The sequence below is a fragment of the Campylobacter sp. CFSAN093224 genome, from assembly GCF_012897395.1.
Lineage (GTDB): Bacteria > Campylobacterota > Campylobacteria > Campylobacterales > Campylobacteraceae > Campylobacter_D > Campylobacter_D jejuni.
In genome coordinates this window covers 517598-575268 of sequence record NZ_CP040607.1, presented here as the reverse complement: position 1 = coordinate 575268, position 57671 = coordinate 517598, and the positions used below count along the sequence as shown (strand labels likewise).

General features: G+C 30.1%; 61 protein-coding genes and 2 tRNA genes (2 of these 63 running past the window's edge). 21 read left to right on the top strand and 42 right to left on the bottom strand.

Annotated features, from left to right (window positions below; all coding sequences use genetic code 11):
- Together pstC and FBF11_RS03035 are read right to left on the bottom strand one after the other, a co-directional pair.
- A protein-coding gene (gene pstC / locus FBF11_RS03040; protein WP_002776292.1) for a phosphate ABC transporter permease subunit PstC crosses the window boundary here: on the bottom strand, positions 1-132 show its 5' end (the start). The gene continues 783 nt to the left of window position 1, outside the view; 132 of the gene's 915 nt are visible here — the first part of the coding sequence; the start codon lies at positions 130-132; its stop codon lies beyond the left edge, outside the window.
- Between the two features lie 9 nt (positions 133-141).
- Entirely contained in the window at positions 142-1137 is a 996-nt protein-coding gene (locus tag FBF11_RS03035; RefSeq protein WP_002892318.1) for a substrate-binding domain-containing protein, read from the bottom strand.
- Between the two features lie 179 nt (positions 1138-1316).
- Between FBF11_RS03035 and ctf the strand changes: the two genes are divergently transcribed.
- The 4 genes from ctf to FBF11_RS03015 are packed head-to-tail and all read left to right on the top strand — an operon-like array spanning position 1317 to position 5415.
- The gene (ctf, locus tag FBF11_RS03030) at positions 1317-1820 is read left to right on the top strand and encodes a non-heme ferritin (protein WP_002852256.1); all 504 of its coding nucleotides are present in this window, start codon (positions 1317-1319) and stop codon (positions 1818-1820) included.
- Between the two features lie 42 nt (positions 1821-1862).
- Positions 1863-3239 carry an MBOAT family protein gene (locus FBF11_RS03025; protein ID WP_002874225.1) on the top strand — a complete coding sequence of 459 codons (1377 nt, stop codon included), beginning with the start codon at positions 1863-1865 and terminating at the stop codon, positions 3237-3239.
- Positions 3240-4250 carry a GDSL-type esterase/lipase family protein gene (locus tag FBF11_RS03020; protein ID WP_057096855.1) on the top strand — a complete coding sequence of 337 codons (1011 nt, stop codon included), beginning with the start codon at positions 3240-3242 and terminating at the stop codon, positions 4248-4250.
- Positions 4237-5415, top strand: a complete 1179-nt coding sequence (locus FBF11_RS03015; protein WP_002858547.1) for an SGNH/GDSL hydrolase family protein — start codon at positions 4237-4239, stop codon at positions 5413-5415. Before FBF11_RS03020 ends, FBF11_RS03015 begins: the two co-directional genes overlap by 14 nt.
- 2 nt (positions 5416-5417) lie before the next feature.
- Here the strand turns inward: FBF11_RS03015 and FBF11_RS03010 are convergent, their stop codons facing one another.
- The 5 genes from FBF11_RS03010 to ppk2 form a co-directional block, all read right to left on the bottom strand.
- Positions 5418-6788, bottom strand: coding sequence for a TolC family protein (locus FBF11_RS03010; RefSeq protein WP_052799945.1), 1371 nt, complete (start codon positions 6786-6788; stop codon positions 5418-5420).
- A 1-nt stretch (position 6789) separates the two neighbouring features.
- Positions 6790-8715, bottom strand: coding sequence for an ABC transporter permease (locus FBF11_RS03005; RefSeq protein ID WP_057096856.1), 1926 nt, complete (start codon positions 8713-8715; stop codon positions 6790-6792).
- Positions 8715-9887: an efflux RND transporter periplasmic adaptor subunit gene (locus FBF11_RS03000; RefSeq protein WP_002874220.1), complete on the bottom strand. Its 1173-nt coding sequence runs from the start codon at positions 9885-9887 to the stop codon at positions 8715-8717. The genes FBF11_RS03005 and FBF11_RS03000 overlap by 1 nt, the downstream gene beginning before the upstream one ends.
- Positions 9888-9965: 78 nt before the next feature.
- Entirely contained in the window at positions 9966-11156 is a 1191-nt protein-coding gene (locus FBF11_RS02995; protein WP_002873786.1) for a M20 family metallopeptidase, read from the bottom strand.
- A gap of 8 nt (positions 11157-11164) precedes the next feature.
- Entirely contained in the window at positions 11165-12046 is an 882-nt protein-coding gene (ppk2, locus tag FBF11_RS02990; protein WP_002852184.1) for a polyphosphate kinase 2, read from the bottom strand.
- 94 nt (positions 12047-12140) lie between these two features.
- Between ppk2 and FBF11_RS02985 the strand changes: the two genes are divergently transcribed.
- Genes FBF11_RS02985 through FBF11_RS02975 form a run of 3 tightly spaced genes read left to right on the top strand, consistent with a single transcriptional unit; the run spans position 12141 to position 15903 of the window.
- The gene (locus FBF11_RS02985) at positions 12141-13844 is read left to right on the top strand and encodes a protein-disulfide reductase DsbD (protein WP_002852245.1); all 1704 of its coding nucleotides are present in this window, start codon (positions 12141-12143) and stop codon (positions 13842-13844) included.
- Positions 13841-14509, top strand: coding sequence for an MOSC domain-containing protein (locus FBF11_RS02980; protein WP_002874219.1), 669 nt, complete (start codon positions 13841-13843; stop codon positions 14507-14509). Before FBF11_RS02985 ends, FBF11_RS02980 begins: the two co-directional genes overlap by 4 nt.
- Positions 14510-14559: 50 nt before the next feature.
- Positions 14560-15903: a sodium-dependent transporter gene (locus FBF11_RS02975; protein WP_057096857.1), complete on the top strand. Its 1344-nt coding sequence runs from the start codon at positions 14560-14562 to the stop codon at positions 15901-15903.
- On the opposite strand, the gene FBF11_RS02970 is transcribed toward FBF11_RS02975, so the two are convergent.
- From FBF11_RS02970 to peb4, 5 genes are all read right to left on the bottom strand, one after another.
- The gene (locus FBF11_RS02970; protein WP_002852217.1) at positions 15895-16770 is read right to left on the bottom strand and encodes a 1-aminocyclopropane-1-carboxylate deaminase/D-cysteine desulfhydrase; all 876 of its coding nucleotides are present in this window, start codon (positions 16768-16770) and stop codon (positions 15895-15897) included. The two genes, FBF11_RS02975 and FBF11_RS02970, sit on opposite strands and share 9 nt — an antisense overlap.
- Positions 16757-17710 carry an OmpA family protein gene (locus FBF11_RS02965; RefSeq protein WP_002852313.1) on the bottom strand — a complete coding sequence of 318 codons (954 nt, stop codon included), beginning with the start codon at positions 17708-17710 and terminating at the stop codon, positions 16757-16759. The genes FBF11_RS02970 and FBF11_RS02965 overlap by 14 nt, the downstream gene beginning before the upstream one ends.
- Positions 17707-19149, bottom strand: coding sequence for a MotA/TolQ/ExbB proton channel family protein (locus tag FBF11_RS02960; RefSeq protein ID WP_002894406.1), 1443 nt, complete (start codon positions 19147-19149; stop codon positions 17707-17709). The genes FBF11_RS02965 and FBF11_RS02960 overlap by 4 nt, the downstream gene beginning before the upstream one ends.
- Before the next feature lie 94 nt (positions 19150-19243).
- Positions 19244-20308, bottom strand: coding sequence for a class II fructose-bisphosphate aldolase (gene fbaA / locus FBF11_RS02955; protein ID WP_002852272.1), 1065 nt, complete (start codon positions 20306-20308; stop codon positions 19244-19246).
- Positions 20308-21129, bottom strand: coding sequence for a peptidylprolyl isomerase PEB4 (gene peb4 / locus FBF11_RS02950; RefSeq protein WP_002852119.1), 822 nt, complete (start codon positions 21127-21129; stop codon positions 20308-20310). The genes fbaA and peb4 overlap by 1 nt, the downstream gene beginning before the upstream one ends.
- 80 nt (positions 21130-21209) lie before the next feature.
- Here peb4 and nth point away from each other — a divergent pair, with 80 nt between their 5' ends.
- From nth to FBF11_RS02925, 5 genes are read left to right on the top strand one after another with little or no spacing between them, the layout of a single operon-like run.
- On the top strand, positions 21210-21836 hold the full coding sequence (nth, locus tag FBF11_RS02945; protein WP_002852225.1) for an endonuclease III: 627 nt from the start codon (positions 21210-21212) through the stop codon (positions 21834-21836).
- Entirely contained in the window at positions 21833-22483 is a 651-nt protein-coding gene (locus FBF11_RS02940) for a DNA/RNA non-specific endonuclease (RefSeq protein ID WP_002874218.1), read from the top strand. The genes nth and FBF11_RS02940 overlap by 4 nt, the downstream gene beginning before the upstream one ends.
- Before the next feature lie 10 nt (positions 22484-22493).
- The gene (locus FBF11_RS02935; RefSeq protein WP_002874216.1) at positions 22494-23126 is read left to right on the top strand and encodes a trimeric intracellular cation channel family protein; all 633 of its coding nucleotides are present in this window, start codon (positions 22494-22496) and stop codon (positions 23124-23126) included.
- Between the two features lie 57 nt (positions 23127-23183).
- Positions 23184-23618, top strand: coding sequence for an EexN family lipoprotein (locus FBF11_RS02930; RefSeq protein ID WP_002868091.1), 435 nt, complete (start codon positions 23184-23186; stop codon positions 23616-23618).
- Positions 23615-23836 carry an EexN family lipoprotein gene (locus FBF11_RS02925; protein WP_002859102.1) on the top strand — a complete coding sequence of 74 codons (222 nt, stop codon included), beginning with the start codon at positions 23615-23617 and terminating at the stop codon, positions 23834-23836. Before FBF11_RS02930 ends, FBF11_RS02925 begins: the two co-directional genes overlap by 4 nt.
- On the opposite strand, the gene cmoA is transcribed toward FBF11_RS02925, so the two are convergent.
- From cmoA to FBF11_RS02875, 10 genes are read right to left on the bottom strand one after another with little or no spacing between them, the layout of a single operon-like run.
- Positions 23826-24536: a carboxy-S-adenosyl-L-methionine synthase CmoA gene (gene cmoA, locus FBF11_RS02920; protein WP_079744469.1), complete on the bottom strand. Its 711-nt coding sequence runs from the start codon at positions 24534-24536 to the stop codon at positions 23826-23828. The genes FBF11_RS02925 and cmoA overlap by 11 nt on opposite strands.
- A complete protein-coding gene (locus tag FBF11_RS02915; RefSeq protein ID WP_002854793.1) occupies positions 24523-25377 on the bottom strand; it encodes a bifunctional riboflavin kinase/FAD synthetase in 855 nt (284 codons plus the stop codon). Before FBF11_RS02915 ends, cmoA begins: the two co-directional genes overlap by 14 nt.
- Positions 25343-26104, bottom strand: a complete 762-nt coding sequence (locus FBF11_RS02910) for a TlyA family RNA methyltransferase (protein ID WP_002854799.1) — start codon at positions 26102-26104, stop codon at positions 25343-25345. Before FBF11_RS02910 ends, FBF11_RS02915 begins: the two co-directional genes overlap by 35 nt.
- On the bottom strand, positions 26101-27105 hold the full coding sequence (locus tag FBF11_RS02905; protein ID WP_079254730.1) for a hypothetical protein: 1005 nt from the start codon (positions 27103-27105) through the stop codon (positions 26101-26103). Before FBF11_RS02905 ends, FBF11_RS02910 begins: the two co-directional genes overlap by 4 nt.
- Positions 27086-29029 carry an NAD-dependent DNA ligase LigA gene (gene ligA, locus FBF11_RS02900; protein WP_002879838.1) on the bottom strand — a complete coding sequence of 648 codons (1944 nt, stop codon included), beginning with the start codon at positions 29027-29029 and terminating at the stop codon, positions 27086-27088. The genes FBF11_RS02905 and ligA overlap by 20 nt, the downstream gene beginning before the upstream one ends.
- Positions 29030-30172: a dihydropteroate synthase gene (folP, locus tag FBF11_RS02895; RefSeq protein ID WP_168977451.1), complete on the bottom strand. Its 1143-nt coding sequence runs from the start codon at positions 30170-30172 to the stop codon at positions 29030-29032. It lies immediately after the preceding gene.
- Position 30173: 1 nt separating this feature from the next.
- Positions 30174-30773, bottom strand: a complete 600-nt coding sequence (locus FBF11_RS02890) for a DNA polymerase III subunit delta' (protein ID WP_002852167.1) — start codon at positions 30771-30773, stop codon at positions 30174-30176.
- Positions 30774-30778: 5 nt separating this feature from the next.
- Positions 30779-31315 (bottom strand): HobA family DNA replication regulator, encoded by a 537-nt coding sequence (locus FBF11_RS02885; protein WP_002852154.1) that lies wholly within the window; start codon positions 31313-31315, stop codon positions 30779-30781.
- Complete coding sequence (locus tag FBF11_RS02880) at positions 31316-32518, bottom strand: aspartate kinase (protein WP_052799281.1); 1203 nt, start codon at positions 32516-32518, stop codon at positions 31316-31318.
- Between the two features lies 1 nt (position 32519).
- Positions 32520-32990 carry an RNA pyrophosphohydrolase gene (locus FBF11_RS02875; RefSeq protein ID WP_032581179.1) on the bottom strand — a complete coding sequence of 157 codons (471 nt, stop codon included), beginning with the start codon at positions 32988-32990 and terminating at the stop codon, positions 32520-32522.
- A gap of 100 nt (positions 32991-33090) precedes the next feature.
- On the opposite strand from FBF11_RS02875, the gene hemW reads away from it, so the two are divergent.
- The 4 genes from hemW to queA are packed head-to-tail and all read left to right on the top strand — an operon-like array spanning position 33091 to position 36383.
- Positions 33091-34158, top strand: a complete 1068-nt coding sequence (gene hemW, locus FBF11_RS02870; protein ID WP_002873383.1) for a radical SAM family heme chaperone HemW — start codon at positions 33091-33093, stop codon at positions 34156-34158.
- Positions 34159-34215: 57 nt separating this feature from the next.
- Positions 34216-34632 (top strand): Sec-independent protein translocase protein TatB, encoded by a 417-nt coding sequence (tatB, locus tag FBF11_RS02865; protein ID WP_002852097.1) that lies wholly within the window; start codon positions 34216-34218, stop codon positions 34630-34632.
- The gene (gene tatC, locus FBF11_RS02860; protein ID WP_002859093.1) at positions 34625-35362 is read left to right on the top strand and encodes a twin-arginine translocase subunit TatC; all 738 of its coding nucleotides are present in this window, start codon (positions 34625-34627) and stop codon (positions 35360-35362) included. Before tatB ends, tatC begins: the two co-directional genes overlap by 8 nt.
- Entirely contained in the window at positions 35355-36383 is a 1029-nt protein-coding gene (queA, locus tag FBF11_RS02855; RefSeq protein WP_002867696.1) for a tRNA preQ1(34) S-adenosylmethionine ribosyltransferase-isomerase QueA, read from the top strand. The genes tatC and queA overlap by 8 nt, the downstream gene beginning before the upstream one ends.
- On the opposite strand, the gene lpxD is transcribed toward queA, so the two are convergent.
- Genes lpxD through FBF11_RS02830 form a run of 5 tightly spaced genes read right to left on the bottom strand, consistent with a single transcriptional unit; the run spans position 36372 to position 40987 of the window.
- Positions 36372-37337 carry a UDP-3-O-(3-hydroxymyristoyl)glucosamine N-acyltransferase gene (lpxD, locus tag FBF11_RS02850; RefSeq protein WP_052799939.1) on the bottom strand — a complete coding sequence of 322 codons (966 nt, stop codon included), beginning with the start codon at positions 37335-37337 and terminating at the stop codon, positions 36372-36374. The two genes, queA and lpxD, sit on opposite strands and share 12 nt — an antisense overlap.
- Positions 37334-37798 (bottom strand): acetolactate synthase small subunit, encoded by a 465-nt coding sequence (gene ilvN / locus FBF11_RS02845; RefSeq protein ID WP_002852211.1) that lies wholly within the window; start codon positions 37796-37798, stop codon positions 37334-37336. Before ilvN ends, lpxD begins: the two co-directional genes overlap by 4 nt.
- The gene (locus tag FBF11_RS02840; protein ID WP_002867695.1) at positions 37795-39495 is read right to left on the bottom strand and encodes an acetolactate synthase large subunit; all 1701 of its coding nucleotides are present in this window, start codon (positions 39493-39495) and stop codon (positions 37795-37797) included. The genes ilvN and FBF11_RS02840 overlap by 4 nt, the downstream gene beginning before the upstream one ends.
- Positions 39496-39512: 17 nt before the next feature.
- Positions 39513-39956, bottom strand: a complete 444-nt coding sequence (locus FBF11_RS02835; protein ID WP_002852081.1) for a GatB/YqeY domain-containing protein — start codon at positions 39954-39956, stop codon at positions 39513-39515.
- Between the two features lie 11 nt (positions 39957-39967).
- Complete coding sequence (locus FBF11_RS02830) at positions 39968-40987, bottom strand: bifunctional 3,4-dihydroxy-2-butanone 4-phosphate synthase/GTP cyclohydrolase II (protein WP_002852104.1); 1020 nt, start codon at positions 40985-40987, stop codon at positions 39968-39970.
- 92 nt (positions 40988-41079) lie between these two features.
- Between FBF11_RS02830 and FBF11_RS02825 the strand changes: the two genes are divergently transcribed.
- Positions 41080-41154 (top strand) — tRNA-Gln (locus FBF11_RS02825).
- 33 nt (positions 41155-41187) lie between these two features.
- Positions 41188-41263: transfer RNA gene (locus FBF11_RS02820), tRNA-Met, on the top strand.
- A gap of 21 nt (positions 41264-41284) precedes the next feature.
- On the opposite strand, the gene FBF11_RS02815 is transcribed toward FBF11_RS02820, so the two are convergent.
- From FBF11_RS02815 to FBF11_RS02780, 8 genes are all read right to left on the bottom strand, one after another.
- Positions 41285-42157, bottom strand: coding sequence for a YafY family protein (locus FBF11_RS02815; RefSeq protein WP_002901349.1), 873 nt, complete (start codon positions 42155-42157; stop codon positions 41285-41287).
- Positions 42154-43221, bottom strand: a complete 1068-nt coding sequence (locus tag FBF11_RS02810; protein WP_057096859.1) for an HP0729 family protein — start codon at positions 43219-43221, stop codon at positions 42154-42156. Before FBF11_RS02810 ends, FBF11_RS02815 begins: the two co-directional genes overlap by 4 nt.
- Before the next feature lie 8 nt (positions 43222-43229).
- Positions 43230-43535 (bottom strand): hypothetical protein, encoded by a 306-nt coding sequence (locus FBF11_RS02805; protein WP_002859947.1) that lies wholly within the window; start codon positions 43533-43535, stop codon positions 43230-43232.
- A gap of 13 nt (positions 43536-43548) precedes the next feature.
- Positions 43549-43719 (bottom strand): hypothetical protein, encoded by a 171-nt coding sequence (locus FBF11_RS02800; RefSeq protein WP_002859946.1) that lies wholly within the window; start codon positions 43717-43719, stop codon positions 43549-43551.
- Positions 43720-43729: 10 nt separating this feature from the next.
- Positions 43730-44848 carry a GTPase gene (locus FBF11_RS02795; protein WP_002873388.1) on the bottom strand — a complete coding sequence of 373 codons (1119 nt, stop codon included), beginning with the start codon at positions 44846-44848 and terminating at the stop codon, positions 43730-43732.
- Positions 44849-44926: 78 nt separating this feature from the next.
- On the bottom strand, positions 44927-45133 hold the full coding sequence (locus FBF11_RS02790; RefSeq protein WP_002858584.1) for a membrane protein: 207 nt from the start codon (positions 45131-45133) through the stop codon (positions 44927-44929).
- A complete protein-coding gene (locus FBF11_RS02785; RefSeq protein WP_079254347.1) occupies positions 45124-45726 on the bottom strand; it encodes a hypothetical protein in 603 nt (200 codons plus the stop codon). The genes FBF11_RS02790 and FBF11_RS02785 overlap by 10 nt, the downstream gene beginning before the upstream one ends.
- A 62-nt stretch (positions 45727-45788) precedes the next feature.
- Positions 45789-47165, bottom strand: a complete 1377-nt coding sequence (locus FBF11_RS02780) for a replicative DNA helicase (RefSeq protein ID WP_002858532.1) — start codon at positions 47163-47165, stop codon at positions 45789-45791.
- 153 nt (positions 47166-47318) lie between these two features.
- Between FBF11_RS02780 and FBF11_RS02775 the strand changes: the two genes are divergently transcribed.
- Positions 47319-48248, top strand: coding sequence for a DUF2860 family protein (locus tag FBF11_RS02775; RefSeq protein ID WP_052790160.1), 930 nt, complete (start codon positions 47319-47321; stop codon positions 48246-48248).
- A 47-nt stretch (positions 48249-48295) separates the two neighbouring features.
- On the opposite strand, the gene FBF11_RS02770 is transcribed toward FBF11_RS02775, so the two are convergent.
- Both FBF11_RS02770 and FBF11_RS02765 read right to left on the bottom strand, forming a co-directional pair.
- Positions 48296-49624, bottom strand: a complete 1329-nt coding sequence (locus FBF11_RS02770) for an MATE family efflux transporter (RefSeq protein ID WP_002869959.1) — start codon at positions 49622-49624, stop codon at positions 48296-48298.
- Positions 49625-49804: 180 nt separating this feature from the next.
- On the bottom strand, positions 49805-50740 hold the full coding sequence (locus FBF11_RS02765; protein WP_002868072.1) for an NAD(P)-binding domain-containing protein: 936 nt from the start codon (positions 50738-50740) through the stop codon (positions 49805-49807).
- Positions 50741-50810: 70 nt separating this feature from the next.
- Here FBF11_RS02765 and FBF11_RS02760 point away from each other — a divergent pair, with 70 nt between their 5' ends.
- Positions 50811-52043, top strand: coding sequence for a glutamate-5-semialdehyde dehydrogenase (locus FBF11_RS02760; protein WP_002858629.1), 1233 nt, complete (start codon positions 50811-50813; stop codon positions 52041-52043).
- Entirely contained in the window at positions 52040-53125 is a 1086-nt protein-coding gene (locus FBF11_RS02755; protein ID WP_002868070.1) for an FUSC family protein, read from the top strand. The genes FBF11_RS02760 and FBF11_RS02755 overlap by 4 nt, the downstream gene beginning before the upstream one ends.
- Here the strand turns inward: FBF11_RS02755 and FBF11_RS02750 are convergent.
- The 5 genes from FBF11_RS02750 to FBF11_RS02730 form a co-directional block, all read right to left on the bottom strand.
- A complete protein-coding gene (locus FBF11_RS02750; RefSeq protein ID WP_002868069.1) occupies positions 53122-53919 on the bottom strand; it encodes an amidohydrolase in 798 nt (265 codons plus the stop codon). The genes FBF11_RS02755 and FBF11_RS02750 overlap by 4 nt on opposite strands.
- Positions 53920-53929: 10 nt before the next feature.
- Positions 53930-55222 (bottom strand): SLC13 family permease, encoded by a 1293-nt coding sequence (locus tag FBF11_RS02745; protein ID WP_079263821.1) that lies wholly within the window; start codon positions 55220-55222, stop codon positions 53930-53932.
- A gap of 118 nt (positions 55223-55340) precedes the next feature.
- Positions 55341-56345, bottom strand: a complete 1005-nt coding sequence (locus FBF11_RS02740) for a DUF2891 domain-containing protein (protein WP_002858603.1) — start codon at positions 56343-56345, stop codon at positions 55341-55343.
- A 9-nt stretch (positions 56346-56354) separates the two neighbouring features.
- Entirely contained in the window at positions 56355-57308 is a 954-nt protein-coding gene (locus FBF11_RS02735) for a DUF979 domain-containing protein (protein WP_002859936.1), read from the bottom strand.
- On the bottom strand, positions 57295-57671 hold the 3' portion of the coding sequence (locus FBF11_RS02730; protein ID WP_002856730.1) for a DUF969 domain-containing protein. Its footprint extends 316 nt past the window's final position; only the last 377 of its 693 coding nucleotides appear in the window; its start codon lies off the right edge, out of view; it ends in the stop codon at positions 57295-57297. Before FBF11_RS02730 ends, FBF11_RS02735 begins: the two co-directional genes overlap by 14 nt.

Genomic DNA, 57671 nt, shown 5'->3' with positions numbered 1-57671 from the left:
GGTAACAACGCTTTCTTTTTGAAAAAATTTTAAAGCTTCAATTAAAATTGTAAGCATGATAGCAAAACTTACTATCACGCTTACAAAAGCACATAAAAAAAGTGCAAATTTGATTATTTTTTCTTTTAACAAAGTTTTTCCTTAAAAAACTTTTCCAGCTTTTACAAGCTCATCATTTAAAATTTTTCTATCTTCTACGTGTTTTTGAGAAGCTTTTAATTTATCATCACTCAAAGGAACAAGTCCTATTTTTTCAAGCTCTCCACCACTTTTTGCCAAATCATCACTCATATAAATTTTTGCAAAATCAAAGGCTTCTTTTGGATTTTTCTTAGCATTGATATAAATAAACAAACTTCTTGCAAGTTCGTATTTTTCATCTGCGATGCTTTCTTCGCTTGGCGTAACACCATCTATATTAGCAGCATTGATTTTGTCTGAATTGCTCACTAAAAAGCTATAACCAAAAATTCCAAAAGCATCCTTATCAATAGTAAGTTTTGAAACGATTAGATTATCATTTTCACCACTTGGGATATAAGCACCATCTTGGCGTATGGTTTTATACTCGCCTTTATACTCAGGAATTTTTTTAGACACATCACTCATTACAAGCTCTTCTATAGTATCTCTTGTTCCTGAACTTGATGGTGGACCATAAACACTAATTTTACGATTTGGTAAATTTTTATTGATTTGATTCCAGTTTGTATAAGGATTTGGTATAAGTTTTCCATTTTGTGGAATTTCTTTTGCCAATGCTAAGAAAAGTTCTTTTTTTGTGATATTTAATGGAGCATTGGTTTTATTTTGAGCTAAAACTATACCATCATAACCTATCATCATCCCTACTATATCAGTTACCCCTGCTTTTTTGCAAGTTTCAAATTCGCTTAATTTCATAGGTCTTGAAGCATTAGAAATATCAGTAGTTCCTTCACAAAATACCTTAAATCCACCCCCTGTTCCCAAGCTCTCTACTATAGGAGTTTTTGTATTTTTGATCGAAGCATATTCTTCAGCTACAAAAGAAGTAAAAGGATACACAGTCGATGAACCTGCGATTTTTAAATCTACTGCATTTAAAGCACCACAAAGTGCAAGACTTGCCACACTTAAAGATAGAATTTTTTTCATTTTTTCTCCTTAACTTTAAAAAAGCAATGGAAGTTTAAAAAAACTTGGAAACATTTTGGAAACATTTTTTATTTTGTATTTTTCTTAAATATAATTTTTAACTATCAAAAAATTTAGCTTGTTTTTAAAAAAATAATATATCATTATAAAACATTTTAAATTTTAATAAGGAGATAAGAATGCTTTCTAAAGAAGTTGTAAAATTACTCAATGAACAAATAAACAAAGAAATGTATGCGGCAAACTTATATCTTAGTATGAGTTCTTGGTGCTATGAAAACAGTCTTGATGGAGCTGGAGCCTTCTTGTTTGCACATGCAAGCGAAGAAAGCGATCATGCTAAAAAGCTTATCACTTATCTTAATGAAACAGATTCTCATGTAGAGCTTCAAGAAGTAAAACAGCCTGAACAAAATTTCAAATCTTTACTTGATGTTTTTGAAAAAACCTATGAACACGAGCAATTTATCACAAAATCAATCAATACTTTAGTTGAACACATGCTAACACATAAAGACTATTCTACTTTTAATTTCTTACAGTGGTATGTAAGCGAACAACACGAAGAAGAAGCACTTTTCCGCGGTATAGTTGACAAGATTAAGTTAATCGGAGAACACGGAAATGGACTTTATTTAGCTGATCAATACATCAAAAATATTGCATTAAGCAGAAAAAAATAATCTTTGCCCTACTATGGGCAAATCTCGCTTTGGATTGAAGGTATGACTTATTTTTCTCTAGAATTTAGTATTTTAATGATAGCTTTTTTTGCTATTTATTGGACTTTTAAAAATAATTATAAAATACAAAATATTTTAATTTTAATTTTCTCTTATATTATTTATATTTTAATCAATCCTTATTTCGCCTTGGTTTTATTTATATATACCTTTTTTATACACTATTTTGCCTTGCTAATTTTTGTGCGTCGCAAGCGTTATATTTTCGCTACTTGCATGGCTTTTATTATTTTAAATTTATGTTTTTTTAAATACTTTCCTAGTATCAAAGGAAGTGTTGATGAGATATTAAATTTTTTCGGTTTAGAATTTTTAAATATTGATTTAGTATTACCAATAGGAATTAGTTTTTATACCTTTACTTCTATTACTTATCTTGTAGAAGTTTATCAAAAACGCCGTTTAGAAAGTTTTTTAAATTTAGCAACCTTCTTATCATTTTTTCCAACACTACTTTCAGGGCCCATTATGCGAAGTTCTTTTTTCTTTGAACAGGCCTATCAAAAACGCGAATTTAAACATGCAAATTTAATCATCATCTTGCTTGTTTTTGGTATAGTTAAAAAAGTTTTAATAGCCAATTACCTTGGAATTTATGCTAAAAGTATTTTAGACTTTCCACAATCTTATAATTTCATACAACTTTTAAGCGCAATTTACGCCTATGCAATTCAAATATACTGCGATTTTAGCGGATATGTTGATTTAGTTTGTGCTTTTGCTTTAATGTTAGGTTTTACCCTTCCGCCTAACTTTAACATGCCTTATCTTGCAAAAAACCTAAAAGATTTTTGGGCTAGATGGCATATCAGTCTTTCAACCTTTATAAGAGATTATATCTATATACCTTTAGGGGGCAATAGAAAAGGAATACCACGCACTGTAGCTAATATACTCATCGCTTTTATACTTTCAGGTATGTGGCATGGCAATACACTTGCTTTTATTGTTTGGGGTTTATTGCATGGTATTGGCATAGTTTTTCTACATTTGCTAACTTTAAGCAAATTTAGTTTACAAAAAATTCCAGCTTTAGGAAGATTTTTAACCTTTCAATTTGTATGTTTTACTTGGATTTTCTTTTATTATAGCAAAAATCTAGAAGATGCAATAGAATATTTTAAAGCTTGTTATTATAATTTCTTCCAAATTCCATCCTATAATGATATTTATATGTTGGTTGCTTTTGGGGTTCTTTTTATGATCTATCCTTTATTTATTAATTTTAAAGAATATTGCATTAAGATTTTAAATCTTACTCCATTTTTACTAAAACCTTTTATCATAGCTTTTATTTTACTTTTGGTTTTTGCTTTTATGCCAGATGGAATTCCTGATTTTATTTATTCGAGTTTTTAGATGAGTGTGGTTAGATTTTTCTTTATTTTGATTATAGTGCTTGGCTTGGTTGTTGTAGTTATGAATCAGAGTATTAGCTCTTATATAGAACAAAAATATCACTTTGCATTCTATCCTCATAATGATCTTTTAAAAGAAGCCAATGGCTTCAAAATTAAATTAGAACAAATTCGTGCAATTTTAAGCAACGAACCCTTGCCTCAAACTAATGAAGAAACTACAAATCAAGAAAATAAATCAATAGATGAAAACTTAAGTAAAATAGATAAAGTTCTAAACACTTTAGAAAATGATGAAAACACTTCTCATAAAGAAACAAATCTAACCTTAATCCAAGATGCAAATATTAGTTTTATCGACAATACCAAATTAGAGCTACAAAATGGAGATGAGTTTTTATTTATCGGAGATTCTTTAATGCAAGGTGTTGCAATAGCCTTAAATAGAGATTTAAGAAATTTAAATCTTAAGGCAACCGATCTTAGTAAACAAAATACAGGCCTTTCTTATAAATCCTATTTTGACTGGTCAAAAGCCACCAATGAAGCTTTTATTAAAAACTCAAATATTAAATATCTTGTTGTTCTTCTTGGCGCTAATGATCCTTGGGATATTAAAAAAGGAGGAAATTACCATCGTTTTGGCTCCCCTTCTTGGATAGATATTTACACAAGTCGTGTAGATGAAATCATTAAAATCGCTAAAAAACATAAAGCCAAAGTTTTTTGGTTTGAAATCCCTCCTGTAAAAAAAGAAGATTTGAACAAAAAAATACAAGTGCTCAATAAAATTTACAGCGATGAAATTCTTAAAAATAAAGAAATTTTTATCAACACTAAGCTATTTTTTAGTGTCAATGATGAATACTCAGCTTATATAAAAGATGAAAACAATAGAAGTATAAAAGTAAGAACAGATGATGGGGTTCATTTTACTCCAAGTGGTGCAAGAGAAATGTCTAAACTTTTATTAGAACACATAAAACTTAAGGAAGAAAATGCTAGTAAATAAATTTAAAATTATCTTATTGTTTTTTATTATTTTTACTAGCTCTTATGCACAAAATTTAAATACAAATGACACAATAGATTCCATACTCAATCAAAACAAAAATCACTCTGCTTTAACAAGTTATGTATTAAAAAAAGATCTTAAAAATCTAGAAAAAAAATTAGAAAAAAATCAAAACATAGGAATTAGAATTTATGGAGATTCTCATATGGCGGCTGATTTCTTTCCGCGTGTCATAAGAGGATATTTAATCCGCTCTAACTCTATAGGTTTTGCCTATCCTTTACAGCCCAAATATCAACAAAATCTTAATCTTGTTTATTCTTATAAAAACTTTGAAATTTTAAACTCAAGAAATCCTGCTAATGCTGGACATAATTTTCCATTAGGTGGGATAATAGCCAAAGCAAAAATCAAAGGCGCAAAAATCAACCTTGATACAACCTTAGATAAAAAAAAATTCAAGATAGGATTTTTATTTAAAGCCAAACAAAATACCAATGCTTTTAGCATCAAAGATGCAAAAAATCAAAGCTATGAGTTAAGAACTACACAAATTAACAAATGGTCTTATAAAGAACTAGAACTTGATCTTCCTTTGCAAATTTCAGCCTTACAAAAAGATGCTGAGCTAGGAGGATATTTCATCACAAATAAAGATAATAATGTTTTCTTAGATACCATTGCAATCAATGGTGCCAAAAGTGATTTATGGCTCTCTTGGAATCAAACAGTTGTAAAAAAAGAACTAGGACTTTTACACAATGATTTAATTATTCTTGCCTATGGTTCTAATGATGCACTCTTTAAAGGGTTTGAAAAACAAAAATTCAAAAATAATTTAAAAAAATGGATTAGTATTTTAAAAACTTACAATAAAAACGCTGTTATCATGCTAATCTCTCCACCAACTGTAGTTCAAAAACAAGGTAAAAACTACAAGCTTGCTCCTGATTTTTTTACCATACGCAAAGCATTATATGAAGTTGCTAAAGAAGAAAAAACTCTTATTTTTGATATGCATCAGTTTATGCAAGATAGTGGGGGAAAAAACAAATGGATAGAACAAAAGCTTTCGCTCAATGATGTACATCTTACTATAAAAGGCTATGAGCTGATGGCTAAAAAGTTACTCGAGGATTTAAAAAATATCATTGATTATTAAATTTAATACTTAAGAAATTCTAAGTTTTCATCATTAAAACTTAAAGCTGTGATTTGATAGTAAGAATTAATGGTTTTTAAAAGATTAAATCTAGCTCTTAAAAATTCTTGCTGGGTAGAATTTAAAGTATTGTTTGCATCCAAATAATCTTTTAATTCACTTTTTCCTAAAATATATTTTTCATAATACGCCTTAGTGATAAGCTCTTGTTTAATGTTAATATTTTGCAAATTTTGCAAAAGCAAGGTGTCGCTTTGATAATCTTTATAATTCAATGCAAATTCATTCATCGCACTTTGCAAGGCTTGCTCATAAGAAATTAAAAGTTGCTCATAAGTAAATTGTGAAATTTTGATATTTTGCTTTACTCTACCATAATCTAAGAAAGGTAAAGAAATCTTAACATTGCCACTTAAAATTTCAAATTTAAAACTATCATCAATTTTTTTATCACTCCCACTTAATGCTCCACCTAAAGAAATACTAGGCAAAATAGATTTTTGCATAGAAGAATAATCCTTAAAGGCTGATTTTAAGCTATTGAGTTTAGATCTCACATCTGCACGATACGCTAAAGCTTTTAAAGGTATATTAAAATCAGGACTTAAGGTTTTAAAATCATTTAAAGATAAAGTTTTAAAATACTCTATATAAGCAAAACCTTCTTGCTTTGCCAATAAATCTTGTAAATTTTTTATGAGTAAATTACGATTTTGATCATTGCCTAATAAATTTTGTTTAGCTCTTAATAAGCTTTGTTCTATGTTTAAAAGATCTAATTCTTCTATTTTTCCAAGCTTGTATTTATAATTATAAAGCTCTTTCATTTGTTCTAAATTTGAAAGATAAGCTCGAAGCAATTTATCTACATCGTTAAAATAAGCCAGCTCAAACACATCATTTAAAGCTGTATTGATCATACTTATTTTTAAATTTTCAAGATCATAAGCACTTGCTTTTGCACTAAATTCACTCGCACTTGCACTATCTCTTAATTTGCCATAAATATCAAGCTCATAGCTTAAATTTAAAGAATTATTGAAATTTTTACTTTGTTTGCCTGAATTTAAATCTTTATCTCCACCAAAACCCAAATTTCCACTTAAAGTCGGATATAAATCATAATCAATCAAATCAGCTCTAGCCAAAGCCGAAAGCAAAGTTTTTCTAGCAATATTAATATCACTATTATTCAATAAAACAAAATTTAGAAATTCATTTAATTTTGCATTATCATAAGATCTATACCAATCATAAGTAAGATTTAAATCTTTCATTTGTTCTTGAGTTAAATCAACTTCTTTAGGCAAGCTAAGTTTTACACCACAAGCGCTCAAGAAAAATGCTAAAAAAATGCTAAGTATTATTTTCATTTTATTCCTTTGATAATGCACTAATAGGATTTAAATTTGCTGCATTTCTTGCAGGGAAAAAACCAAAAACCACACCGATAAACATAGAACTTAAAAGTCCCAAAAGCACAGAATAGGCATTTAAAATCATAGGAAAATCTGTACTTAAAGTATTAAAAGCAAAAATAACAAAAATCGATAAAATCACACCTAAAATCGCCCCTATAGTACAAATCATAACCGCTTCGATTAAAAACTGCATCATAATATCTTCTCTTCTAGCCCCTATAGCCATGCGTATGCCTATTTCTCTTGTTCTTTCACTTACAGAAACAAGCATGATATTCATCACTCCTATACCCCCAACAATCAAAGCAATCACAGCCACACAAGCGGTAAGTATGGTTGTAGTGCGTTTATTTGCTGTAATAGCTTGCTTAAAAGTGTCAGAATTAAAAGTAAAAAAATCCTTTTGTCCGCGTTTAATTTCTAAAATTCTTATAATAGCATTTTCAGCCAAAGTTGAACTCACATCATCTTTAACCTTAACTATGATTTCACGCAAATTTCTATCTCCTGTAAGCTTATTCATCAGTGTTGTATAGGGTATATAAAGACGTACTACATTATCTTCTATAGGCTTGTCTGTATCTTTTTGCAAAACTCCTATAATCTTAAAAGGTTGAGAATTAAAAAGCACCACACGACCTAAAATATTTTCACTTTTTTCATCAGGAAAAAGATTTTTTTTAGCATTAAAATCCAATACAGCAACATTGGTACTATTTTTTACATCATCATTATTTAAAATTCTTCCCGCATCTATCCTTAAACCTTCTATAGCAAAATTATTTACCCCCACTCCTTCAGCTCTTGCACTTAAAGAAATATTGGTATAAGTTGCCACACCTGAAGTATTTGAATGAGCATCCACTGCTTCTAAATATTCTAGGGATCTTAGCGTTTCTAAATCGCTAAAATTAAGCCTTGTTTTACCTGAACGCAAATCCCCAAAACCCCTTCCAGGACGAATTTCAATAGTATTTGTCCCAAGTCTTGCAATGGACTCAAGCACCTTAGCTTGAGAACCCAATCCCAAAGCTACAACACAAACTACAGAAGCAATGCCTATGATGATTCCAAGCATAGTTAAAACAGAACGAAGTTTGTGTGCAAGTATGGAAGAATAAGCTATCTTAAAACACTCAAAGGCTTGATTTTTAAGCAAAGTAAGTGTTTTTTTCTCTTTGGGCATTGTTTTTAAAATAAGTTTTTCTTGAGCTTTTTCCTTTTTAGTATCGCTTAAAATTTCTCCATCTTTAATCTCTATAACCCTTTTAGCTTGTGTTGCAATTTTTGGATCGTGGGTTACTAAGACTATAGTATGACCTTGCGCGTTAAGTTTTTGTAAAATTTCAAGCACCATAATACCGCTTTTACTATCCAAAGCTCCCGTTGGCTCATCAGCCAAAATAAGCTCTCCGCCATTGATTAAAGCTCTTGCTATAGAAACGCGTTGTTGCTGCCCTCCGCTTAATTCGTTTGGCTTAGAATCTAACTTGTGAGCTAATTCTAAATCATTTAAAAGTTTTTTAGCGTTTTGACTTCTTTCTTGTAAATTTTTTCCCGCATAAACTGCAGGTAAAGAAACATTTTCTTTAGCACTCAGCAAGCTTAAAAGATTATATCTTTGAAATATAAAGCCTATTTTTTCACGCCTTAATCTTGCTTTTTCATCATTATTAAGTTTAGTGACTTCATACTCATCAAAAACATAAGTTCCACTACTTGGTGTATCTAATGTTCCTATGATATTCAAAAGTGAAGTTTTACCACTTCCACTTTGTCCTATAATAGCAACAAATTCACCTTTTTCTATACTTAAACTTACATTTTTTAAAATGGCATTTTCGCCTATATTTTTGCAAATATTTTTAAGAAAAATCATTAAAATCTCAACTTCATTTTAGGAGCTAAACCATCAGCACTTGAGCTTACTATCAATTCTTCATTTTCATTTACGCCTTCTAAAATTTGAGTATTGATAGAATCTTTAATGCCAAGTTTGACATATTTTTTAACAGCTTTTTGATTTTCTAAAATTTCAACATAATAACCTTTTGGATCGCTTTTAATTGCATAAGTTGGTACTGCTAAAACAGCCTTTGCACTCGCTACGACAATTTCATTTTGTATACTCATACCAATACGCAAAAAATCATCTTTATTGGCTACATAAAATTTTGCGTAATAATAAATAGCATTTGATGAGCTTGAGCTTGAAGAACTCGAACTTGATGAGCTTGAGCTTGTACTAGAATCACTCACTTCAGTATCAGCTGGATCTATACTTGCAATCTTAGCATGATAAGTTTTTTGAGGATCATTAAGCAAAGAAAAATCAAGCTCTGTTCCTACTTTTATCTTACTCACATCAGCCTCTGCTATTTCCATTCTTACTTCCATTTCGTCTAAATTAGCTATACGGACTATAGTAGGAGTGTTTTGATTAGCATTAACTGTTTGTCCTTCATCTACAGCTACATTAATCACAACACCATCCATAGGAGCAGTAATGGTTGTATAATCTAAATCTTTTTGTGCATTTTTAAGAGTGATTTCAAGTTGAACTACTTGAGCATTAAGCTCTGCAACATTAGCTTTTAAAGTATAATAATTATTTTTTTGAGTTTCTAAATTTTCAAGAGAACTTGCTTTAGCTGCATAAAGTTTTTGCTCTCTTTGATATTGCTTATTCGCAATCTCAAGGGCAACTTTTTTACTCTCTAAATTAGCCTTAGCGCTTTCAAGCTGAGCTTTTGTAATATCTAAATCGTTTTGTTGTTTATCTTTGTCAATTTGAGCGATCAAATCACCTTGCTTTACATGAGTTCCCACATCCACATAAAGTTTTATAATTTGTCCGCTAACTTGAGCACCCACATCAACTTGATCTTTGGCATATACCTTTCCTACTGCCTCTATGGTTTGAGATATATCTTTTTTTTGTATTTTTTGAGTTAAATAGCTGATTTTTTCATCATTATTAAAAAAAATAAAATAAGCCCCAACACTTCCAAGTATTGCAATTAAAATGATTAAAATAACCTTCTTTTTCATAATAACAAATCCTAAAGAAAAATCAAGATTAAATTTTACTCATTTTTTGTGAATTTTTTGTGAATTTTTAATTCTATTTTATAAATTTAAAAATTCTAAAGCCATCATCACATCACCCTGCATTAAGACTTTTAAATTTTCATCATCCCAACAAAAAGTAGAACTATGATGCAAAGCTGGATGATTTAAATCCTTTGAAATTCCAACAAATACATAAGCTCCCATTCTTTCTCGTGTTAAAAAAGCAAAATCTTCAGCCCCCATGTCAGGTTTAGAAGAAACAATGATATTTTCTTCTCCTAAGACCTTTGCAAAAGCTTTTCTTGCTATTAAAGCAGCATTTTCATCATTAATCAATGGAGGAAATTCTTTAGTATATTTAAGCTTATAATCTCCGCCATTGGATTTTGCTGTAGCAGCAGCCACTTCTTCTAAAGAACTTTTTAAAATATCTTGCGTTTTATCATTTAAAAAGCGCACAGTTCCTTTTAAATAAGCATTTGTAGGAATAACATTATAAGTAGTTCCTGCACAAATTTGACCTACGGTAATCACCCCTGCTTCATAAGGGGCTAAACGTCTAGAAATAACACTTTGTATATTATTTACAAATTGCGTTGTCATAATTATAGGATCTATACAAGTGTGCGGATGAGCTCCATGCCCTCCTCTGCCAATAAATTCCAAATCAAAAATATCCGTTCCAGCCATCATTTCACCACTTACAATTTGAGCAGTATTTTCAAGCAAAGGCCCCCATAAATGACAACCAAAAACTGCATCAACATAAGGATTTTCCAATACACCTGATTCTATCATAGGTTTAGCTCCACCGCTTCCCTCTTCTGCGGGCTGAAACATAAATTTAATCGTGCCACAAAATTCATCTTTAAGCTCATTTAATATCAAAGCAGCTCCCAAAAGCCCTGCTGTATGTCCATCATGTCCACATGCATGCATCTTACCATCAATTTTTGAAGCATAGCTTAGATTAGTTTTTTCTTGCACAGGCAAAGCATCCATATCCGCTCTTAAAAGAACACATTTTGGTTTTTTCTGACTCTTCTTTTTTCCTTCTATAATAGCTAAAATTCCTGTTTTTGCAATATTTTTTTGATATTTAATGCCAAACTCATCTAAAATTTTACACACTAAATGGGCTGTATTTTCTTCTTCAAATTCAAGCTCAGGATGCATATGAATTTGATGTCTTAAATCAACTACTTTATCATAGTACTTTAGTGCTAAATTTTCAACCAGCTTTTGCATTCTTTTCCTTAATCTAAATCTTTTATTTTCTCATCTGCTTTTTTACTGTCAAGTTTTTCCAAATTCGCCTCCATTTTTCGTATTTCTTCTTCTCCACTACGCACTAATTTTGCATCAATTTTGGAAAAATCTCCAGTTTTTTTATTTGGATATTCTACCTTAGAAAGTATAAAACGCAATAAATTTAATCTTGCTTTTTTCTTATCATCAGAAGAAATAATAGTCCAAGGACAAGTTGGAGTATTAGATGCTAAAAGCATAGAGTATTTAGCTAAAGTATATTTATCCCATAATTCTTGCGATTTTTGATCCACAGGAGATAATTTATATTGTTTAAGTGGATCGCTTCGGCGTTTTTCAAAACGTTTTTTTTGCTCGTCTTTTGATACTGAAAAATAAAATTTAAAAAAAATAATATCACTATTTGAAATCATATTTTCAAACAAAGGCACTTCTCTTAAAAAATCTTTATGTTGTTGCGGTGTACAAAAACCCATAACCGGTTCTACTCCTGCACGATTATACCAAGATCTGTCAAAAATCACAATCTCACCGGCTGAGGGCAAATGTGCTATATAACGCTGAAAATACCACTGTGTTTTTTCCACATCACTAGGTTTTTCAAGAGCCACAACGCGGCAACCACGCGGATTTAAATGCTCAATCAAACGTTTAATCGCCCCACCTTTTCCAGCCGCATCACGCCCTTCTATAAGTATAAGAACCTTTAAACCCTTGGCTTTAACATGATTTTGAAATTTCAAAAGCTCAATTTGCAAATTCTTTAAATCTTTTTCATATTCTATTGTACTTTTCTTTCTTTTAACAGAAACATAAATTTCATTCTTTTTAACAACCGCTTGCGCTTTTGGAGAATTATTTTCTTGCATTTTCAAACCTTTATAAAGTATTTAAAGTAAATTTACCATAATAAATTATAATTGAAGTTAAAAATAAAGGAAAAAATAAGTTTTTAGGAAATTTATGCGTATTTTTGGTATTATTTTATTAAGTTTTTGTTTATGTTTTGCTTCTATATTATCTTTAAATGAAGCTTTTAATGTAAAATCAAACTCTTATAATAACTCTATCTCAATTGATATTGAACTTGGAAAAGATATTTATCTTTATTCTAATAAACTTAAATTATATATAAACGAAAAAGATATAAGTTCTTTGATTAATCTACCTCAAAGTTCTACAAGAGGTAATGAAAATGTTTATTATCAAAAATTAAATTTAGCTTTGCCAAATTTATTACTAGAGCGCTTTGCAAAAAATACCACAAATTTAATCAAACTCGAATTTCAAGGCTGTTCTGAACAAGGCTTGTGTTATAATCCTCAAACTTGGTACTTTGATCTCATTTCTAAAAAAGATGCTTTTGAAATTTCAAAACCTTACAAAGCTCAAAAAACAGATAAAAAAACTAAAATTGAATCTGAAGAAAGCTCTATAGCAAATTTTTTAGCAACAGATAACTTTTTTTGGATTTTGCTAAGTTTTTTTGGCTATGGACTTTTACTCTCCTTAACACCTTGTATTTTACCTATGATTCCGATTTTATCTTCTCTTATCGTAGCAAAAAGTAATGCTAAATTTTCAAAAAAATATAGTTTTTTTCTCTCTTTTATCTATGTTTTTTTCATGTCTTTAGCCTATGCTATTGCTGGAGTTATAGCAAGTTTTCTAGGAGCAAGTATTCAAGGAATTTTACAAAAACCTATTATTTTAATTCTTTTTGCTCTAATTTTCATAGCTTTTGCTTTTGCTATGTTTGGAGCTTTTCGTTTTGAATTGCCATTAAGATTTCAAACCTTTATACATAAAAAAAGCGAAAAAGGGAAGGGAGTTGTAGGTATAGCCATCATGGGATTTTTATCTGCTTTAATAGTAGGTCCTTGCGTAGCAGCTCCTTTAGCAGGTGCTTTAATTTATATAGCCAATACAGGCAATGCTTTATTAGGTGGTAGTGCACTTTTTATCATGAGTTTTGGCATGGGTATACCTTTGCTTTTCATAGGCTTAGGATTAGGTTTTATTAAACCTGGTTTTTGGATGGAAAAAGTAAAAATTTTCTTTGGTTTTGTTATGTTGGCTATGGCTATTTGGATACTTTCTAGAATTATTGAAGAAAATTACATTTTAATTGCCTATGGAATTTTAGGTGTATTTTTTAGTGTTTTTATGGGAATTTTTGAAAAAAGTTTTACAATAATTTCTAAAATTAAAAAAAGTATTTTAATTCTTATTTTAGCTTATTCTCTAAGTATTTTCCTAGGAGGACTTTTTGGGGCTAAAAATTTCTTAAATCCTTTAAATTTCAATACTATATCTGCCTCAAAACATGCTTTAAGCTATGATTATATCAACAATTTTGAACAATTAAAGCAAGAAATACAAACAAATACAAAGCCTATAATGCTTGATTTTACTGCATCTTGGTGTGAAAATTGCAAACTTTTAGATGAATTAACCTTTAGCGATGAAAGAATCATACAAAAAATGCAAAATTACAAACTTATCAAAGTTGATGTAAGCGAAAATAATAATGAACAAATTAAAACCATGAAAGAATTTAATGTTTTTGGCCCACCTGTTTTAATTTTCTTTGAAAATGGAAAAGAAAAATTAAAAATCACGGGTTTTATCAGTGCTGATGATTTATTAAAAAAAATAGAACCATGAAAATTCAAAGTTTGCAAATAGGGAAAATTAAAAACTATAAAAATTTCCAAAGCGCATTTATTAAAGATACTTACCTAGAAGAAATACAAATTGATTTTCTAGGTATTTTAGATGATCAAATAGCTGATAAAATTCATCATGGAGGCTACTATAAGGCTATTTTTGCCAACTCTTGTCAAAACTATCCTATATGGGAAAGATTTCTTAATAAAAAGCTAAATTTTGGCTCAATGGGTGAAAATTTGAGCATCGATGGGCTTTGTGAACAAAATGTTTGCATAGGTGATATACATCAAATTTCAAATGCAATACTGCAAGTAAGCGAACCTAGAAAACCTTGTGTAAAAATTTCTAAAATTCACAATAATCCAAATTTTACACATGAAATTTTTAAAACGGGCTTGAGTGGATGGTATTATAAAGTTTTACAAGTTGGACAAATACGAAAGCATGAAAACATTAAAATTTTAGAAAAAAATTCTACTTCACTTAGTGTATTTGAACTCAATCAACTTTTTTACTCCCCGCATCAAATTCTTAAGCAAAATCCGAATTTATTAGATAAATTAGAAAAATTAAACTCTCTCATATCTCAAAATTGGCACGAAACGATACACAAACGCTTAAAAAATACTTACGATATAAGCTATATGGATAGCTTATAAGTTTTTAAAGTTATTTTTAGGTAAAATAATTCTTTTTCGAAAGGATAATCATGCAAAGACAAACATGGAGTAGCACACTAACTTATATTCTAACAGTTGCTGGAGCAACCATAGGATTTGGAGCAACTTGGCGTTTTCCCTATCTTGTAGGAGAAAATGGTGGCGGTGCTTATGTATTAGTTTTTTGTATAGCCATGATTATCATAGGCATTCCTGTTATTTTAGTTGAAAATGTCATAGGCAGAAAAGCGATGACAAATAGCGTAGATGCTTTCAAACAAAAATGGCAAAGTATTGGATATATGGGACTTTTAGGAAGCTTTGGCATAATGGCTTACTACATGGTACTTGGAGGATGGGTTTTAGTTTATATTTGGGAATTAACCCTAGGGAATTTTAGTCTTGCCAATGTAGTAAGCAAAGAATTTACTCATCAGTTTTTTAACGACAAAATAGCCTTCAATCCTTTAGGAGTTGGTATTTTTACCACTGTTTTTGTAATTATTAATTATATTATTTTAAAAAGAGGCATTATAGATGGTATAGAAAAATCCGTAAAATTTTTAATGCCTTTATTATTTATCTGTCTTATTATTGTTGTAGGACGCAATTTAACCCTTGATGGAGCTATGGCTGGAGTTAAATTTTATCTTGAACCTGATTTTAGTAAAATTTTATCACCAAAACTTTTAATCGATGTTTTAGGACAAGTCTTTTTTGCTTTATCCCTAGGTTTTGGGGTAATGATAACACTTTCATCTCATCTTAATAAAAATGAAAATATGGCAAAAACCGCTATTTATACAGGGGTTTTAAATACTATCATAGCTGTTTTGGCTGGTTTTATGATTTTTCCAGCACTTTTCTCAGCGGGACTTGCTCCAGATAGCGGGCCTTCTTTGGTTTTTGAAACTTTACCTATAGCATTTTCTCATATCCATTTTGGCACCATTGTGTGTATTTTATTTTTTGTCTTACTCTTGATTGCAGCTTTAACCACAAGCTTGCCAATTTATCAAGTTATTATTAGCGTATTAGAAGAAAAATTTAAATATTCTAAAAATCTTTCTACTAACCTAACTCTAGGGTTTATCTTCATACTTGGCAATCTTCCTTGTATTCTAACTTATGGGCCTTGGCGTGATATTGTTATCATCAAAGGAAAAAACATTTTTGATAGTTTTGATTTCATTAGTGGAAATATTTTGTTTGTTTTAACTGCATTTTTTTGCTGTATTTATGTAGGTTGGATTTTAGGCAAACAAGAAAGTCTAAAAGAACTTAGCAATAACAATACACTTAAAAGTTCATGGTTTGGAATTTGGTTTTATTATGTAAAATATATAGTACCTTTGATTATTTTAATCATTTTTATCTATGGAATTTTAAACTGATTTTTTAAATTTATATCTCTCTAACATAGTGGAATTTCCTAAAATTCCACCTTGATGTATATAAAGCAATGGTTTTTTCCACTCTTGTTTTAATGCTATACTTAATCCTAAAATATCATACAACAAGTCAAATTCTATATTGCACTTTAACTTTAAATCCATATAAAGCTCATAAAATTCTTTATACGGCTTAGCAAAGTGATATTTTTTATCACTTGTTAAAAATTCTAAATTTGAAAAATCATAGCTTGGATCTAATGTTAAAATTTGTTTTTTAAGATATTTAATATCACCTACACAAGCGCAAGTAAATACTTTAAATTTAGAATACTTTGCCAAAAAAGCTGCCGAAGTGCCTGTGCCCGAAGGTAAAAAAATATCAAAATCAAGCTTTAAACTTTGACTTTGCATTTGAATTTCTTGAGCAAGTTCCATATAGCCATATTGAGCTTCTAAATTAGCTATGCCTTGTTCTATAAAAACATCATCTTTTTTACACAAAGACAAAGCAAATTGCTTTAAGGATAAAGAATGGATATTTTCTACAAAATCAACACCATTTTCTAAAGCTAAAGCATAGTTTCCACAAGGATTATTCTTAAGAAAAGTAGAAATTTTTTCACAAGCAAAAACAAGCTTATATGATCTTTGTTTAGCAAAAATACTTAATGCCGCCAAAGCATTACTTTGGCTTCCTCCATAACTTACAAAAGATTGATTTTTAGGATATCTTTGATGGATATAAAAAGCAAGTTTCCTAGCTTTATTTCCATTAATTTCCCCTAATAAATCATCTCTTTTAATATAAAATTCAAATCCGTTAAAATTGATTTTTTGTATAGGACTAATTGTTTTAATGAAATTCAAAGAATTTTTCTACATCCTTTAAAGCATTATCATTTTTAATGCTAAATTTTATTTCTATGCGACGACTCTTATCCTTATCTTCAACTCCGTTGACAAACACAGGATCTGAAAAAGAACGTCCACTTGCCATTAAAAGCTTTTGAAGCTTATCACTCTTATAAAAAGTATAGATAAAATTCATCACCTCATAAGCTCTTTTTTGCGACAAATCTAAATTATAAATATAAGATCCATCACTATCAGTATGTCCTTCAATAATGATATTTTCAATGTTAGAAAAAATTTTTGGATCTTCAAGAATAGCATCAAAATATTCGCTTAAGATTTTTCTCAAACTTGCCTTTGCCTCATTTTTTAACACATAAGAATCCTTATCAAAAAGTACTTCAGCAGGCAAAGAAATAGATCCTGTCTTTTCATCTATAGTGATATTATTATCAAGTTTGCTTTGTAATTCCTTGCTTAAATTTTCACGAATCAAACCAAGATTTTGCACCTTTTCTTTAGCTTTTTGAAAATCTTCTTGTAAATTTTTAAGCTCTTCATCTTTTTTCTCTAGTTGACCTAGTAAAATCAAAATTTGCTTATCTTTATTATCTAAAGTTGAGTTTAAATCTTTGCTTAACTGCTTGTAATTTGTAATATTAGCCTCTAATTCTGCTTTTTGAGAATTAGCAAGATTTAAAGCACTAGAAGCATTGTTTAAATCAGAACTTAGTTTAAACACTATGGCTTCTTTATTTCTAAGCTCTTCTTTACTCTCCTCTAAGCGTGCCTCTTGTTTATTGAGATTATCTTTAATTTCTTTTAAATCACTTTGAGTTAAAACATATTTTACAACAATAGCACCTATTAGCAAAATAAAAACAAACAGCAATCCTGCCATTAAATCAGCATAAGCTATCCAAAAATTGCTATCTTCTTTTGACTCATTTTTCATTTATTTTCTTTATCTTCATTTTTTAGCTCATCATTGCTTTCTTGCTTAGATATTTCTGCTTGAATTTCATCTTGATTTTCTTCAGTCTTAGACTCTGAAAAATCTTCTATTTGTTTGGTTTCATTTTCTTTATTCTGATTTTCATCCCCAGAAAGCTTGCTCATCATTTGACTTGTTTCTTCATCAAGTGCTTTCATTTCTTTTTTAAGCTCATCCATCATTTTGATTTTAGCATCAATACTTTTTTCTTCTTCATATACTTCTTTAAATTTATGCATACCTTCAAACAAGCTTGCTTTAAATCCCTCAAAAACCTTTTCTTGACTTTCCAACATTGCTTTTTCATAAAGTTCAAAATTTTTACCAAAACGCTCTACTTTTTCATCGAATGCACTTAGCGTCTTATCAAGATGATGAATTTTATCACTACTGATATCGAGCAAGCGATTATATTGTTCTGACATTCTTGTATTGATTTCTTTTAAATTTTGATTGAGCAAACCTATACCATTTAACATTTCACTATAAAGCTTTCCAAGATCGCGTTGATCTCTTTGTGCTTTACTAAGCTCACCCATGGTTTGTTTGATGTGTTCACCACTTAATCTAATAGCCTTTTCTTCTATATTTAGCATATCTTGGAAAATACCAAATTTTCTATCAATAGCATGATCAAGCTCTGCAAAAAAATCATCATTACTAACTTGTTTAAAAATTGCTCCAATTTTTTCAAAATGTTGCAAACTCTCAGTTAAATATCTTTGATCAAGCTCTTCTTTTGTCCAAAAAAATCCACTTGTAGCGTTTTTTTGACGATTTAGCAAACGATCTATTTTGCTTTTACCATATTTTTCAAAAAACATCCACCATAATGCAAGAAAAATTCCATAAATTGAAACATAAAAAGCAGTTCCCACTCCACTTAACAAATCTGCAATTTCTTGTTCTAAGGCGGCTGTATCACTAGAACTAAAATTTGGCATTGAAAAAGCTATACTGATAAAAGTTCCTAAAATTCCCATCATTGGAAAAATTGCCGAACCTATACTAGCAAAATTCTCATTTCTTGCACCCTTAATATATGTATAAGCAAAGTCATCAAAATTGGCATTTGATTTCGTGTCTTTCCCTATGGCAAGAAAATGCCTCATAATATGTCTTTTTAAAGCCTGTTTAAATTCATCTTTTTGTTGTTCAAAAATACTATACGCATACTCAGCACTATGTCTAGCAAAAATCAATGCTGTAAAAAAAATCACACCTGTCATAATAACCGTATGTAATTCGACCTTAAAGTCAATTACATTAAAATAACCCAATAAAATCAAAATATAAAGAAAAGCTGGAATAAAAATAATTTTAAAATAAACCAAAGAACCTCTTGCATCTTTGCCTTCAGGCAAAACAAGTTCTGAAATTTCATCTGATTTAATATCCATGAAACCAATACCTCATTAAAAATTTTATTTTAAAGATTGCTACTTAATTTGATAAAAATTTTTAAAACAAAATAAAACTAAGCCTTTAAAATGCTTAGTTTTTGTTTATACAGTTTAAATCTTCAAAAGCGATTTCAAGACGTTTTATCATGCTTTCTTCACCGCTTCTTAACCAAACACGCGGATCATAGTATTTTTTATTTGGCTTGTCATCACCTTCTGGATTTCCAATTTGTCCTTGCAAATAAGCCCTATTTTTAAGTTCATATTCACGCACCCCATCCCAAAAAGCCCACTGGGTATCTGTATCAATATTCATCTTGATTACGCCATAGCTTACTGCATTTTTAATATCTTTTAGCTCACTACCGCTACCGCCATGAAATACAAAATTTATAGGCTTATCGCTATTTAAAGCAAATTTATCTTTTACAAATTTTTGCGAATTTTTTAAAATTTCAGGTTGTAAGCTAACATTTCCTGGCTTGTAAACTCCATGTACATTTCCAAAGCTTGCTGCGATTGAAAATTTATCACTAATTTTTCCAAGTCTTTCATATGCAAGAGCTACATCTTCTGGTTGGGTATAAAGCTTGGAATTATCAATACCTGTATTATCCACTCCATCTTCTTCGCCACCTGTACAACCTAATTCTATTTCAAGCGCGACACCTAAAGCATCAAGTTTTTGAAGATAAACTTCACAAGTGCTAAGATTTTCTTCTAAACTTTCTTCGCTAAGATCAAGCATATGAGAACTAAATAAAGCTTGTCCATGGGTTTTTTTATATTGTGCATTTGCCTCAATAAGCCCATCAATCCAAGGCAAAAGTTTTCTTGCAGCATGATCAGTGTGTAAAATCACAGGTACACCATAAGCTTTAGCAAGTAAATGTACATGTTTAGCCCCACTAATTGCACCTAAAACTTCTCCATTAGGACAATTTTTCCCTGCATAAAATTTTGCCCCACCATTTGAAAACTGGATAATAACTGGAGAGTTAACTTTTTTTGCAGCTTCTAAAACTGCATTAATAGAATCAGTTCCTACAACATTAACAGCAGGGATAGCAAAACCCTCTGCTTTAGCATAGTCATAAATTTTATTAAGCTCATCTCCGCTAATCACCCCTGCTTTTACAATGTCTAAAACACCCATTATTTATATTCCACTTTAGCACTATTTAAAAGATCTTGGCCTTTTTGATTGATAACTTTTTTAAATTCTTCAAATTTAAGTCCGTTTTCAATACCTTGTTTTACTTCATCAAATTTGATTTGACCTTTAGCTTGCGAATTTTCTTTTAAGATTACATGATAACCAAAATTCGTTTTTACTGGAGTTGTAGTAATAGTACCATTTTTAAGCGCGAAAGCAGCATCTGTAAAAGGCTTTACCATAGTTGATTGATCAAACCAACCAAGCTCACCACCTTGGTTTTTTGAACCTGGATCAATTGATTTCTCTTTAGCAAGCTCGCTAAATTTAGCATCTAGTTCTTTACCTTTTAAACCTTTAAGTTCGTTAATAATATCCTTAGCTTCTTTTTCTGTCGCTACTAAGATATGTTTTGCTTGCACTCTTGCAGGTTTTACATATTTGTCTTTATTTTGATCATAAAAAGCTTTAACTTTAGCCGCATCAATTTTAATAGTATTTAAAATTTTCTCTTGATAAACATTAACAAGTATTGCATCTTTTGCACGATCAAGTTCTTTTGTGTATAAAGGGTCTTTTTCTAAATTTTGTTTTTTAGCATCTTGCAAAATTAAATCTTGCATAATATATTGCTGAATAAGAGCTTTTTTTTGATTATCTGGCAAAGTTTTAAAATCCTGTCCTCTAAGCATAGGGGCAAAAAATTCACTTACTTCTGTATCGCTAATGCTCTTGCCATTAACAGTAGCTACTGTAGCTGCATTTACATTTAAAACTACACCTGCAATCAAAGTTGCTGCGACTAAAGAAAATTTTTTCATTAGGTTTCCTTTTTAATAAAATGTATATAAAATCAATTATATCTAAACTTGGTTTAAAGCTAATTAACTAAAATTAAAAAATGAAAAGAAATTTAGAAATCAAAGAACTTTTTTTAAAACATTTTGACAAGCCTGTAACAGAGCTTAAATTTTCAAATTTATATGAGCTTTTAGTCTGCGTAATGCTTTCAGCCCAATGCACTGATAAAAGAGTTAATCTCATCACTCCTGATCTTTTTAAAGCTTATCCTGATATCAAATCCCTTGCAAATGCAAATTTATCAAGTCTTAAAACCTATATACAAACTTGTTCATTTTTTAATAATAAAGCACAAAATCTTATAAAAATGGCAAAAGCAGTTTGTGAAAATTTTGACGGAGAAATTCCCCTTGATGAACAAAATTTAAAATCCTTAGCAGGCGTAGGACAAAAAACCGCTCATGTAGTTTTAATAGAATGGTGCGGAGCAAATTTCATGGCTGTAGATACTCATGTTTTTAGAGTTTCTCACCGCTTAGGACTTAGCAAAGCAAAAACTCCAGAAGCTACAGAAGAAGATTTAACACGCACATTTAAAGATAATCTTAACTATCTTCATCAAGCCATGGTTCTTTTTGGACGTTACACCTGTAAAGCTAAAAAACCTTTATGTAAAGAATGTTTTTTAAATCATCTTTGCAAAAGTAAAGATAAGGAACTTAAATGAAAATTTTCATCTTTTTACTCACTATATCTCTTAATATTTTTGCCTTAGAACCTTACAAGCCTAGTGCTGATTTTTCTTCTTATTTTAACAATATAAATTGCTCGCAAATCTTAGATAAGTTTTTTTATCTAAATTGCTATGATTATAAACTCAAAGGCACAAAAGCTGTTGCTTATAAGGTAGAAGCTTCAAATTTGAAAGATAGACAAATCAAAAAACGCCCTCGCTTTGAAGATGATACAAATATTCCTAAAAAATACCGCACTACTTGGAGTGATTATAAAAACAGTGGTTACACACGAGGACACACTGCACCCAATGCTTCTTTTAGCTTTAGTAAAGCTGCTCAAAATTCAGTATTTTTAATGAGTAATATTACCCCACAAAATGCACAAATAAATAATAAAATTTGGAATGAAATCGAACAAAGAGAAAGAAATTTAGCTTTAGAATTTCAAAGTATCGAAGTTTTAAATTTAGTACTTTACGATAAAGAACCACAATATATTAAAAACCGTATTGCTATACCAAGTTTTTATGTGAAAATTATTAAAACTCCGAAATTTAAAGAATGCTATCAAGCACCAAACCACGAAGTAAATGATGAAAATATTAAACAGTATCAAATAAATTGTGATAAATTTTAAGGTATAAATTATGGAGATAAATGCTCTTACGATAACCACTCTTTATATCATAGGTATTTCCGCAGAAGGAATGACAGGAGCTTTAGCTGCAGGACGCCACAAAATGGATCTTTTTGGAGTTATTTTTATTGCTCTCGTAACAGCAATTGGAGGCGGAAGCATAAGAGATGTGCTTTTAGGACATTATCCTTTAACTTGGGTTAAACATCCTGAATATATTATTTTAATCTGTTTTTGCGCCCTTGTAGCCACAAAAATTCCGCGCGTAGTAACCAAACTTGAAACTTTATTTCTAACTCTTGATGCTATAGGACTTGTTGTTTTTAGCATACTTGGAGCTCAAATAGCCATAGATCAAAACCATGGCTTTATCATAGCCGTTGCTGCTGCTGTAATTACCGGTGTTTTTGGTGGAATTTTAAGAGATATTTTATGTATGAGAATCCCCTTGGTGTTTCAAAAAGAAATTTATGCAGGAATTGCCATAATTGCAGGAGTAATCTATTATTCTCTAATAATTTGGCTTGAGCTTAATGCCCTAGTTTGCACACTTTTAACTCTTTTTATAGGAGTTTTTGCAAGGCTTTTAGCTATCAAATATCAATGGTCTTTACCTATTTTTTCTTACAATGAAGAAAAATAATTTATCGTTGCTTTATACAAGTTTGCTAAGATATTAAAAATTTTAGGAGATTGATAAATGCGAAGACTAAGTATTTTACTTGCAATTTTAATAGTTATTAATATAACAGCTTGTGATAGTAAAACAGAAAATTACTACAAAAATCTTCCTAGCGAAGCAAAAGAAAAAGTGAAAGAATGCAAAGAAAGCGGAACTCTTAGCGAAGATTGTATTAATGCATTAAAAGTTGGTGTTAAACCAACAAATGAAGAGGGTAAATACAGTCCAAACACACCGAAAAAATCTGATAATCAAATATTAGAAGCTTTAAAACAAAATGATTTAAAAAAAGAAAAAACCACAAAAGATATTAACCAAAGTTCAGAAAATAATGAAAGTATTATAATACCACCTATAGCAGAAACACCTTCTGAAATTTATCCTTCCAAAACAACAGAAAACAATCAAAGTTCTATCTTTAGCGATGATGTTAATATGACACAGGAAAAATGACCATGAAAATAACTCTTTTTTTAAGCCTTATTGGTATATTTTTTGCAGCATGCGAACAAACCAAAAGTGTAGAATATTATCAAAATCACCCCGAGGAAGCAAAAAAAAGAAGTTTAGAATGCAGACACAAAGCTATCATTAGTCAAGATTGTGTTAATGCATATAAGATAGGTTTTCCAAAAGATGAATGGGAAGATGAAAATATTTCTAATCCTTAAAAGCTATGAAAGTTTCAAAATTTGCCCATTTAAAAATACTTTCTATTTTCTTAAAACCTGCCTTTTCTAGCATGTTTAAATTTTCTTTTTGACTATAAGGAATTAAAACATTTTCTAAAGCCTCTCTTTTAGCTGCAATTTCAAATTTAGAATAACCTTGTTTTTCTTTATAATCTGCATAAAGTTCTATGATATTTTTAGACAAAAAAGCATCTTCATAAAGGATTTTTTCACTCATAATCAAAATGCCTTTAGAGTTTAAATTTTTATAAATTTTATCAAGCAATTCTTGTCTTTTAGGAGGGCGAATAAACTGCATGGTATAATTTGCTACAAAAACATCGCAAGTAAAAAAATCAAATTCACATAAATTAGCTTCAAAAAAACTTATATCAAGTCCATAAGCTTTAGCTTTTGACTTTGCAACTTCAAGCATAGAAGCAGAATTATCCACGCCAAAAAGTTTAAAATCCTTTCTTAGATTTGCCAAAAAAATCAAAAAATTAGCACTTGAGCAGCCCAAATCACAAACACTTGCATTTGTAGGTAAAATTTTAGCCAATAAATTGCCACAAAGTTCTAAATTTTCTCCATAAAATGGCACAGAACGATTGATCATATCGTCAAAAACACTAGCCACGCTTTTATCAAATTCAAATTGTTTTTTAGGGCTTTGTTTAAAAAGTTCATCTTTCATCATTTTTCCTTAATAATTCTCTAGCCTGTTCTATATCTTTAGTAATTTGATTTTTAAGTTTTTTTAGATCTTGAAATTTTTGATTCTCTCTTAGAAAAGATATAAACTCGAGTTCAAAAAACTCTCCTTGCGTGAAATTTTCACCCAATTCTTCTAAAATATGACTTTCTATAGCAAAATTTTCATCGCTTGATCTTACACCTAAAAAACTCACACTTTTATAAGTTTTTCTTTGACTTTTTAACAAAGTAGCGTAAACACCATTTTGAGGCAAAAAATAACCTTCGCAATCTAAATTTATAGTTGCAAAAAGTTCTTTAGAACCTAAGCCTTGTCCTTTAATTACCTTTCCTTTGATGCTATAATTTCTCCCTAAAAATTCTTTTGCTTTTTGCAAATTTGCTCTTGATAAAAAATCCTTAATTAAACTTGCATGAACACCTATTCCACCTATGCTAAATTCATCAACTATTATAGTTTTTATCCCACTTAAAAACTCAATATCTTTAGCACTATAAGCCCTATTTTTCCCAAAAGAAAAATCATAACCCACGACTATAAATTTTAAACTGGTAAATTCTTTTTTCAAAAAGCTTAAAAAATCTTTACCATCTAAAGATTTTATACTTTCAAAATCCACTTCTATAACTTTTTTTCCTGAAATTTCTTCTTTTTGACGATTTGAACAAAGAAATTGACCTTTAAATTTATTAATAACTAGCAAAGCCCCATTCTCATCTAAATATTTTACAAGTTTTAGATGTCCTAAATGCATACCATCAAAACAACCTATGGCTAAAGAAGTAATATTAATTTTTGATATAGTAGTAAAAATATTCAACATTACCTTCCTTTCCTTTAATGCTTGATTTTTGCGTATTTTTTAAAAGCCAACCTAACTTAGCACATTCTTTTTCAAAATCCATTCTTGCTTTTAAGATTGCCTTGTCATCTTTTAAAACACCTTTTTTATCTCTTTTGATATTTTTTCCCACTTCAAACTGAGGTTTAAAAAGTAAAATAATTTCCTTTAAAGCTAAATTATCGACATAATAAAGTAAATTAATAAGAGAAATAAAACTCACATCACAAGTAACAAGTTCAAATTTTTCTTCACTTTTAAAGGCTCTAAGATCTGTATTTTCATGCAAGATAATTTTTTCATTTGCTCTTAAACTTGGATGGAGTTGATTACTACCCACATCAAGAGCAGTGATTTTTAAAGCCTGATTTTCAAGTAAAATTTGAACAAAACCGCCCGTACTAGATCCTATATCAAGACAATTTTTATGTTTTATTTCAATATCATTTTCTTCTAAAAATTTTTTTAATTTCAAAGCTGCTCTTGAAACATAAATTTCACTTAAAAGATCCAATTTTAACTCATTGGCTAAAAGTATATCTTCAGGATTTAAATCTTGAGTTTTTTTTAAATTTTCTAAAAAATTTTTCACATCAAAAGAAGCTTTAAAACTTTTACCATTAAGTAAAATCTCTTCATTTTCTATAAGCTCTAAGGCTTTATTTCTACTGATATTTAAACGCTTTGAAACAAAAAAATCAAATCTCATTTTAAACTCTCATTTATTCTTTTTTCTAAGTCTTCTTTTTCTTTAGAAAACCACCAAATACCTATTTCAAAAGCATTTTTTTTAAAAATTTCTCTAAGATCTTTAAGATCTTTTTCAAAAAGATCTTTTTCTTTTTGAATTAAACTTAAGTTATTATCTTTTAAAAAATTAAAATTATTCATCCATAAAAGTATTTGCTCTTGTTCGGATTTTAAGACATTATTTCTTTGCTCTTTTAAAAAATAATTTCCTAAAACCATGATAAAACATAAAAATAAAACAATTATTTTTATCTTTATTTTCAAAACAAAATTAAAAACAAAAGCCAAAAGAGAACAAAACATAAAAAAATTAAAAAAATCAAAAATAAAATTTAAAGCCCTAAACCCCAAATATCCAAAATAAGAAAAAATAAAAAATTTTAAATTTGAAACAAAATGTAAAAATTCAGATAAAAAATCAAAATAAACAAAAGAAGCACTCTTATAGGCAATGATTTTCCTAGAAAAAAGTTCTAAATTTAAAAGTTCATTGTAAGTAAAAAAAAGCCCATAAAATGCATAAAATAAAGCAGTAAAAAAACTAGCGATAACAACTATTCTAAAATCATTATAAGCATTATCTACAAATTGCAAATGCAATTCTTTTTTTAAAAATATCATCAATAAAGGTAAAATTATAAATATAAAAACAAAATCAATTTTTTCAAGATTTAAAAAATTTAAAAATAAAGAAACAAGTCCAAAAATCGCCAAAAAAAAGCTAAAAATATAAAGATAAAAATCCCCCATACTAATACGATAAAACAAACTTCCCTTAATCAAAGTAGCTTCTTTTATAATATTTTTTCTAAGCTTTAAAAATAAAAAGAATTCCCAAAAAAGTGTTAAAAAAATAGGAATTAAAAAAAATAAAGAAAAAGCACTCCTTTGCCAAGTTAGCAAAAAGCCAAAAAGGCTTAAAAGCGTTAAAATATAAGAACTATTCTTTAACAAGCTCATTAAAAGCACTTTCATTTATACATTTTACTTCAAGCTCTTTAGCCTTGCTAAGTTTAGAACCTGCCTCTTCTCCAAAAAGCACATAGTCAGTCTTTTTAGAAACAGAGCCGCTTACCTTACCCCCAAGCTTTTCTATCAAAGCCTTAAACTCATCTCTTGGACGTGAAAGAGTACCTGTAATCACAAAAGTTTTACCAAAAATCATACTATCACTTTTGATTTCAAGTTTTTCTATTTTCAAATTTAAAAGCTTGTAAAACTCATCAATTCTTGTGCGATTAACACGCGTAAATTCGCAAAGACTTAAAGCCATTTGCTCTCCAAAACCTTCTAAATTGGCATAAGCTTCAAAGCTTTGCTTGTACCACTCTTTACCAAAACTTAAACTTAATTTTTTAGCCGCAACCTCGCCAATATGCTCTATTCCTAAAGCTGTGATAAAACGAAAAAGCTCACATTCTCTTGCTTGTTCTATGGCATTTAAAAGATTGTTAATTTTCTTTTCTTTAAAGCCTTCCAAACCTTCAAAATCATTAAATTTTAAATGAAAAATACTCTCAAGCGTAGTGATTTTTTTGTGCTTGTATAAAAGTTCTACTATATTTTCTCCCAGTCCGTCGATATTAAGACATTTTTTAGAAACAAAATGAATGATAGAATTTACAAGTCTATCTTCACAATCTATATTTTGACATTTTATTAAAGTTCCTTCATCCAAAAGCTCACTTTGGCAAGTAGGACAAAGCTTAGGGCGTGAAATTTCCATCTCTAAACCTTCTCTACGCTCTTTAAAAACCTTAGTGATTTTAGGGATAACATCGCCACTTCTTATCACGCTTACAAAATCATTGATTTTAACATCAAGTCTTGCAATTTCATCAAAATTATGAAGGGTGGCTGATTTTACTACAACCCCATCTAAATTTACAGGTTCTAAAACTGCCACAGGAGTGATCACTCCACTTCTTCCTACTTGTAAATTTACCCCTATTAAACGCGTGGTTTTTTCAAGCGCAGGAAATTTAAAAGCTGCCATAAATTTTGGAAATTTTACCGTATAGCCTAATTCTTCACAAAGTGCAAGATCATCAACTCTTACCACCATTCCATCCATCATCATAGGTTTTTTTTCTCTTAGAGCTAAAAGCTCATCATAAGCTTTTAAAACTTCGTCTAAATTAGCGCAAAGTCTTACAAAATCATCCTTTAAAAAACCAAGCTCTCTGATAAATTGCATCACCTCGCTGTGTTTGGTGAAATTTAAGGTATTTTCCCCTACTCCCCAAGGATAAAATTTCAAATTTCTTTCTTTAGTGATGCTTGTATCAAGCTGCCTTAAACTCCCACTTGCAGCATTGCGTGGATTGGCAAATAAACTTTGATTTAAAAGGGCTCTTTTTTCGTTGATTTTCTCAAAATCATCTTTTAAAATCACCACTTCTCCACGAATTTCTATCCTTTCTTTATAGGCTATATTTTTAGGTATATTTTCTATCTCAAAAACATTAAGCGTTATATCCTCACCCACTTCGCCATCGCCCCTAGTGGCGCCGCTTACTAATTTACCATTTTCATAAAGCAAATTTAAACTCGCTCCATCAAATTTAGGCTCTATAAAAAAGTTTTTTTCACATTTTGCGCGTTTTGCCCAAGCTCTAAGCTCACTCTCATCAAACACATCTTCCATCGACCACATACGCTTTAAATGAGCTATTTTTTTAAACTCACTTTGTATAGTAGGAGCTATTTTTTGCGTTGGAGAGTCTTTTGAAATTTCATCTTTATTTTGTTCTTCAAAAACTCTTAATTCTCTGATTAAAGCATCGTATTCTTCATCGCTAGCCAAGGGTTCATCTTTTTCATAATATGCCCTCATCCACAAATTAGCTAAAGCAACTTTTTCTAAATACTCTTCTTTTTTCATCTAAACTCCTATATTATCCATTGCCTGCGCTAAAGCAAAAAGTTGTTTATGCTCATATAAATCATGCACTCTTATAATACTAGCACCATTTTCAAAAGCCTTTAAATGCAAATATAAAGTTCCCGCTAAACGATCTTTAATCTCGCTTTGAAAATACGCATTAATCACACTTTTACGACTCGCACCTATAAGTAAAGGTTTATTAAATTGCAAAAAATGTTCTAAGTGTTTGATTAAAATCATATTATGCCCCGCACTCTTTCCAAAACCAATACCTACATCTAAAATACTTTCTTTTACTCCAAAACTTTCTAAAAGCTCAAGTTTTTCTTTAAAAAACAAAGTCATCTCATCAAGCAAATCTTCATAAAAAGGATTATCTTGCATGTTATTTGGATTGTTTTGCATGTGCATTAAGCAATATTTTGCCCCATATTTACTTGCAAGTTTGGCTAGATTAAGATTTCTTAAACTTGTAATATCATTAATGAGTTTAAAACCCTTATTTAAAGCATATTCTAGACAATATTCATCAAAACTATCTAAACTAAAAATTGCTTGTTCGTAATAATTTTTCTCATAAATTAAGTCAAGTACTTTTTTCAGTCTTTTAAATTCCTCTTCCTTGCCACAATACTCACTCCTAGGTCTTGAACTTACCGCACCTATATCGATATATTCAGGCTTTAAAGCAAGAAAGTCATTAAGCCTTTTTTCAAAGTCTTCTTCACTCACACGACTTTTTGCATTAAAACTGTCTTCATTGACATTAATCACTGCCATAAGCTCGGCTTTTTTCGGTTTTAAAAAATCTTTTTGCAAAAAAAGAACCAAATTTTTAAGTCCAAAATCTTGAAGTTTTTCTTTGACAACAAGCTTTTGAATTTGCTCTTTACTTGCCATTAAAAGCGCATTTGAATGAGTGATTTTTGCAGTAATTACTTCTTTATGAGTAATAAGTTCAGCTCCTACTCTTAAAGCATCTTGTTTTAAAATATTTGCCGCAGGAGTAGAAATATCTTTGATAAAAATAAAATGAATTTTTGTTTTTTCACTCATGATCTTTTGTCCCATTTTATGAGGGTTTATGAAAGAACAAAGCAAATTAAAATCGGTGTTTGGATTGATTTTAAAAAATTTCATTTTATTTCTTTGTATAGTAATTTAATAAAAGAGTAGCTAAAAGCACCCCGCTTTTAGAATTTAATTTTGCAAGCTCATAACTTTCATAAAAAAACTCTAATTCTTCAGCGTTAAAATCTTTATATTTCACACATTCTTTAGCAAGCAATGCGATTTGATCCATAAGTTCATTTTTATCCAAATTTTCATTTTTTTGCAAAAAATCAAAAAGCATTCTTAAATCCATTCTTTTAAGATCTAAATCAAGTTTTTTAACTTCCTTTTCAACTTTTCTTTTTTCACAAATAAGACGTGATTTTATAGTAGGTAAAAGTAAATTTTTAGAAGGTATCACAATAAGAAATTTAATATTTTTTGGAGGTTCTTCAAGGAGTTTAAGTAAAAAATTTTGCGCTTCTATCCTATAAGAATCCGCCATTAAAACAATAATTTTTTCTTCAGTTTCTGCGATATAGCTTTCTTTTTCAACCGCTCTTGCATCATCAAGTAAAAATTCATTTTGTGGTATAAAAAATCTTAATTTTTTAATACCAAAATTATTAATCATTTCTTCCTTAATACCTAAAAAATCTTCACTGATAATAATCTTACTAATAAACAAAATATTTATCCTAATTGCACCTTGGAAAATAATATTGCATCCAAACTTACATCAAAAAGTTGATATAAACTAATAAGCTTGATATCCAAGTCTTTATCTTTAGAATTTAAATAAAAACTATCTTGTAACTGCTCATCAAAAAGCCACAATAAACTATCATCTCTTGATTTAGCGATTAAAGATTTATTATCAGAAGCACTTCCTATATAAAAATATACATAACCATTAGGAAAAGAAATGTCAAGCAAGTCATTAAGTAAAGCTATATCTTCTGAACTTTGTACTTTCTTCTTACATAAAGAATTTAACGACACAAAAGGGAGCATGGGACGAGTGGCTTTTGAATTTATATTTTTTAAAAAATACTCTTCATACCAAGATCTTTGTTCATCGCACATTAAGACAAAAGTGCGTCCCTCTAAAAGATATTTAAGTCTTGCAGCCATCAAAGGAGCCCATTCTAAACGACGCGACTCTAACCATGCCATAAAAGCTCCGCCATTGCGAATATTTTCAAGAGTAAAACTTAAAAAATCACTCATTTATTTATCAAGTCCGTAGCACTCATGTAGTGCTCTAACTGCAAGTTCTCCGTATTTTTCATGAACTATCATTGAAATTTTTATTTCACTAGTAGAAATCATACCGATATTAATCCCCTCATCAGCTAAAGCTTTAAAAGCTTTACTTGCCACTCCTGAATGTGATTTCATGCCTACGCCGACTATAGAAACTTTTACTACAGCACTATCACTTTCTATAGTTGTTTTTGAGCTTAAAATTTTTTGCATAGCATTTTTAGCTAATTCAAGTTCATTTTGAGGAACCGTAAAACCCAAATTTGTAGCGCCATCAACTCCAACATTTTGTATAATCATATCTACATTAATATTTTCATTTGCCAAAACAGAAAAAATTTCAGCTGCGATTCCAGGCTTATCTTCTATATTTCTTAAAGTCACTCTTGCTTGATTTTTATCCAAAGCAATACCACTTACTAAAGCTTGTTCCATTCCATCTTCCTTTGTTATCATTGTTCCTTCGTTATTGTTAAAACTACTTCTAGTTACTAAGTTAACATTTAATTTTTTTGCAAGCTCTACAGAGCGATTTTGCAAAACTTTTGCACCCAAACTTGCAAGTTCAAGCATTTCTTCATAAGAAATTTTATCCAATTTCTTTGCCTTTGGTTCAATTCTTGGATCTGTTGTATAAACCCCATCAACATCGGTATAAATTTCACACAAATCCGCATTTAAGGCACCTGCCACCGCCACAGCACTTAAGTCGCTTCCACCACGCCCTAAGGTAGTTACATTACCTTCCTCATCTACACCTTGAAAACCTGCTATAACAACTATTTTACCATTTTGAAGTTCTGATTTTATCGCTTTTGTATCAATATGATGAATTCTTGCCTTTGTAAAAACACTATCTGTAATAATTCCTGCTTTTCTCCCAGAAAACGATATAGCGGGACAACCCTTTTCATTTAAAGCGATAGAAAGTAAAGCGCTTGTTACACGCTCTCCGCTGCTTAAAAGCATATCCATATCTTTACCATTAGGAGTTTTACTAAAATATTCAGCTTGCTCGATAAGAGTATTTGTCACCCCACTCATTGCAGATACTACAACAACAAGTTGATTACCCTGTTGCACACTTTGGATAACCCTATTGGCTACTGCTTCGATACGCTCAAGTGTTCCAACGCTTGTTCCACCATATTTTTGAACTATAAGCATTTTAGATATAACCTTTCTCTTCAAAATATTTGATCACTCTAACATAAATATTTTTTTTGAAATGATTAATCATTTCAAAAATTTGTTTAACACTCACAAATTGATAATCATCAAATTCAGGATGCTTAGTATTGATATTGATTGTAGCACCGTGCTTTAAACGCACTAAAAAATATTTTTGAATCTGCCCATCATAAGGATACATTTTTTTAACAATTTTACTCGGAAAATCATAACTCAACCATTCTGGATACTCAGCAATGATTTCAACCTCATCAGTGCCTATTTCTTCTTTTAGTTCTCTAAATAAAGCGTTTTTGACACTTTCACCTTTATCAATACCTCCTTGTGGAAATTGCCAAATATTATCCATATCACTTCTTTTAGCTATAAAAATCTTACACTCAAAAGGATAAGAACTTGATAAAACAATAGCTGCAACATTTGGTCTATAATTTTTCTCGTTTTCCACAATATTTTTCCTTAAATCTCAAGAATATAATTTTAACCTAAATCAAATCAAATTTTTATTAAAATACATTAAAAATTTAATAAAATATTTTAGGGTTTTTATGCATTTTTATATCCATATTCCATTTTGTGAAAGCAAATGTAATTATTGCGCTTTTACAAGTTTGAAAAAAAATGATTATGAAAAAGCTTATTTTCAGGCTTTAAAAGAAGATATTGTTTTTCAATTAAAACAATTTAACATTCAATCAAATCAAATTAAAACCTTATTCATAGGCGGAGGAACACCAAGTTGTGTTAATGCGTATAATTATGAAGATATTTTTAAAATTTTATATCCCTTACTAGATAAAAATGTAGAAATTTCATGCGAAGCTAATCCCAACTCAGCAACATTAAATTGGCTTAAAAATATGAAAAATCTAGGAGTTAATCGCATTTCTTTTGGAGTTCAAAGTTTTCATCCTAAAAAACTTCACTTTCTTGGAAGAATTCACAATCAAGAAATGATTATCAAAACATTAGAAAACGCAAATAAAGTAGGTTTTAAAAATATCAATTTAGATCTTATTTATGATACGAAATTAGACAATAAAAAAATGCTTGAATTTGAACTCTTACACTTAAAACAAATCAAGGATTTAATCACACACCTTAGTGCTTATAATTTAACCATAGAATCAAACACAGCCTTTGCTAAAAAAGAACATTTCAAAAAAAATGCTCCTAATTTAATGAAATTTTTCATCAAACAACTTCTAGAGCTTGACTTTTTTCAATATGAAATCAGTAATTTTTCAAAAACCAAAGCCCAAATTTGCAAACATAATCTTGCTTATTGGCAAGGAAAAAACTACCTAGCTTGTGGATTAAGTGCAGTAGGATTTTATGAAAATAAGCGTTTTTATACAGCAAAAAATTTAAAAAATTACATAGAAAATCCTACTTTTAGATCTATAGAGCAACTAAGTTCCAAAGACTTGAATTTAGAGCACCTATTTTTAGGACTTAGAAGTATAGTAGGGATTGATGAAACAAAACTCAATCAATGGCAAAAAGACAAAATAAATATATTATTAAAAGAAAAAAAACTTTTTTACAAAAATAAAAGATATTTTAATCCTAATTTTCTCATTAGCGATGAACTTGCTTTATATCTCTCATCTTAAATTTAAGTTTTTTAAGTAAAATATTTATTAAAATATCAAATCAAAGAGTAATGATTAATGAGTTTTGGTGAAATTATAGTTATTTTAGTTGTAGCGATTTTAGTCTTAGGACCTGATAAACTTCCAGAAGCTATAGTACAAATAGCAAAAATTCTAAAGGCTGTAAAACGCAACATAGATGATGCAAAATCAAGCATAGAAAAAGAAATACGCATCAATGACTTAAAAGAAGAAGCTAAGAAATACAAAGATGAATTTTCAAGCACTAATGAAAATATACGCAAAAAACTCAGCTTTGAAGAATTTGATGACCTTAAGAGAGATATTTTAGATAAAACAAAGGTAGATTTAACCTTTGATAGCAGAGATGATAAAGTAAAAAATAACCTTAGCGGACAAAATTTAAATACAGAAGAAAAACCAAATCTTAGCAAATTAGAAACACAAGATAAAAACGGAAAAATAAATGTTTGAAGAATTAAGACCTCATTTAATAGAACTTAGAAAACGCCTTTTTATAAGCGTTGCTTGCATTGTAGTTATGTTTATTGTATGTTTTGCTCTACGAAGCTATATCTTAGATATTCTAAAAGCTCCACTTATAGCTGTTTTACCCGAAGTAGCCAAACATGTAAATATAATTGAAGTACAAGAAGCCTTATTTACCGCAATGAAGGTTAGTTTTTTTGCAGCCTTTATCTTTTCTCTACCTGTAATTTTTTGGCAATTTTGGAAATTTGTAGCTCCAGGACTTTATGATAATGAAAAACGCCTTGTGGTGCCTTTTGTTAGCTTTGCAAGCATTATGTTTGCCTTGGGGGCTTGTTTTTGCTATTTTGTTGTAGTGCCTTTGGCTTTTAAATTTTTGATTAATTTTGGTTTAAATGAAGATTTTAATCCTGTAATTACCATAGGAACTTATGTAGATTTTTTTACAAAAGTTGTTGTGGCTTTTGGCTTAGCTTTTGAAATGCCTGTAATTGCCTTTTTCTTTGCTAAAGTCGGACTTATAGATGATAGTTTTTTAAAACGCCATTTTCGCATAGCTGTTTTAGTTATTTTTGTTTTTTCAGCCTTTATGACTCCACCTGATGTTTTATCTCAATTTTTAATGGCAGGACCACTTTGCGGACTTTATGGACTTTCTATTTTAATTGTTCAAAAGGTAAATCCTGTCCCAAAAGATAAAGAAAGTAATGAATAAAGACTTACTTCTTTCAAGCTATGATTACACTCTAGCTAATGAACTCATAGCCAACTATCCTACAAATCCAAAAGAAGATGCTAGGCTTTTGGTTTTTGATCGCAAAAACAAAGAAATTTTTCACACTACTTTTAAAAATTTACACGACTTTTTACCCAACTGCGCGATTTTTTTCAATGATACCAAAGTTATTAAAGCAAGAATTTATGGTAATAAAGCAAGCGGAGGAAAAATAGAACTTTTCTTACATCAACCTTTTTTAAATTCTCACAATCCACTTTTTCTAGCTCAAATTAAAGGGCGCGTTAAAAAAGATGAAATCTTATATTTTAAAGAGGATTTAAAAGCGCGCGTTGTAGAACTTTTAAATGATGGTCTTCGAAAAGTTCATTTTTTTCAAAATGATAAAACCTTAGACACCTCAAATCTTTACAACCTGCTTGACAAGATAGGACATATACCCTTGCCTCCTTATATTAAAAGGGAGGATGAAAAAAGTGATTTGAAAGATTATCAAAGTATCTTTGCAAAAAATTTAGGCGCAGTGGCTGCTCCGACTGCAAGTTTACATTTTAGTGAGACTATGCTTGAAAATTTAAGAAAAAAACACGAAATTTATCATTTAACCTTGCATGTAGGAGCTGGAACCTTTAAAAGCGTGGAATGTGAAAATATACAAGAGCATAAAATGCATAGCGAATTTTTTAATATTCCGCAGCAAGCATGTGAAATTATAGATTCTAAACAAGCTATTTTAGGCGTAGGAACAACGGTAACAAGAACCATAGAATATTATACAAGAACTAAAACAAAAAATGGTTTTTGTGATCTTTTTTTACACCCGCAAAATCCACCTATAAGACAAAATCATCTTTTAACCAATTTTCATTTACCAAAATCTACTCTTATCATGCTAGTTTCAGCTTTTATCGGTAGAGAACAGTGTTTAAAACTTTATGAACTCGCCATAAAAGAAAAATATCGCTTTTACTCTTATGGCGATGCGATGCTAATCTTGTGATTTTTCTTTAAAATTTATTGCTATTTTAGCTTGAAGTTTTAGCCAATCTTTTTGAAGCATGATAGGAAAACCTCCATAAACACGCCCGCCTTCTAAATTTTTACTCACACCGCCTCTTGCAGCTATAGTGCTAAAATCGCCTATTTTTAAATGTCCACTCGTTGCACTTTGACCACCCATAATAACATTGCGTCCTAACTCACTTGAACCTGAAATTCCAGTTTGCGCCACAATGATACAATTTTGACCTATATTGCAATTATGTCCGATTTGAACTAGATTGTCTACCTTAGTACCTGCTTTGATAATAGTACTATCAAAAACTGCTCTATCTATAGTTGTACAAGCCCCCACTTCTACAAAATCTTCTAAAACCACGTTGCCATTATGATAAATTTTATAATGTTCGCCGTTTTTATTGTGCGCATAACCAAAACCGTCACTTCCTATTACACAATTAGCAAGCAGATGACATTTTTTACCGATTTTAGTATCATTATAAATCACTACATTAGGATGAATAATACTCTCATCACCAATGCTGACATTATCGCCTATATAAGCTCCTGCCATAATGATTACATTTTCACCGATATTTACATTATCACCTATATAAACACTAGGCATGATTCTTGCGCTTTTTGCGATATTTTGTACTTTTTCTTTAGCTGTGCTTATCAAAGGTTTAGCAAAAAGCTTGCTTAAAAAAGCAAAACTCAAATGTGGACTTTGAGTAATCAAAGCTTTAGTATCTTTAGGTACTAAATTTTCATATTCTTTAGATACTAAAATAGCAGCAGCTCCTGTGTGAGGTATATCTTTGGTATTTTTCTCACCATCACAATAAGTAAGCTCTGTAAAATTTGCTTTCAATAAAGAATTTAAAGCACTGATTTCTATATCCTCGCCTTTATATTCCAAGCTTAAAAATTCTGCTATTTCACTTAATTTCATTTAATCTCCATCAAAACAGATCCACTGCGAACTATATCACTAGGATTGTATTTTTTAATTGTTTTTAAAAAATTATCAATGCGATTTGCATCATCAGCAACCATTAAAAACAAAAAATTCTCATTGCTATTTGCAATAGTACCATTATAAGCTTTCAAAACGGCATCAAGTCCACCTAAATTTTCATTTAAAGGAATTTTCACCAAAGCCATTTCTTTGTCAATAAATTCTTCACTTTCTATCACTTTATAAGTAGGAATGAGCTTATGAAGTTGTTTAACTATCTGCTCAAAAGTTCTTTCATTTCCTGAAGTGACTATATTAATACGAGAAAATTCTTTATTTTCCAAAGGTGCTACTGTAAGCGAGTCAATATTATAACCTCTTCCTGAAAAAAGTCCTACTATACGAGATAAAACCCCATGCTCATTTAAAACAATTACCGATAAAACCCTTCTCATTGTCTATCCTTTGCCTTTGGTAAAATCATATTATAAATCGCACCTCCTGCAGGCACCATAGGTAAAACATCTTCAAAGCGATCAATTTTTACATTTAAAAGAGAGGTTTTATCACTTTTTAAAGCTTGGCTAAAAGCTTGAATGAATTCTTCTTTGCTTGAAATTTCATAACCTTCACAACCAAAACCTTGAGCAATTTTGATAAAATCAGGCTGAGTGCTTAAATCAGTTTGTGAAAAATGCTCTTTATAAAACATACTTTGCCATTGTCTTACCATACCTAAAAAGGCATTATTTAAAATAATATTTATAGTTTTTATACCATACTCATAAGCAGTCATAAGCTCTTGGATATTCATTAAAACCGATCCATCACCTACGAAATTAATCACCACTTCTTCACCCACGGCAAGCTTTGCACCCAAAGCAGCAGGTAAAGAATATCCCATAGTTCCTTGCCCTCCACTTGTTGCAAGTTGTCTTGGATAATTAAAAGGATAAAACTGTGCCACCCACATTTGATGCTGACCCACATCGGTAATAATCCTTGCATCTGGAGCCATTTTCGCACATTCTTCAATCACCCATTGCGGTTTTAAAATCTCATTGCTATCTTCATAAGAAAGCGGATAAAGTTCATTATAACGCTTTAAAGTTTCGTGCCATTCTTTAAAAGTTGTGTTGAAATTTTCCTTTTTAAGCTCTTCTAAAAGCTCTTTAAGAACTTCTTTAATATCTCCTACTATAGGATAATGCGCATTGATAATCTTTGAAATAGAACTAGGATCAATATCAACATGAACTATAGTCGCATGTTTAGCAAATTCACTTGTTTTTCCTGTAATCCTATCATCAAATCTCGCTCCTACACTCACAAGCAAATCACACTCACTTAAAGCCATATTAGCAGCATAGCTTCCATGCATACCTGCCATTTTAAGATTAAAAACATCATCACTTCTTAAAGTTCCAAGCGCCATCAAAGTTTCAACTGCTGGAATTTTTGTAAATTTTATAAGCTCTCTGATTTGCTCGCTTGCATTAGAACTGATGCAACCTCCACCTAAGTAAAACAAAGGTCTTTTTGCTTCTTTTAAAAGCTCTGCAAATTTTTTAATTTGCTTTGAGTTACCCTTATAAACGGGCTTATAAGTCTTCATGGAAATTTCTTTAGAGTATTCCCAAAGCCCCAAAGTTGCACTTACGTCTTTTGGCACATCTATATGCACAGGCCCAGGTCTACCACTTCTTGCTATATAAAAAGCCTCTTTTAAAATGCGTGGAAACTCTTCTATACAAGTAACTAAATAATTATGCTTTACACAAGGTCTTGAAATGCCTACTGCATCAATTTCTTGAAAAGCATCTGTACCAATAAGAGAATTTGCCACCTGCCCTGAAATCAACACCAAAGGGATAGAATCGCTATAAGCCGTAGCTAGACCTGTAATAGTATTTGTAAAACCTGGTCCGCTTGTAACTATAGCTACGCCCACTTCTCCGCTCATTCTTGCGTAAGCATCAGCAGCATGCAAAGCCGCTTGTTCATGACGCACTAAAATATGTTTAAAATACTTTTGATTGTAAATTTCATCATAAATATTAAGCGCAGCGCCTCCAGGATAACCAAAAACAATTTTAACATTTTCTTCTTTTAAAGCCTCGCAAATCATTGCCGAACCGCTTAACTCTTTCATAATAACACTCCAAAAAATTATTGTAAAAGCTCTTTAAGTGCTAAATTAAGTCTTTTGCCATCAACACTCGCACCTAATTTTATTTTAGCTTCTTTCATTACCAAACCTTGTTCTTTTAGTGAACTTACGCCCAATTCTTCTATAAGTTGTTTTAAGGCTAAAGTTAACTCCTCATCACTTAGTTGTTTAGGCAGATAAATTTCAAAAAGACTTATTTCATTTTGTTCTTTTTGTGCTAAATCTTCACGATTTGCCTTAAGATAAAGTTCGATTGCGTCTTTGCGTTTTTTGATTTCACTTGCAATGATTTTATAAATTCTTTCATTATCCAACTCTATTCTTTCATCCACTTCTATTTGCTTAAAAGCTGCATTTAGAGTTCTTAAACTATCTCTTTTAAAATCATCTTTTTGTTTCATTGCCTCTTTGATATCGTTTAAAATTTGTTCTTTTAAAGTCATTTTTTTCCTTTTTAGTTAAAATTACAAGCTTTAAGGTTTAAACCAAAACCTTCTAAGCCTATATAGTCTTTATCACAACTTTGAGATAAAAGTTTAATTTCTTCTATACCAAAATATCTTAAAATCTGTGCTCCTATACCATAGTTTTTGTATTGAGTGGTGCTGGATTTTTCTCCTTGCATGAAAACTATAACGCCACCATTTTCACTAAGAAATTTGATTTGCTCTAAAAGTTTTGAAAATTTATCTGAAGTTAAAAGCTCAAAATCACTACCACTGATATGAAATTTAACATTTTCACATTTTTTGATATCTTTAAAGCAAAAAGCTATGTGTTGGGTTTGATTATGATCACTAAAGATAAATTTTTCTGCTTTAAAGCCTGCTAAAACACTTTGACTTTTTTCTTCAAGCTTAATAAGACTTTCATGTTTTAGGCGATATTCTATAAGATCGCTTACGGCTATCATATTTAAATCATGTTTTTGGCAAAAAATTTCTAGATCTTCTCTTCTTGCCATATCTCCATTATCTTTTACAATTTCACAAATCACACAAGCACCTTTTAATCCTGCTAATTTACAAAGATCAACCGTGCCTTCTGTATGACCTGTGCGTTCTAAAACCCCACCTTTTTTTGCGATTAAAGGATTGATATGCCCTGGTCTTACAAAATCACTCGCCTTAGCATTATCATCGGCAAAAATTTGTATAGTCATATTTCTTTCATAGGCGCTAACTCCCGTTGTAGCATCTTTTGCATCTACGGTTATAGTAAAAGCAGTTTCGTGGTTTGAAGTATTTTTAGGCACCATTAAAGGAAGTTCAAATTTTTTTGCCAAAGTTTCATCTAAGGCTACACAAACCACACCACGAGCTTCTTTTATCATGAAATTTACTTTTTCTTGAGTACTAAATTGCGCAGGAAAGATTAAATCGCCTTCATTTTCTCTATCTTCTGCATCTACCATAACAAGCATTTTTCCTGCTTGTAAATCCTTAATCGCTTGTTCTACGCTAACAAATTTCATTTTTATTTCCTCAAAATTTTTAAAATTATAACTTAAATTGCTTGACAAATAAATTAAAATTCATTATAATCACACTTTTAAAAAATATTTATTGGGGTATCGCCAAGCGGTAAGGCAACAGGTTTTGGTCCTGTCATTCAGGGGTTCGAATCCCTTTACCCCATCCACTTCTTATTTTATATTTCAAAGATCTTATATGCCGCGAAGTAGAGCAGTGGTTAGCTCGTCGGGCTCATAACCCGAAGGTCGGGAGTTCAAATCTCCCCTTCGCAACCAGTTATGGATTTAAAATAAATTTTATTTAGATAGATTGTTTAAATAACTTTTTAAAATATTCTCCAGCCGTGTTTTCAGTTCTATAGGAGCTAGAATTTTTATATAGGGGATCCACTGTTTAACCAAATGTAAAATTTCATCTTCATAGGAAACTTGAGTGCTTAAAGTATAGCTTGTTTCATCTTCATCAATGATTTGACAATTGCTTAGTATTTCTTTTCTAAAAAAATATTCCTTAGCATTTTTATCAAGCTTTAAAATCACTTCTTTGCTTTCTCCAAGCCAGATATTAGGATCATTTTGGATTTGTTCTTGAAGTTTTTCATTGGGAATAAAATTTTCATTTTTAGTGCGAAGTTTTGAAATTTTATCTAAATTAAAATGTTTTAATTTATCGTTTTCATCTCCTAAAAGATACCAAATTCCTTTGTAATTTACGAGTTTGTAAGGTTTGATTTGGCGTTCTTTTTCCTTGTAGAAAAAATTCAATACATTGTGTTTGAGTATAGCTACACTAAGATCTTTAAAAAGCTCATAATCCACCTTTTGAAAACCTTCGTTTTTTACCATCAAAACTTTATTTACCCTATGGCTTAAAAGATCGACTATAAAGCCTTGATCGAGTTTTGGATAAAGCTCAGCAATGCCGCTTAAGGTGGCGAAATTCTGTATGTCTTTAAAGCTTAATTTTCCCAAAGCAAAGCTTTCTAAAACATATCTTCCATTTTCTTTTTTAATAGGCATAAAAGTAAGTCTTTCGTTAAGATCTCTTTGTATGGTTCTTGTATCGACATTAAACTCTTGTGCAAGCTCTTGGGCACTTAGACTTTCTCCATTGTTAAATTTTGATAAAATCTGCACCAAGCGTATGCTTAATTTGTCGTATTCTTTCATGAAATTTCCTTGTGAGTTAAAATGCTTTTTAACAAACTTACGCCTTCTATGCCTAAAATTTCATTTCTAAGTTTTTTGACTTCATTTAAACTTGGGGCTTTTGCATGAACGGCTTCATTGCGGATTTCTTGAATGAGAGTAAGACTTTTTGAAAAAGGATAATTGATAAATTGAGTTAAACTTTTTCCTAAATGACATTGGATATTTTCATGTCTGAGTAGAAATTTAATACTTCCAAGATTGGGTTTTTGGGTAAAAAAATCTTTAAGTATAAAAGATTTGCCTTGGACATTATAAGTTAAATCATAAAGGCTAGGATCTTTCATACAAGCTTTTAAAAGAACTTTTTTGGCAAAAGCGTAAATTTCATATTCTAAGGTTTTGGAGTATTTGACTACAATGCTTGTAAAATCATTTAAAAGATCGTTTTCGCTTTGTAAAAGCTCTAATTCTGCATGAATGATATTGCTTATGCTATCAGGGTGCAAGAGATAAAAAATCCTTTTGCCAAAAACAAAGCGTATGAAATTTTCTTGCATGGCTAGGTATTCTTTGCTTTTATACACGCTTAGATAATGCTTTTCATCTCCTAAAAAATAAAAACACTCTTCTTTTAATCTCACAGGCAAAGGATAGGTGTAATTATTGCCATAAATGGCATAGGTGTGATCGTTTGGGGTGATAAAATTGGCTAAAAATTTATCTCTTAAAAGACTAAAATCTTCCCTGACTAATTCTCTTAAATCACTGATGATAAAAAAGTCTTCCACTTCTAAATTTTTTTCTTTATAATAACTAGGAATCAAACTTTCATCGACATTTTTAGAAATTTTTACCACCTTAGCGACAAATAAATTAGCATAATCGCTTAAAAAAAGTTGCAAGAAATTTTCTTCATTTGTACTTTGGTAAATTTCTTCTAAGAAATTTTGCTTTTCTTGATCGTTGAGTTTTGATTTGATTTTGCCAAAGGCAACTTGGGATTTTTCTTGTAAAATACTTAAATGTTGCTTGATGACATCTTCTTGATAGTAGGGATTATAAAGGATTAAAAGGTGGTTCATGCTTTGCCTTATTTTAGGATTTCTTTGAGATTTTGCTTGATTTCATTAGGATTTTGCTCGTATTCTTGTATGAGATCTTTTAAAATTTCAAACAACTCGTTAAAATCCTGCGGGTGTTCTTTTTTAAAATTTATTATCAAATCCAAAGTTTTGCAAATACTACTTGCTTGATCTTTGCTGTCATTAAAAGCATTTTTTATATCTAAAACCATACTGATAATACGAGCACTTTGCATAGGGCTTGAAATGCGTTTAAATAAAAAGCCTTTAAACGCATTTGCAAGACTAAGAGATGAGAAAATCTTAGAAAACATTTCTTTTCCTTGATTAGTGTTTTGGTTTAAAAATTTCAAACAAAGAACTTAAAAATCCACTTTTTTCGCCTTTGCAATCACTACATATAAAATCTAAAGTATTTAAAGCATCGCTTTTAGGTTTAGCTAAAAAACTTTTGCCACATTTTATACATTTTTGAAATTTTGGAATAGGCTTAATCATGATTTATTGCTTATTTTTCTATTGATAAATTTTTAAATTCAAAATCAAGTTTTTTTCCATTTTGTATATCTTCAAAATGTTCATCTAAATAATCTATATAAAATTCTCCGATTTTTTTAGTGGCGTTGTAGGCTACTGTTGCGTTAATAGCTCCACCTATAAAATTGACACCAGGAATAAATTTCATAAGACCTGTAGCAAGCGTTTTGACTGCAAATCCTGTAACACCTGTAGCAAGTAAAGCTGTTAAAATTTTTAAAGCATCATCTTTACTGCTTAAATTAAGCTCGTAAATCATACTAATATGATAAATCATAGCACATTGATTGGTTGCAATAAGAGGAAAGTCAGAAAAAGGTATAGGAGATAATGCTACAGTTGAAGATAATCCTGCATAATATTTAATCTTATCTTGAGCCTTTTCTTTGCAAGCTTCTCTTTTTAAATCTTTATCATATTGTTGTTTTCTTGCAAAAGCATTTTTTTGTCCTTCATTTAAAAAACAATAAGTTTTATTGACTAACTCTTTAATACCTAAAAGTTTTTTAACATTTCCTTCATCATCTTCAATTGCTATAGCTCTTACTCTTTCTATTTTTTCATCATCTAATTCAAGCTCTTTTTTAACAATATCCTTAAAACTACAACCATTTTCATCTTTATCTTGTTGAGCTTTAGTGATAACCAATATTGTACAAAATTTTTCAGATTTTAAAAATTTTATTAATTCTTTTTCTTGTGGTTCTATTCTTCGATTTGCTTCACAAATACAAAACCATACCAAATGAATTTGATCTGAAGGTTCTTTTGCTTTTTGATCTTCGATAAATTGTTTTAAGTTATCAATACCTTTGTCATCTTTTATTTCAAGACCTTTACTATCATATATACAAAGTCCATCTTTTTCATATTTGTTTAAATTAGCAGTGATTGGAGAGCCGCTACCTGTTTTGGCTACTTTTTCACCAAATACGGTATTAATTAAAGTACTTTTTCCTGCACCTGTTTTTCCAAGTATTAAAACATTTAACTTATTATTTTCTTGTTCTTCTTTTTTGATTTTTTCAAACGATGTCATTATCTCGTTAAAAAAAGATCCATTGTTGAAATTAAACTCATTATTTGCCATATTTTCTCCTTGTTTTTAAAATTTTTAACTTTGTATTTTATCAAATCCCCCCCCCCAGTCAAGGGGGAAGTGAAATTTTTAAGTTTTACGCCATAGCACTAGCGCTAAAATTGTGATTAAATATATAGCACAAAATATTATATTATAAGGATAAGGTTGCATAGAAAGAAAAATAAGTATCGCTATGCCAACAAAAACCATAAACGCTATAAAATACAAACCACACATCAACACTATGGCAACAAAGCCAGCTATAAGGCTTAAAATTCCAAGTATTATTCCCATTGTTTATCCCACATAGGAGAACTCCACACAGAAGGAAAAATATACTGAGGAAAAGTTTGAAATTTTGTTTGCAGATAAAATCTCTGTGTTTTTCTCTCCATACTTTCACTTATCATTTTTACAACCGCTAAGTCATTTTTTTCGCTTTGTGTTTCCAAAAAAGCACTCAAGCATTTAAATTTTTTAGCATAGTCGATCACTTTTATCATTTGATCTTTATAAGACGACAAAAGAAATTCTGTTTTATGATTATTTTTAGAGGTAAAATTTTGCTCAAATTCTAAAAATTCCTTAGAATTAAAATATTTTGAAAAGCCGCTATAACACTCCATACATTCGCAAAGAAATTCTTGAATTTGATTTTTCTTTTGTTCGATTTCAAGCTCTCTTTTGAGTTTGTATTCTTCGGTATTGATCATATCTTTACAGCTTGGAACAATAGCATGTGTATCAAATTTTCTTTCTGGCTTGGATAATTTTTCGTATAATTTTTTTATGCCATATCCTGTAGCTGTAAGAGCTATACTACCAAATGCGATTTGTTTTAACATTTTCTCTCCTTGTTTTAAAATAACAAAGAAAGTATAAAACACCCTTGCGACAGGTTGTGTCGTAAAAAATAACTTTAAAATATTAAAAACTTATTTTATTAAAGCTAGCCTGTAAATTCAGTAGTTTCATAGCCTATAGGTTTATCTACAAAACAAGATTTTTCTTTTAAAAATACAACTTCTATAGTTCCAACAGGTCCATTTCTATTTTTTCCAACAATAATTTCAGCATTTTCTTGCATAGGATTTGGTATAAAAAGCCTTTGATAAGCTTTGCCTTCGGCTTTAGCTTTATTCTCTCTTTCTTTTTCTTCTTGTTCTCTATAAACCTCATCGCGATATACAAACAAAATAGCATCCGCATCTTGCTCTATAGCTCCACTTTCTCGCAAATCACTCATCAAAGGACGCTTATTTGCCCTTTGCTCTAAGCCACGATTAAGTTGTGAAAGTGCGATAATAGGCATATCAAGCTCCCTAGCCAAAAGCTTAAGTCCTCTTGAAATTTCACTAACTTGCAAATGTCTATCATTAAAATTTGAATTACTCATCATAAGCCCTATATAGTCAATCACACAAAGTCCTATACTTTCATCTTGAGATTTTAAACGCCTTAAAATAGCCCTTACATCAGCAATAGTTGCATAACCACTATCGTAAATATATAATTTCTTTTGACTATAATCATTGCAAGCATCTCCTAAACGCTCCCATTCATCATCGTTTAAATCTGCAGTTAAAATTTTTTGCAAAGGAATAGAAGTTTTAGAAGATAGCATTCTTTGCATGATTTGAGTTGCAGGCATTTCAAGAGAAAATAAAGCCACGCCTTTTTTTTGTCTTAAAACCTTATCAATGAAATTTAAACAAAGAGTTGTCTTTCCCATACCTGGACGCGCGGCGATTATTATAAGTTCACCCCCTTTAAAGCCTTTTGTCATTTTATTTAGACCTTCAAAACCTGTATCAAGCCCTATAATACCTTTATTTTCTAAAGTTTTTTGCTTTTTAAATTCTTCAAAAAGTTCTGATATTACCATATCAACATCTTTAATATCTCTAGAATTCACACGATTTGTAATGCTAAAAATTTCTTTACCAATTTCATCTGCGATTTCACTTACAGCACGATCTTCATTGATACGAGTTGGCAAAAGATGTGCAAAACTCAAGAGTTGTCTTTTTACGGACTTTTCGTGAAGTTCATTTACATAAGCAGGCAAATCTATCATAGAAGGAGTGGCAAGAATTTCTGCTAAAATTTGCTCATCTATTTTTTTATGTTTTCTTAAAAAACTTACAGAAATGGGCTCTTTGTTATTACTACAAGCTATAACCGCTTTAAAAATATCTTGGTGAGCTTTAAGACTAAAATCTTTTGGGCTAATATCACCTGCTATACTAGCATAAGCTTCTTCACTCATGATACAACTGCTTAAAATAGCTCGTTCTAAATCCAAGTCATAATACTCTTGCTGCACTAAATTTCCTTATAAATATAAATTAATTCTAAAAATTCTATCTAAAAAAACTTAAATTATAAAACTTAATTTTTTTATAAATATTTAATGTAATATTAGTTACAATTATAAATGTAATTTAATTACAAACAACAAACATTTCAAGGAGAACATTTGAAAAAATATTTATTTTCCTGTGTTTTAGCCTCCATTTTAACCCAATCAGCTACGGCTGTAGAATTTCAAGAAGGTTTTAGTGGAAATTTAAGCATAGGTGTGGGTGCAAGGGATATTAAAAGTAATATTTCAACCTTGGCAAACAGCGATTATCTAAGCAGTCACAATGCTGATAATTCACACTCCTCTTTCATTCCTTTTATCGGTGCAGAACTTTACTATGGTAATCTTATAGATAATGATAGAATTTTTATTAAAAACTACAATGGAAGAGATATCAGCGGTATAGCTTTAGGCTACGAAAGAGCTTATTTAGAGCGTTTTAGCACTTCTTTTTCTGTAATTTCCTCTTTAAGAGAAAAAGCTTATGCAAATCCTTATGTAATAGGAAATAGAGAAGAAACTGATGTTGATAGATATGGTTTTAAAATCTCTCAACTTTATGAAAGTGATTTTGGGAAATTTACCACTTCATATTTATTTAGCAAAAACAAATATGATAAAGACACTATCGCACAAAGCTCTTTAAAAAGGGAGGGATATTATCACGAAATTGAATTAAACTATAATTATAGCTTATTAAACCTAGGACTAAATTATGATTACAATGATGCAGACGGAAAAGCTCAAAGCTATTCAAGATATGGTTTTAGTATAGGAACAAATTTGGCTTTTGCTAATGATTACATCTTCACTCCAAATTTAAATCTTAGCAAATATGAAGCAGTAGGAACTGATCCTATCTTCCACAAAAAACAAGATGGTAATATAGTTAAGCTTAATCTAAAAGTTGTTAAAAATCAATTTTTGGGTTATAACGGACTTTATGGTTTTGCAAATTATGGCATAGAAAAAAGAAATAGCGATATAGGATTTTATGATGAAACCTATCAAATTGTCCTAACTGGTATAGGATATAAATTCTAAAAATTATAAAAAAGCTCCTTTGATAAAATTTAAAAAAGATCTATCTCCTATAAAGATAGATCTTTAAAAATTCTTTTAAGAAAAATCCAAGCTAAAATCAAAACACAAAATTCAGCAAAAAATGGACTTAGCCATACTCCATTTAAACCCATAAAACAAGATAAAAACAAAAGAAAAAACAAAGGTATAAATAAATTTTGCGCCAAACTTAAAACCAAAGAAAAGCTTGCCTTATTAAAAGCTGTCAAAAAAGAACCACTTAGAACATTAAACCATGCAAAAAAATAATTAAAAGCAAAAAGCATCAAAGCTGTATAAGCAAAAGTTTTAAATTCTTGATTGTTTTCTTTTGTAAAAAGCGTGATTAAATTTTCTCCAAATATCAATATAAGCACTATAGAGAATAAAGATAAAAATCCCCCTGCAAAAAATACCACTTTTATAATAGCTTTGATTCTTGAAAAATCTTTTTTAGCATAGTTGTAACTAAGCGCAGGCTGCATTGCATCACCCATAGCAATAATAAGCATTATAATAAAACTATCAATATATAAAACTATAGAAAAGGCTGCCACGGCTTGAGTATCAGAAATTTTTAATAAAACAAAATTTGCAAAAATACTATACAAAGATCCTGAAATATTGCCAAAAAACTCACTGCTTCCGTTATAAAGAATATTTTTAAAAATTTTTAAATTCATATATAGGCTCGAAATTTTAAGCTCTAAATTTTGAAACAAGAAAGGAAAAATTCCAAAAATACCACCTAAAACAAGTCCCAAACAAGTTGCAAGAGCAGCTGAAAATAAGCCCCAACCCAACTCGACTATAAAAATATAATCAAGCACTATATTGCTTAATGCTATAATCACATTCATTACCATACTATAAGCAGTTTTTCCGCAAATTCTTAAATAATTATCCAAAGCAAAAGAAAGCATAGTAAAGGGTGCAAACAAAGCAAAAACAAACATACATTCTTTAGTCATCGTTTTAATCTCATCGCTAACATTTAAACAATCAATCAAAACAGGTCCTAAAAAATACTCCAAAATTCCGATAAAACAAGAGATTATAAAGATAATCAACATACTTGAGCTAAATATCTTTCTAGCTAAATTCTTCTTGCCTAAACCTAAATGCATAGAAATTTGCACTGCTGATCCTATGGCTATCATATCAGCCAAAGCAAAAGACATCATGATAAAGGGAATAATCAAGGCTAGTGCCGCTAAAGCATCACTTCCTAGATATTTTCCAACAAAAATTCCATCAACTATATAATAAAAAGAAATAAAAGCCATGCTTATAACATTTGGCACGGCACATTTTACAAAAAGCCTAAAAGGGCTTAAGGTGCTAAAAATACTTGACATAATAATCCTTAAAATATTTAAAATTAAAAATATTTTAAACCGCTAATAAAATGCCAAAAGTCCTAGTATGTAAGAATTTAAATAAAGTAATTTCGCAATAAGTTTATTAATATTTATTTTATTTTGCATATGAATTTTCTAGATTAAACTAAAATAAAAATTTAGCCCAAAGGCTAAATTTTAAAGCACAGAAAGAATTTTCACAGCGTCATTTAACCCTGTAACTATACTTGCTCCATTTTTAGTAGCAATATCTCCTGCTACAAAGATGCCTTTAACATTGCTTTGTTTGTTTTCATCCATTAAAGGCACGCCTTTATCATCAACATTAATCCCACATTTTTGTAAAAAATCAAGTGGAGTAGAACCACCAATAGCATAAATGATTCTATCATAAATATCGCTTGTACCATCGGTAAAATTTACTTTAGCTTTGCCATTATCATCTTCTACTTCATTAATGTCAATTCCTAGTTTTAACTCTACCTTACCCGAATTTCCAGCTTCGTGAATATCTTTAAGATTTATATCATTTAATCTTGTAAATTCTTTTTTACGATAACAAAGGCTAACTTGATTTGAATTTGCCAAATCCACAGCGTATTCTGCTGCTGAATTTCCGCCACCTACAACAAGAATTTTTTCATTTCCCAAAACTGAATTGGCATTAAAATTAATGATTTTTGTTAAAGTCATAGGAAGTTTGTAATCAGGTTTATTAGGTTTACCCATTCTACCTATAGCAACAATAATGTTTTTACACTCATAAACACCTTTAGCTGTACTTACTAAAAAAACTCCATTTTCATTTTTAACGCTCTCAACTTCAGAACCAAATTCAACTTCTATATTGTGCTCTTTTAAAGCGTTTTGAAAAGTTTCTATAGTGCTTTCTTTGGTGCCATCTTCAAAAGTAACATGTCCGTGATTGGTTCCTTCGCATCCCTTATAAGCTTTATCTACTCTTTTGCCATCCTTATAAAATTGCATTAAAGTTTGACAAATGTTATTTGATTTTTCTAGTATCAAAACTTCTTTGTTTTTAAGCTTGGCTTCAACTGCACAGCCTATCCCTGTTGGACCTGCACCTACTACAATTAAATCTATTTTTTTCATTTATATTTACCTTTCAATTCTAAATTTTTTTGTATAATTTATCAAGTTTTTTGTAAATAAAGGATTAAAAATGCGAAATTTGCTTGAAAATATTAAGAAAAATTCTCAAAAACTACTTAACTTAACACCCAAAGATAAAGAAAAAATTATTCTAAAATTAGCTCAAATTTTAAGAGAAAATTTCAAAATTATCCTAGAAGCAAATAAAAAAGATATGGCAAATTTCACAAAAAGCGGAGCAATGAAAGATAGGCTTTTGTTAGATGAAAAACGTATTTTAGCTCTTTGCGAAGGCCTAGAAAAAATCGCTTACATCGAAGATCCTATAGGCAAAATTTCTAAAGGCTGGAAAAATTATGCGGGTTTGAGCATACAAAAGATGAGTATTCCTTTAGGACTCATTTGTGTTATTTACGAAGCAAGGCCTAGTCTTAGCGCTGAAATCGCAGCTTTAATGATAAAAAGTTCCAATGCTTGTGTATTTAAAGGCGGAAGTGAAGCAAAATTTACAAATGAGGCTATATTTACTCTTGTTAATAAAGTACTTAAGGAATTTGATTTGCAAGATTGTTTTGCTATGTTTACCCAAAGAGATGAAATCTTGCAAATTCTAGCCTTTGATGATTTAATCGATGTGATCATACCTCGCGGAAGTTCAAATATGATACAAGAAATTGCAAACAATACCAAAATTCCTCTCATTAAGCAAAATAAAGGCTTGTGTCATGCTTTTGTAGATCAAAGTGCTAACTTAGATATGGCTTTAAAAATAATCCTTAATGCAAAGTGTCAAAGAGTAAGTGTTTGTAACGCTTTAGAAACGCTTTTAATCCATGAAAAAATTGCTAAAAATTTTATAAGTCTTTTAATACCTGAATTTGAAAAATTTAAGGTAAAAATTCACGCCCATGAAAATGCTTTGGCTTATTTTAACAACTCAAATTTAAAAATTTTTAAAGCAAATGAAAATACCTTTGATACAGAATGGCTTGATTTTGCTTTAAGTGTAAAATTAGTAAAAGATTGCGATGAAGCTATAGAGCATATCAATAAACACAGCTCCTTGCATTCTGAAACCATTATCTCAAATGATGCTTCAAATATCGCTAAATTTCAACGCCTTATAAACTCATCTTGTATTTATGCTAATGCTTCAACGCGTTTTAGCGATGGAGGAGAATTTGGCTTTGGTGGAGAAGTTGGAATTTCAACCAGCAAATTGCATGCAAGAGGTCCTATGGGGATTGAAGATATTTGCACTTATAAATATATAATCAATGGGGAAGGACAAATTCGAGAGTGAATAAAATAGAAATACTAAAGCAACACTTTAAAGAAATTGCTAAATTAAATTCAAGCGAACAAGTTTGGCAAATGCCTTTTTTTGCGGCTTTAGGCGTAGGTATAGTTTTAGGGCTTAGTGTATTTTTTGGAAAATTAAACTATGGACTCATTGCCATGATAGGAGCTTTGTCTTTTTTATATGTTCCAAACACTCCTTTATATCATAGAATGACTGTTGTGATGTGCTGTTCTTTTGGCATAGTTTCTAGTTTTTTCTTAGGAATTTTAACTCATTTTTTGCCTGCAATTTTTGCCTTCATCCCTATAGGAATTATGGCCATGGGAAGTTCTATTTTAATTAGATACTATAACATTGGTGCACCTGGATATTTTTTCTTTGTATTTTCTTGTGTTTTAGGAGCCTATTCTCCTTTTGAAGCTAAGGATTTTATCTTTTTAGTAGGTCTTGTTTTTCTTGGAGCAATGGTAGCTAATTTAATGGCTTTGTTATATTCTATCGTTGTGATTTATGGATTTAAAAATGCTTTACCTAGCGAAATTCCACCTAGAGAATACATAGGTTTTGATGCAGTTTTTGTGGATTCTTTGATCATGGGTTCTTTTGTGGCTTTTTCTATATTTATAGGAACTTTTTTAAAACTTGAAAGAAGTTATTGGATAGCCATTTCTTGCACAGCTATTATGCAAGGTGTAACTTTAAATTCTATATGGATTAAACAAATTCAACGCATCATAGGAACGGCCTTAGGAGTATGTTTTGCATGGTGGCTTTTATCTAAACAATTTCACGATATAGAGCTTATTTTACTTATGATGTCTTTGTTTTTTATAGGACAATTTTTAGTCAATCGAAACTATGCTTTAGCTATGATTTTCTTTACTCCTTATGCTACTTATCTTTCGGAAGCAGCTAATTTTATGAGTGAAAATGCAGATAAATTAATACTCGCTCGTTTAATTGATGTTGTAATAGGAAGCATTTTAGGGCTTTTAGGTGGTTTTGTGATTTACAAACCTTATCTAAGAGTGCATTTTGAACGCATTGCAAAATACATCTTTAGGATAAAACAAAAAGCTTAAAAGCCAAATAAAGCACAAGCATTATCCCCTAAAATTTGCTCTTGTTCTTTTTTAGATACGACAACTTCATTAAAAGCCACTAGAGCCGATGAAAAATTAATATTTGCTTCAAAATTTGTATGTGGCCAATCGCTTCCAAAAACAAAATTGCTAAGTGGAAAATGTTCTTTTAAAATTTCATATATTTTCTTTGCAAATTTTACAGCTTGTTCATTATTAGCATAGTCTATTTTTGCTCTATAAAAACCGCTAATTTTAAAAAATATTCTAGAGTTTTTTAAGCAAATTAAATCCTCTAAATTTGTTAAGTTTGCATTAGCTCTTGCTAAATGATCGATAACAATATTACAACCATAAGGAATTAAATTTTCAACAATATCAACAAGATTATTATCTAAATCTCTTTGAATTTCTATTTGCATTTTAAGCTTACTTAAATTTTCAAAAAATTGAGTCCAAACCATACTTTTAAAATTTGGTAATTCTTTGCCAATTAAATTTAATCTAACTCCACAAGCTTTTCTTTCTTTTAGTTTTTTAAGCTCATCAAATTTAATATTTTCATCAACCACAACTATAGCTTTTATATTTTCATCTTTTTCTATACTCTGAAGCAAAAATTCATTATCAATACCTAAAAAACTTGGCTGAACTAAAACCCCTTTATTAAAATCATAATGATCTAAATTTACTTTATAATCTTTAAAACTAGCGTCATAATCAGGTTTATATCTTGCATTTGCAACCGTATTTAACTTTTTCAAAAATATATGTGCATGAGTATCAATCTTCATTAAATTATCCTTATAAAATAAAACTCATTATAATAGTGGCTAAAATCGCCGCTATAAATCCTATAGGCACAGCTTTAATAAGTAAATCTTTAAATAATTTTTCCTTATATTTGTCAGGACAAGATCCTAAAATTAGACTTCCTCCAGAAGAAAAAGGAGAAATAGCAGAAGCTTGAGCCCCTACAACAATACAAGAAAAAAGCAATGCCTCGCTTAATCCACTGCTTGCAGCAATGCTTGGAACTATAGGAAAAAGCGCTGGAGTAACCACACCCAAAGTACTTGAAAAAAGCGACATAAAAGCTGCAATAGCACACATTATTAACGGAATAAAAATCACATTGATCTCATTTTCTACAAGATCTGAAAATAATTTTATAACCCCTGCTTCAACTGCTATGCTAATTAACATCCCTACTCCACAAATCATTATCAAGGTCCCCCAAGGAATTAAAGCAACAACTTGTTTCTCATCGGCTAATTTTAAAAATAAAGCAATGGCGACAAAAATCATGGCTATCATGGCTATATCTATTTTTTTATTAAAATAACTAATTGTCTCATTATGTGGAAAAATAATATTTAGCACAGGAAAGATTAAAACAACAACAATCATCATAAACATGAGAATTAAAGTAGTTTTTTGTTTATAATCAAATGGATCAGGTTTTGAAATAACACTAATTTTTATATTATTTTTAAAAGCATTAAACACAAAAAAAGATAATACCACAATAGGCAAAATTATAGTAAAAGCAAAAATAATACTAGAATTTGCAAAAGCTTCATTTGCTTCAATGCCTGAATTTTCCATCAATCCTCGAAAAATAATCCCGCTTTGAGAAGTCATAAAATTTGCTCCTCCCAAAGCACCATAATTTATAGCCATAGCTCCAGCAATTTTGCTTAAACCGATTTTATCGCAAAGTAAAAAAGTAAGTGGTGCCATAAAAGCTAAAACTGTATAAAAACCTGCTCCTAAAGCAGCTATAATAGCACTAACCACAAAAATAACAAAAGGAAGCAAATAAGGATGATTAGCAAAACGATACATCAAATGTCCAGCTAATTTTTCAAGAGTTCCATTTACGGTTGCAAAATTATAAAACAATGAGACAGCAAAAATAACAAAAAATATAGAAATAGGCCAAAAAGCTATGATTTTTTTAGGAGCTAAATCCATAAAAAAAGCTCCTATAATATAAGCAAAAATCATAGCAAAAATTCCAACATTATGTCTAGTAATATAGCCCAAAATAATAGCCACTATAATACTAGAGATGATTAAAAAAACCATTATCATCCTTTAAAATATTATAGGGCTTATAATATCAAAAAATATATTTTTCAAAGCATAAAAACAAAATCTAAATTTAAAAAATATCTATTTAGCAACAAATTTACTCATCTTATGAAATTTTTTATAAAATATCCACATCCAGAGCAAGCAAAGCAAAGCTTCCTAGCCAATGCGACCCAAGATAATCATCTTCTATATGAGCTATAGCTTTATCAAAATGCTCTGTAGCATTGTTTCTTAAAAGAATTTTTAAATTTTCATCGCAAAAATTTGAAAGTATTTTAAAACACCAAGCACGACTTAAATTTAACCCATCTAAATGTGCTATTTTACCATCGCTCCTATCACTCACACTCACAGGGGTAAATAAAGTTGCAGGCTCTTTTGCTTCTAAATTTGGCAAATATGCTTTAAAAAATTTTACAAAATCATTTTTATGTAAAACAGCACTTAAAAGCACCGCTTCCATCAAAACAGGAGATAAAAACTCATCTCCACAAGGCTCTAAAGCTTGCATATTTTTATCATTTAAAAACCACTTTTTAGCACTTTGGATGATGCAATACTCCAATTCTTGATCTTTTTTAAATCTTGCATATTCTAAAGCAAAATACAAAGCAAAAGAGCTATTAAAATGGGTTCCAACTCGTATAGGATAATCCATCTTAGGTAAAAACTCCTTAAATTCTTTAACAAAGAAATCAGCTATGCCTTCTAAATTTTTAGCCCAAATTTCAGCTTTGTCATTTTCTTTAGCAAGTAAATTTATCTCCAAAGTCAGTTTTAAAAACCATCCCCATCCATAAGGTCTTTCAAAACCTTTGTGTGCAGGGTTTTGAAGATATTTAAGCTCTCCTTCTGCTTTTTCTTTGCTAAATTGAGAATCTAGAGCTTTGATGATTTCATCCTTTGGGGCAAAATGAGAAAAATCTTTTAAAATTTTCACCAAAAGCCAGTGAGAATGCACGCTAGAATGCCAATCATAAGAACCATAAAATATAGGATACATAAGTTTTGGCGGTTTAATATCATTGATATCATTAAAAGAATGTGTGATTTTATTTGGCAATTCTCTAAAAATATTTTCTAGTGCAATAAAGCTAAATTGTTTTATAAATTTTTCCATTGTTTCTCCTTAAAATCTAAAAGCTAAAAAATACATTAAAAAGATATTAGCTACAAGCAAAACAAGTCCTGACATAAACTGGGCTTTAATTACGCCATTTTTATCATCCAAATTTAAAAGTGCCGCAGGAACTATATTAAAATTTGCAGCCATAGGCGTCATTAAAGTTCCGCAAAATCCACTAAGCATTCCAATCGCACCTATAATAGCAGGATTTGCATGCATTTGTATGATTAAAATCGGCAAAGCAATAGCAGCAGTAATCACAGGAAAAGCTGCAAAAGCATTGCCCATTACTATAGTAAAAAGCGCCATAGCGATACAATACACAGCTACTGCAATAAAAGCATTATCTAAACTAATATAACTAGATAAAAGTTTAGATACTTGATCGCCCATTCCTGTAGAAACAAAAACTACCCCAAGTGTAGCCAAAATTTGCGGTAAAAGCGCCGCCCAACTAATGTGATCCATAGTATGTGCTGCATCTTTAACAGCTCTTTTAGGAGAAGCTTTAAACATAAAACAAGCAACTATTGAAGAAATAATTATACCTATAATCAAAGCCATCAATGTAGCATTTTTATTTTCAAAAAAACTCAAATGGGGAAATAAAAAAGTCCCAATAAGTGTAATCAAAGGAACCATTAAAGCAGGAATAAAAAGTTTATTTTTATAAATATTTGCATGTTTTATCTCGTATTCTTTTTCTTCTTTGCTAACTTCGATCTTTGCTGGTTTTAATAAATTAAACCCTGCTATAAGTGCTAGTAAAATCACTATACAACCCATCACAAAATGAGGCAAAACTCCTGCTAGTAAAAAAGTAAAACTATAACTTATCCAAAATACCCCGCCGCTTATTCTTGATTTTATATCTTTAGCTTGATTAGAAAAACTTAAAATTCCAAAAACTAAAAATAAAATTCCTACAATATAATAAAGTAAATCAAGACTTATCATCACTCAACCCTTTATAAGTTTTTTCCAATCTTTTATCAAATAAATAAAGTCTAGAGCAATGGATAATTAAAGCCAAAATTCCAGTTGGTATAGCCCAAACTGATAAATGCAATGGCTCAACAATAATACCATTGCTCTCATAAAAAGCTTTAATAAATAAAATAGAATGCACGGCTATAAAAATATCCTCTCCAAAAAATACAGCAACATTATCCGTTCCCGCAGAAAAAGCTTTGATTTTTTGACTATCTTTATGTGTTAAGTTTTTAAATTTAAGCTTAGCTGCAGCTTCTGCCATAGGGGCTATTAAAGGTCTTATCATCTGCGCATGTCCGCCTAAAGATAAAAGCCCTAAAGCTGCAG

Bases quoted from the DNA above. Each gene is read 5' to 3' on its own strand.
- FBF11_RS03035 (WP_002892318.1), bottom strand. From the start codon at position 1,137: ATGAAAAAAATTCTATCTTTAAGTGTGGCAAGTCTTGCACTTTGTGGT.
- ctf (WP_002852256.1), top strand. From the start codon at position 1,317: ATGCTTTCTAAAGAAGTTGTAAAATTACTCAATGAACAAATAAACAAA.
- FBF11_RS03025 (WP_002874225.1), top strand. From the start codon at position 1,863: ATGACTTATTTTTCTCTAGAATTTAGTATTTTAATGATAGCTTTTTTT.
- FBF11_RS03020 (WP_057096855.1), top strand. From the start codon at position 3,240: ATGAGTGTGGTTAGATTTTTCTTTATTTTGATTATAGTGCTTGGCTTG.
- FBF11_RS03015 (WP_002858547.1), top strand. From the start codon at position 4,237: ATGCTAGTAAATAAATTTAAAATTATCTTATTGTTTTTTATTATTTTT.
- FBF11_RS03010 (WP_052799945.1), bottom strand. From the start codon at position 6,788: ATGAAAATAATACTTAGCATTTTTTTAGCATTTTTCTTGAGCGCTTGT.
- FBF11_RS03005 (WP_057096856.1), bottom strand. From the start codon at position 8,715: ATGATTTTTCTTAAAAATATTTGCAAAAATATAGGCGAAAATGCCATT.
- FBF11_RS03000 (WP_002874220.1), bottom strand. From the start codon at position 9,887: ATGAAAAAGAAGGTTATTTTAATCATTTTAATTGCAATACTTGGAAGT.
- FBF11_RS02995 (WP_002873786.1), bottom strand. From the start codon at position 11,156: ATGCAAAAGCTGGTTGAAAATTTAGCACTAAAGTACTATGATAAAGTA.
- ppk2 (WP_002852184.1), bottom strand. From the start codon at position 12,046: ATGCAAGAAAATAATTCTCCAAAAGCGCAAGCGGTTGTTAAAAAGAAT.
- FBF11_RS02985 (WP_002852245.1), top strand. From the start codon at position 12,141: ATGCGTATTTTTGGTATTATTTTATTAAGTTTTTGTTTATGTTTTGCT.
- FBF11_RS02980 (WP_002874219.1), top strand. From the start codon at position 13,841: ATGAAAATTCAAAGTTTGCAAATAGGGAAAATTAAAAACTATAAAAAT.
- FBF11_RS02975 (WP_057096857.1), top strand. From the start codon at position 14,560: ATGCAAAGACAAACATGGAGTAGCACACTAACTTATATTCTAACAGTT.
- FBF11_RS02965 (WP_002852313.1), bottom strand. From the start codon at position 17,710: ATGAAAAATGAGTCAAAAGAAGATAGCAATTTTTGGATAGCTTATGCT.
- FBF11_RS02960 (WP_002894406.1), bottom strand. From the start codon at position 19,149: ATGGATATTAAATCAGATGAAATTTCAGAACTTGTTTTGCCTGAAGGC.
- fbaA (WP_002852272.1), bottom strand. From the start codon at position 20,308: ATGGGTGTTTTAGACATTGTAAAAGCAGGGGTGATTAGCGGAGATGAG.
- peb4 (WP_002852119.1), bottom strand. From the start codon at position 21,129: ATGAAAAAATTTTCTTTAGTCGCAGCAACTTTGATTGCAGGTGTAGTT.
- nth (WP_002852225.1), top strand. From the start codon at position 21,210: ATGAAAAGAAATTTAGAAATCAAAGAACTTTTTTTAAAACATTTTGAC.
- FBF11_RS02940 (WP_002874218.1), top strand. From the start codon at position 21,833: ATGAAAATTTTCATCTTTTTACTCACTATATCTCTTAATATTTTTGCC.
- FBF11_RS02935 (WP_002874216.1), top strand. From the start codon at position 22,494: ATGGAGATAAATGCTCTTACGATAACCACTCTTTATATCATAGGTATT.
- FBF11_RS02930 (WP_002868091.1), top strand. From the start codon at position 23,184: ATGCGAAGACTAAGTATTTTACTTGCAATTTTAATAGTTATTAATATA.
- FBF11_RS02925 (WP_002859102.1), top strand. From the start codon at position 23,615: ATGACCATGAAAATAACTCTTTTTTTAAGCCTTATTGGTATATTTTTT.
- cmoA (WP_079744469.1), bottom strand. From the start codon at position 24,536: ATGATGAAAGATGAACTTTTTAAACAAAGCCCTAAAAAACAATTTGAA.
- FBF11_RS02915 (WP_002854793.1), bottom strand. From the start codon at position 25,377: ATGTTGAATATTTTTACTACTATATCAAAAATTAATATTACTTCTTTA.
- FBF11_RS02910 (WP_002854799.1), bottom strand. From the start codon at position 26,104: ATGAGATTTGATTTTTTTGTTTCAAAGCGTTTAAATATCAGTAGAAAT.
- FBF11_RS02905 (WP_079254730.1), bottom strand. From the start codon at position 27,105: ATGAGCTTGTTAAAGAATAGTTCTTATATTTTAACGCTTTTAAGCCTT.
- ligA (WP_002879838.1), bottom strand. From the start codon at position 29,029: ATGAAAAAAGAAGAGTATTTAGAAAAAGTTGCTTTAGCTAATTTGTGG.
- folP (WP_168977451.1), bottom strand. From the start codon at position 30,172: ATGAAATTTTTTAAAATCAATCCAAACACCGATTTTAATTTGCTTTGT.
- FBF11_RS02885 (WP_002852154.1), bottom strand. From the start codon at position 31,315: ATGAGTGATTTTTTAAGTTTTACTCTTGAAAATATTCGCAATGGCGGA.
- FBF11_RS02880 (WP_052799281.1), bottom strand. From the start codon at position 32,518: ATGCTTATAGTTCAAAAATATGGTGGAACAAGCGTTGGAACACTTGAG.
- hemW (WP_002873383.1), top strand. From the start codon at position 33,091: ATGCATTTTTATATCCATATTCCATTTTGTGAAAGCAAATGTAATTAT.
- tatB (WP_002852097.1), top strand. From the start codon at position 34,216: ATGAGTTTTGGTGAAATTATAGTTATTTTAGTTGTAGCGATTTTAGTC.
- tatC (WP_002859093.1), top strand. From the start codon at position 34,625: ATGTTTGAAGAATTAAGACCTCATTTAATAGAACTTAGAAAACGCCTT.
- queA (WP_002867696.1), top strand. From the start codon at position 35,355: ATGAATAAAGACTTACTTCTTTCAAGCTATGATTACACTCTAGCTAAT.
- lpxD (WP_052799939.1), bottom strand. From the start codon at position 37,337: ATGAAATTAAGTGAAATAGCAGAATTTTTAAGCTTGGAATATAAAGGC.
- ilvN (WP_002852211.1), bottom strand. From the start codon at position 37,798: ATGAGAAGGGTTTTATCGGTAATTGTTTTAAATGAGCATGGGGTTTTA.
- FBF11_RS02840 (WP_002867695.1), bottom strand. From the start codon at position 39,495: ATGAAAGAGTTAAGCGGTTCGGCAATGATTTGCGAGGCTTTAAAAGAA.
- FBF11_RS02835 (WP_002852081.1), bottom strand. From the start codon at position 39,956: ATGACTTTAAAAGAACAAATTTTAAACGATATCAAAGAGGCAATGAAA.
- FBF11_RS02830 (WP_002852104.1), bottom strand. From the start codon at position 40,987: ATGAAATTTGTTAGCGTAGAACAAGCGATTAAGGATTTACAAGCAGGA.
- FBF11_RS02815 (WP_002901349.1), bottom strand. From the start codon at position 42,157: ATGAAAGAATACGACAAATTAAGCATACGCTTGGTGCAGATTTTATCA.
- FBF11_RS02810 (WP_057096859.1), bottom strand. From the start codon at position 43,221: ATGAACCACCTTTTAATCCTTTATAATCCCTACTATCAAGAAGATGTC.
- FBF11_RS02805 (WP_002859947.1), bottom strand. From the start codon at position 43,535: ATGTTTTCTAAGATTTTCTCATCTCTTAGTCTTGCAAATGCGTTTAAA.
- FBF11_RS02800 (WP_002859946.1), bottom strand. From the start codon at position 43,719: ATGATTAAGCCTATTCCAAAATTTCAAAAATGTATAAAATGTGGCAAA.
- FBF11_RS02795 (WP_002873388.1), bottom strand. From the start codon at position 44,848: ATGGCAAATAATGAGTTTAATTTCAACAATGGATCTTTTTTTAACGAG.
- FBF11_RS02790 (WP_002858584.1), bottom strand. From the start codon at position 45,133: ATGGGAATAATACTTGGAATTTTAAGCCTTATAGCTGGCTTTGTTGCC.
- FBF11_RS02770 (WP_002869959.1), bottom strand. From the start codon at position 49,624: ATGTCAAGTATTTTTAGCACCTTAAGCCCTTTTAGGCTTTTTGTAAAA.
- FBF11_RS02765 (WP_002868072.1), bottom strand. From the start codon at position 50,740: ATGAAAAAAATAGATTTAATTGTAGTAGGTGCAGGTCCAACAGGGATA.
- FBF11_RS02760 (WP_002858629.1), top strand. From the start codon at position 50,811: ATGCGAAATTTGCTTGAAAATATTAAGAAAAATTCTCAAAAACTACTT.
- FBF11_RS02750 (WP_002868069.1), bottom strand. From the start codon at position 53,919: ATGAAGATTGATACTCATGCACATATATTTTTGAAAAAGTTAAATACG.
- FBF11_RS02745 (WP_079263821.1), bottom strand. From the start codon at position 55,222: ATGATAATGGTTTTTTTAATCATCTCTAGTATTATAGTGGCTATTATT.
- FBF11_RS02740 (WP_002858603.1), bottom strand. From the start codon at position 56,345: ATGGAAAAATTTATAAAACAATTTAGCTTTATTGCACTAGAAAATATT.
- FBF11_RS02735 (WP_002859936.1), bottom strand. From the start codon at position 57,308: ATGATAAGTCTTGATTTACTTTATTATATTGTAGGAATTTTATTTTTA.